Source organism: Rhodococcus tukisamuensis NBRC 100609 (genome assembly GCF_001894985.1).
Lineage (GTDB): Bacteria > Actinomycetota > Actinomycetes > Mycobacteriales > Mycobacteriaceae > Rhodococcus_G > Rhodococcus_G tukisamuensis.
In genome coordinates this window covers 1-56,895 of sequence record NZ_BCXG01000013.1, presented here as the reverse complement: position 1 = coordinate 56,895, position 56,895 = coordinate 1, and the positions used below count along the sequence as shown (strand labels likewise).

Annotated in this window: 55 protein-coding genes and 2 pseudogenes (1 of these 57 only partly in view); 37 read left to right on the top strand and 20 right to left on the bottom strand. The window is 70.0% G+C overall.

Annotated elements, in window-relative coordinates:
• Window positions 1-60 (bottom strand): annotated as a pseudogene (locus tag RT2_RS15070) (class I SAM-dependent methyltransferase) (its annotated part extends 798 nt beyond the left edge of the window); the annotation flags it as partial.
• 74 nt (window positions 61-134) lie between these two features.
• On the bottom strand, window positions 135-521 hold the full coding sequence (locus RT2_RS15065; RefSeq protein ID WP_072845609.1) for a CD225/dispanin family protein: 387 nt from the start codon (window positions 519-521) through the stop codon (window positions 135-137).
• A gap of 256 nt (window positions 522-777) precedes the next feature.
• Here RT2_RS15065 and rpsA point away from each other — a divergent pair, with 256 nt between their 5' ends.
• Window positions 778-2,256, top strand: a complete 1,479-nt coding sequence (gene rpsA, locus RT2_RS15060; RefSeq protein ID WP_072845608.1) for a 30S ribosomal protein S1 — start codon at window positions 778-780, stop codon at window positions 2,254-2,256.
• Window positions 2,257-2,357: 101 nt separating this feature from the next.
• Here the strand turns inward: rpsA and RT2_RS15055 are convergent, their stop codons facing one another.
• Complete coding sequence (locus RT2_RS15055) at window positions 2,358-2,603, bottom strand: hypothetical protein (RefSeq protein WP_072845607.1); 246 nt, start codon at window positions 2,601-2,603, stop codon at window positions 2,358-2,360.
• Between the two features lie 134 nt (window positions 2,604-2,737).
• On the bottom strand, window positions 2,738-2,956 hold the full coding sequence (locus tag RT2_RS15050) for a hypothetical protein (RefSeq protein WP_072845606.1): 219 nt from the start codon (window positions 2,954-2,956) through the stop codon (window positions 2,738-2,740).
• 119 nt (window positions 2,957-3,075) lie between these two features.
• Here RT2_RS15050 and coaE point away from each other — a divergent pair, with 119 nt between their 5' ends.
• Window positions 3,076-4,290: a dephospho-CoA kinase gene (gene coaE, locus RT2_RS15045; RefSeq protein ID WP_072845605.1), complete on the top strand. Its 1,215-nt coding sequence runs from the start codon at window positions 3,076-3,078 to the stop codon at window positions 4,288-4,290.
• A 6-nt stretch (window positions 4,291-4,296) separates the two neighbouring features.
• Here the strand turns inward: coaE and RT2_RS15040 are convergent, their stop codons facing one another.
• Window positions 4,297-4,806 (bottom strand): ribonuclease FAU-1 family protein, encoded by a 510-nt coding sequence (locus RT2_RS15040; RefSeq protein WP_174556715.1) that lies wholly within the window; start codon window positions 4,804-4,806, stop codon window positions 4,297-4,299.
• A 79-nt stretch (window positions 4,807-4,885) separates the two neighbouring features.
• On the opposite strand from RT2_RS15040, the gene uvrB reads away from it, so the two are divergent.
• Both uvrB and RT2_RS15030 read left to right on the top strand, forming a co-directional pair.
• Window positions 4,886-7,048, top strand: coding sequence for an excinuclease ABC subunit UvrB (gene uvrB, locus RT2_RS15035; RefSeq protein ID WP_072845603.1), 2,163 nt, complete (start codon window positions 4,886-4,888; stop codon window positions 7,046-7,048).
• A gap of 20 nt (window positions 7,049-7,068) precedes the next feature.
• Window positions 7,069-7,935 carry an SCO6745 family protein gene (locus tag RT2_RS15030; protein ID WP_072845602.1) on the top strand — a complete coding sequence of 289 codons (867 nt, stop codon included), beginning with the start codon at window positions 7,069-7,071 and terminating at the stop codon, window positions 7,933-7,935.
• A 4-nt stretch (window positions 7,936-7,939) separates the two neighbouring features.
• Here the strand turns inward: RT2_RS15030 and RT2_RS15025 are convergent, their stop codons facing one another.
• On the bottom strand, window positions 7,940-8,848 hold the full coding sequence (locus RT2_RS15025) for an ABC transporter permease (protein ID WP_245709435.1): 909 nt from the start codon (window positions 8,846-8,848) through the stop codon (window positions 7,940-7,942).
• Entirely contained in the window at window positions 8,845-11,694 is a 2,850-nt protein-coding gene (locus RT2_RS15020) for an alpha/beta fold hydrolase (protein WP_072845601.1), read from the bottom strand. Before RT2_RS15020 ends, RT2_RS15025 begins: the two co-directional genes overlap by 4 nt.
• Before the next feature lie 250 nt (window positions 11,695-11,944).
• Between RT2_RS15020 and RT2_RS15015 the strand changes: the two genes are divergently transcribed.
• A complete protein-coding gene (locus RT2_RS15015; protein WP_072845600.1) occupies window positions 11,945-12,397 on the top strand; it encodes a universal stress protein in 453 nt (150 codons plus the stop codon).
• 60 nt (window positions 12,398-12,457) lie between these two features.
• Here the strand turns inward: RT2_RS15015 and RT2_RS15010 are convergent, their stop codons facing one another.
• Window positions 12,458-14,743 carry a HelD family protein gene (locus RT2_RS15010; protein WP_072845599.1) on the bottom strand — a complete coding sequence of 762 codons (2,286 nt, stop codon included), beginning with the start codon at window positions 14,741-14,743 and terminating at the stop codon, window positions 12,458-12,460.
• A gap of 63 nt (window positions 14,744-14,806) precedes the next feature.
• On the opposite strand from RT2_RS15010, the gene RT2_RS26470 reads away from it, so the two are divergent.
• The 5 genes from RT2_RS26470 to RT2_RS14990 all read left to right on the top strand — a co-directional run bounded on the left by RT2_RS26470 (window position 14,807) and on the right by RT2_RS14990 (window position 17,506).
• Window positions 14,807-14,938: a hypothetical protein gene (locus RT2_RS26470; protein ID WP_255312542.1), complete on the top strand. Its 132-nt coding sequence runs from the start codon at window positions 14,807-14,809 to the stop codon at window positions 14,936-14,938.
• 59 nt (window positions 14,939-14,997) lie between these two features.
• Window positions 14,998-15,177, top strand: a complete 180-nt coding sequence (locus RT2_RS15005) for a hypothetical protein (RefSeq protein WP_072845598.1) — start codon at window positions 14,998-15,000, stop codon at window positions 15,175-15,177.
• A 59-nt stretch (window positions 15,178-15,236) separates the two neighbouring features.
• On the top strand, window positions 15,237-15,953 hold the full coding sequence (locus tag RT2_RS15000; protein WP_072845597.1) for a recombinase family protein: 717 nt from the start codon (window positions 15,237-15,239) through the stop codon (window positions 15,951-15,953).
• A 127-nt stretch (window positions 15,954-16,080) separates the two neighbouring features.
• A complete protein-coding gene (locus tag RT2_RS14995; protein WP_072845596.1) occupies window positions 16,081-16,983 on the top strand; it encodes an arginase family protein in 903 nt (300 codons plus the stop codon).
• 22 nt (window positions 16,984-17,005) lie between these two features.
• A complete protein-coding gene (locus RT2_RS14990) occupies window positions 17,006-17,506 on the top strand; it encodes a hypothetical protein (protein ID WP_072845595.1) in 501 nt (166 codons plus the stop codon).
• Between the two features lie 190 nt (window positions 17,507-17,696).
• Here RT2_RS14990 and RT2_RS14985 read toward each other — a convergent pair.
• A pseudogene (locus tag RT2_RS14985) lies at window positions 17,697-17,891 on the bottom strand (MBL fold metallo-hydrolase); the annotation flags it as partial.
• 58 nt (window positions 17,892-17,949) lie between these two features.
• Window positions 17,950-19,017, bottom strand: coding sequence for an EcsC family protein (locus tag RT2_RS25110; protein WP_083577398.1), 1,068 nt, complete (start codon window positions 19,015-19,017; stop codon window positions 17,950-17,952).
• Window positions 19,018-19,504: 487 nt separating this feature from the next.
• Here RT2_RS25110 and RT2_RS14975 point away from each other — a divergent pair, with 487 nt between their 5' ends.
• Window positions 19,505-19,984, top strand: coding sequence for a hypothetical protein (locus tag RT2_RS14975; protein ID WP_139191227.1), 480 nt, complete (start codon window positions 19,505-19,507; stop codon window positions 19,982-19,984).
• Window positions 19,985-20,026: 42 nt separating this feature from the next.
• On the opposite strand, the gene RT2_RS14970 is transcribed toward RT2_RS14975, so the two are convergent.
• Both RT2_RS14970 and RT2_RS14965 read right to left on the bottom strand, forming a co-directional pair.
• Window positions 20,027-20,326 carry a hypothetical protein gene (locus tag RT2_RS14970; protein WP_139191228.1) on the bottom strand — a complete coding sequence of 100 codons (300 nt, stop codon included), beginning with the start codon at window positions 20,324-20,326 and terminating at the stop codon, window positions 20,027-20,029.
• A gap of 44 nt (window positions 20,327-20,370) precedes the next feature.
• Window positions 20,371-21,060, bottom strand: a complete 690-nt coding sequence (locus tag RT2_RS14965; RefSeq protein WP_072845591.1) for an MBL fold metallo-hydrolase — start codon at window positions 21,058-21,060, stop codon at window positions 20,371-20,373.
• 136 nt (window positions 21,061-21,196) lie between these two features.
• Between RT2_RS14965 and uvrA the strand changes: the two genes are divergently transcribed.
• Window positions 21,197-24,133: an excinuclease ABC subunit UvrA gene (gene uvrA / locus RT2_RS14960; protein ID WP_072845590.1), complete on the top strand. Its 2,937-nt coding sequence runs from the start codon at window positions 21,197-21,199 to the stop codon at window positions 24,131-24,133.
• A gap of 516 nt (window positions 24,134-24,649) precedes the next feature.
• On the opposite strand, the gene RT2_RS14955 is transcribed toward uvrA, so the two are convergent.
• The 3 genes from RT2_RS14955 to RT2_RS14945 form a co-directional block, all read right to left on the bottom strand.
• Entirely contained in the window at window positions 24,650-25,363 is a 714-nt protein-coding gene (locus tag RT2_RS14955; protein ID WP_072845589.1) for an alpha/beta fold hydrolase, read from the bottom strand.
• A 58-nt stretch (window positions 25,364-25,421) separates the two neighbouring features.
• Window positions 25,422-25,841 carry a DUF1801 domain-containing protein gene (locus RT2_RS14950; RefSeq protein WP_072845588.1) on the bottom strand — a complete coding sequence of 140 codons (420 nt, stop codon included), beginning with the start codon at window positions 25,839-25,841 and terminating at the stop codon, window positions 25,422-25,424.
• An 81-nt stretch (window positions 25,842-25,922) separates the two neighbouring features.
• A complete protein-coding gene (locus RT2_RS14945) occupies window positions 25,923-26,267 on the bottom strand; it encodes a DUF1844 domain-containing protein (RefSeq protein WP_072845587.1) in 345 nt (114 codons plus the stop codon).
• A 314-nt stretch (window positions 26,268-26,581) separates the two neighbouring features.
• Between RT2_RS14945 and infC the strand changes: the two genes are divergently transcribed.
• From infC to RT2_RS25925, 8 genes are all read left to right on the top strand, one after another.
• Complete coding sequence (infC, locus tag RT2_RS14940) at window positions 26,582-27,280, top strand: translation initiation factor IF-3 (RefSeq protein WP_072845586.1); 699 nt, start codon at window positions 26,582-26,584, stop codon at window positions 27,278-27,280.
• A 65-nt stretch (window positions 27,281-27,345) separates the two neighbouring features.
• Complete coding sequence (gene rpmI / locus RT2_RS14935) at window positions 27,346-27,540, top strand: 50S ribosomal protein L35 (RefSeq protein ID WP_072845585.1); 195 nt, start codon at window positions 27,346-27,348, stop codon at window positions 27,538-27,540.
• Between the two features lie 67 nt (window positions 27,541-27,607).
• Window positions 27,608-27,997 carry a 50S ribosomal protein L20 gene (gene rplT, locus RT2_RS14930; protein WP_072845584.1) on the top strand — a complete coding sequence of 130 codons (390 nt, stop codon included), beginning with the start codon at window positions 27,608-27,610 and terminating at the stop codon, window positions 27,995-27,997.
• 23 nt (window positions 27,998-28,020) lie between these two features.
• Window positions 28,021-28,833: a TrmH family RNA methyltransferase gene (locus tag RT2_RS14925; RefSeq protein WP_072845583.1), complete on the top strand. Its 813-nt coding sequence runs from the start codon at window positions 28,021-28,023 to the stop codon at window positions 28,831-28,833.
• A 51-nt stretch (window positions 28,834-28,884) separates the two neighbouring features.
• Window positions 28,885-29,955 (top strand): phenylalanine--tRNA ligase subunit alpha, encoded by a 1,071-nt coding sequence (pheS, locus tag RT2_RS14920; protein WP_072845582.1) that lies wholly within the window; start codon window positions 28,885-28,887, stop codon window positions 29,953-29,955.
• A 28-nt stretch (window positions 29,956-29,983) separates the two neighbouring features.
• A complete protein-coding gene (pheT, locus tag RT2_RS14915) occupies window positions 29,984-32,470 on the top strand; it encodes a phenylalanine--tRNA ligase subunit beta (protein ID WP_072845581.1) in 2,487 nt (828 codons plus the stop codon).
• A 211-nt stretch (window positions 32,471-32,681) separates the two neighbouring features.
• A complete protein-coding gene (locus tag RT2_RS14910) occupies window positions 32,682-33,053 on the top strand; it encodes a hypothetical protein (protein ID WP_072845580.1) in 372 nt (123 codons plus the stop codon).
• Window positions 33,054-33,381: 328 nt separating this feature from the next.
• The gene (locus RT2_RS25925) at window positions 33,382-33,549 is read left to right on the top strand and encodes a hypothetical protein (RefSeq protein WP_169888377.1); all 168 of its coding nucleotides are present in this window, start codon (window positions 33,382-33,384) and stop codon (window positions 33,547-33,549) included.
• A 30-nt stretch (window positions 33,550-33,579) separates the two neighbouring features.
• On the opposite strand, the gene RT2_RS14905 is transcribed toward RT2_RS25925, so the two are convergent.
• The gene (locus RT2_RS14905) at window positions 33,580-35,244 is read right to left on the bottom strand and encodes an acyl-CoA dehydrogenase family protein (protein WP_072845579.1); all 1,665 of its coding nucleotides are present in this window, start codon (window positions 35,242-35,244) and stop codon (window positions 33,580-33,582) included.
• 68 nt (window positions 35,245-35,312) lie between these two features.
• A complete protein-coding gene (locus tag RT2_RS14900) occupies window positions 35,313-35,942 on the bottom strand; it encodes a TetR/AcrR family transcriptional regulator (protein WP_072845578.1) in 630 nt (209 codons plus the stop codon).
• Between the two features lie 125 nt (window positions 35,943-36,067).
• On the opposite strand from RT2_RS14900, the gene RT2_RS14895 reads away from it, so the two are divergent.
• The 15 genes from RT2_RS14895 (at window position 36,068) to RT2_RS14825 (ending at window position 52,567) form a co-directional block, all read left to right on the top strand.
• The gene (locus RT2_RS14895) at window positions 36,068-37,591 is read left to right on the top strand and encodes a class I adenylate-forming enzyme family protein (RefSeq protein ID WP_072845577.1); all 1,524 of its coding nucleotides are present in this window, start codon (window positions 36,068-36,070) and stop codon (window positions 37,589-37,591) included.
• Between the two features lie 309 nt (window positions 37,592-37,900).
• On the top strand, window positions 37,901-38,278 hold the full coding sequence (locus tag RT2_RS14890; RefSeq protein WP_169888373.1) for an STAS domain-containing protein: 378 nt from the start codon (window positions 37,901-37,903) through the stop codon (window positions 38,276-38,278).
• Window positions 38,278-38,934, top strand: coding sequence for an STAS domain-containing protein (locus RT2_RS25495; protein WP_139191230.1), 657 nt, complete (start codon window positions 38,278-38,280; stop codon window positions 38,932-38,934). Before RT2_RS14890 ends, RT2_RS25495 begins: the two co-directional genes overlap by 1 nt.
• Window positions 38,935-39,050: 116 nt before the next feature.
• Window positions 39,051-39,761: a GAF and ANTAR domain-containing protein gene (locus RT2_RS14880; protein WP_072845574.1), complete on the top strand. Its 711-nt coding sequence runs from the start codon at window positions 39,051-39,053 to the stop codon at window positions 39,759-39,761.
• Between the two features lie 308 nt (window positions 39,762-40,069).
• Window positions 40,070-40,558, top strand: a complete 489-nt coding sequence (locus RT2_RS14875; RefSeq protein ID WP_072845573.1) for a DUF420 domain-containing protein — start codon at window positions 40,070-40,072, stop codon at window positions 40,556-40,558.
• A gap of 66 nt (window positions 40,559-40,624) precedes the next feature.
• Entirely contained in the window at window positions 40,625-41,698 is a 1,074-nt protein-coding gene (gene argC, locus RT2_RS14870) for an N-acetyl-gamma-glutamyl-phosphate reductase (protein ID WP_072845572.1), read from the top strand.
• Window positions 41,695-42,933 carry a bifunctional glutamate N-acetyltransferase/amino-acid acetyltransferase ArgJ gene (gene argJ, locus RT2_RS14865; protein ID WP_072845571.1) on the top strand — a complete coding sequence of 413 codons (1,239 nt, stop codon included), beginning with the start codon at window positions 41,695-41,697 and terminating at the stop codon, window positions 42,931-42,933. The genes argC and argJ overlap by 4 nt, the downstream gene beginning before the upstream one ends.
• Window positions 42,930-43,847, top strand: a complete 918-nt coding sequence (argB, locus tag RT2_RS14860; protein ID WP_072845570.1) for an acetylglutamate kinase — start codon at window positions 42,930-42,932, stop codon at window positions 43,845-43,847. The genes argJ and argB overlap by 4 nt, the downstream gene beginning before the upstream one ends.
• Window positions 43,844-45,049, top strand: a complete 1,206-nt coding sequence (locus RT2_RS14855) for an acetylornithine transaminase (RefSeq protein WP_072845569.1) — start codon at window positions 43,844-43,846, stop codon at window positions 45,047-45,049. The genes argB and RT2_RS14855 overlap by 4 nt, the downstream gene beginning before the upstream one ends.
• On the top strand, window positions 45,046-46,044 hold the full coding sequence (argF, locus tag RT2_RS14850) for an ornithine carbamoyltransferase (RefSeq protein WP_072845568.1): 999 nt from the start codon (window positions 45,046-45,048) through the stop codon (window positions 46,042-46,044). The genes RT2_RS14855 and argF overlap by 4 nt, the downstream gene beginning before the upstream one ends.
• Window positions 46,041-46,553 carry an arginine repressor gene (locus RT2_RS14845; protein ID WP_072845567.1) on the top strand — a complete coding sequence of 171 codons (513 nt, stop codon included), beginning with the start codon at window positions 46,041-46,043 and terminating at the stop codon, window positions 46,551-46,553. Before argF ends, RT2_RS14845 begins: the two co-directional genes overlap by 4 nt.
• An 81-nt stretch (window positions 46,554-46,634) precedes the next feature.
• Window positions 46,635-47,834, top strand: coding sequence for an argininosuccinate synthase (locus RT2_RS14840; RefSeq protein WP_072845566.1), 1,200 nt, complete (start codon window positions 46,635-46,637; stop codon window positions 47,832-47,834).
• A 2-nt stretch (window positions 47,835-47,836) separates the two neighbouring features.
• Entirely contained in the window at window positions 47,837-49,258 is a 1,422-nt protein-coding gene (gene argH, locus RT2_RS14835) for an argininosuccinate lyase (RefSeq protein ID WP_072845565.1), read from the top strand.
• 65 nt (window positions 49,259-49,323) lie between these two features.
• Window positions 49,324-52,299, top strand: a complete 2,976-nt coding sequence (locus RT2_RS14830) for an AMP-binding protein (RefSeq protein WP_072845564.1) — start codon at window positions 49,324-49,326, stop codon at window positions 52,297-52,299.
• 49 nt (window positions 52,300-52,348) lie between these two features.
• Window positions 52,349-52,567 carry a Trm112 family protein gene (locus RT2_RS14825; RefSeq protein ID WP_072845563.1) on the top strand — a complete coding sequence of 73 codons (219 nt, stop codon included), beginning with the start codon at window positions 52,349-52,351 and terminating at the stop codon, window positions 52,565-52,567.
• A 10-nt stretch (window positions 52,568-52,577) separates the two neighbouring features.
• Here RT2_RS14825 and RT2_RS14820 read toward each other — a convergent pair whose 3' ends face one another.
• Genes RT2_RS14820 through RT2_RS14810 form a run of 3 tightly spaced genes read right to left on the bottom strand, consistent with a single transcriptional unit; the run spans window position 52,578 to window position 54,738 of the window.
• Complete coding sequence (locus RT2_RS14820) at window positions 52,578-53,189, bottom strand: TetR/AcrR family transcriptional regulator (protein WP_072845679.1); 612 nt, start codon at window positions 53,187-53,189, stop codon at window positions 52,578-52,580.
• Window positions 53,186-53,941 (bottom strand): ABC transporter permease, encoded by a 756-nt coding sequence (locus RT2_RS14815; RefSeq protein WP_072845562.1) that lies wholly within the window; start codon window positions 53,939-53,941, stop codon window positions 53,186-53,188. Before RT2_RS14815 ends, RT2_RS14820 begins: the two co-directional genes overlap by 4 nt.
• Window positions 53,938-54,738, bottom strand: a complete 801-nt coding sequence (locus RT2_RS14810; protein ID WP_083577396.1) for an ABC transporter ATP-binding protein — start codon at window positions 54,736-54,738, stop codon at window positions 53,938-53,940. The genes RT2_RS14815 and RT2_RS14810 overlap by 4 nt, the downstream gene beginning before the upstream one ends.
• Before the next feature lie 108 nt (window positions 54,739-54,846).
• Between RT2_RS14810 and RT2_RS14805 the strand changes: the two genes are divergently transcribed.
• Together RT2_RS14805 and tyrS are read left to right on the top strand one after the other, a co-directional pair.
• Complete coding sequence (locus tag RT2_RS14805; RefSeq protein WP_072845561.1) at window positions 54,847-55,497, top strand: DNA-3-methyladenine glycosylase; 651 nt, start codon at window positions 54,847-54,849, stop codon at window positions 55,495-55,497.
• 8 nt (window positions 55,498-55,505) lie between these two features.
• Entirely contained in the window at window positions 55,506-56,780 is a 1,275-nt protein-coding gene (tyrS, locus tag RT2_RS14800) for a tyrosine--tRNA ligase (RefSeq protein WP_072845677.1), read from the top strand.
• Window positions 56,781-56,895 lie beyond the last annotated feature (115 nt).

Sequence of the window (56,895 nt, the reverse complement as noted above, 5' to 3'; positions counted from 1 at the left end):
GGTGCCGAGGACGGCATTGGCGGCGGCATGCCGGTCGTCGGGAACGGGTGGTTGCGTCATGTGTTCAGCCCCTGGCAGGTGTGCGGTCGGACGCCAATCATCCAACGTCGGGCCGGCGCGGCGGGGCAGGGGGCCTAGCGCATCCGGGGGTGCACGAACTCGTGGTCGACCCCCTGCGACATCCACACGACCGCCATGATCGAGTAGACGACGACGAACAGCAGTGCGAGTGCCCCGAACAGCCAGAGCGAGATCTGGCCGAGGCGGCGCGCACGGTCGGATGCGTCCGTGGATCCCTCGACGTCGCCGTCCGCCCACAGGGGGTAGACGTTGAACGAGTGGGTGAACGCGGCGAACGCCAGCGGCCAGAAGAAGACCAGCGACGCCACGGCCCAGCCGACGTTGCTCGGCGGTCGCGCGCGGCGGTCGGGGCCGGCCGGTCGCGGCGCGTCGGGGGTGTCGGCGGGTGGGGCGGGTGTTGCTGCTTGGAAGGGTTGAGGATTCTGATCCGGAGCAGTCATGTCGGTACTCCTCGTGTGACTTCGGTCACTGTCGACGGTACCGAGTTCCCCTGCGGGATCGCCGAGTCCGGTCGGCGGCGACCAGTCGCGAATGCGGTGGTATCCGACCCGGGTTTGCCCAGCTAGCTACCGGCCGCGTACCCTAATCCACGCGAGTGTCCGCGGTCGCGCACCGAAGTTTGGAGCGCAGTCGTCTGCTCGTAGGTCCGACAGAACACCATCAACCGACACCTATCCCTCCGGAGCAACTCACCAAATGCCCACAACCACTCATACCTCGCCGCAGGTAGCCGTCAACGACATCGGCTCCGCCGAGGACTTCCTCGCCGCGATCGACGCCACGATCAAGTACTTCAACGATGGCGACATCGTCGAAGGCACCATCGTCAAGGTCGACCGTGACGAGGTTCTACTCGACATCGGTTACAAGACCGAAGGCGTCATCCCTTCCCGCGAGCTCTCGATCAAGCACGACGTCGACCCCAACGAGGTCGTTTCCGTCGGCGACGCCGTCGAGGCTCTTGTTCTCACCAAGGAGGACAAGGAAGGTCGACTGATCCTGTCGAAGAAGCGCGCACAGTACGAGCGCGCCTGGGGCACCATCGAGGAGCTCAAGGAGAAGGACGAGGCCGTCAAGGGCACCGTCATCGAGGTCGTCAAGGGCGGCCTGATCCTCGACATCGGTCTCCGTGGCTTCCTGCCCGCCTCGCTCGTCGAGATGCGTCGTGTCCGCGACCTCCAGCCGTACGTCGGCAAGGAGATCGAGGCCAAGATCATCGAGCTCGACAAGAACCGCAACAACGTGGTCCTGTCGCGTCGCGCGTGGCTCGAGCAGACCCAGTCCGAGGTCCGCAGCGAGTTCCTGCACCAGCTCCAGAAGGGCCAGGTCCGCAAGGGCGTCGTGTCCTCCATCGTCAACTTCGGTGCCTTCGTGGACCTGGGTGGCGTCGACGGCCTGGTGCACGTCTCCGAGCTGTCCTGGAAGCACATCGACCACCCGTCCGAGGTTGTCGAGGTCGGCACCGAGGTCACCGTCGAGGTTCTCGACGTCGACCTCGACCGCGAGCGCGTCTCCCTCTCGCTCAAGGCGACGCAGGAAGACCCGTGGCGCCAGTTCGCCCGCACGCACGCCATCGGCCAGATCGTGCCCGGTAAGGTCACCAAGCTGGTTCCGTTCGGTGCCTTCGTGCGCGTCGAAGAGGGAATCGAAGGCCTCGTCCACATCTCCGAGCTGGCCGAGCGCCACGTGGAGGTTCCGGACCAGGTTGTCGGCGTCGGCGACGATGCTCTCGTCAAGGTCATCGACATCGACCTCGAGCGTCGCCGGATCTCGCTGTCGCTGAAGCAGGCGAACGAGGACTACAGCGCCGAGTTCGACCCGTCCAAGTACGGCATGGCCGACTCGTACGACGAGCAGGGCAACTACATCTTCCCCGAGGGCTTCGACTCCGAGACCAACGAATGGCTCGAGGGCTTCGACAAGCAGCGTGAAGAGTGGGAGTCCCGCTACGCCGAGGCTGAGCGTCGCCACAAGATGCACACCGCTCAGATGGAGAAGACGGCTGCCGACGAGGCCGCCGAGGCTGCTGCCGGCGCTGCCGGCACCAACTACTCCTCCGAGACCGGTGCGGACGAGAGTGGCGAGGCTGTCGCCGCTTCGTCCGAGGCAAGCGGATCCCTGGCCAGCGATGCACAGCTCGCTGCGCTGCGGGAGAAGCTGTCCGGCAACGCATAGTCTGACGACCCGCTAGTCGGGTCCGACCCGAGAGCCCCGGCCCTTGCAAAAGGACCGGGGCTTTCTGGTGTCCGGGTGTCGGGTGCGCGGGCGGTTGCGGTTCAGGCCCCGTTGCTCGACACCAGCTCGTCGAGCAGGGCGGCCTTCTCCACGAGGTCGTGCTCTGTCGGGTTGTCGGCGTCGGGTAGCTCCGCGAGGAGGTCGTCGCGGGTGGTGACCACCCAGGGCGACTGCCGCGTGACCTCCTCGCCGGAGAAGATCTTGAGCGATCCCTCCTCGAGCACCAGGGTCGGTGCCGGGAGAGTGCTGCCGAGGAGCTGTCGAAGGTCGTTCGCTGTGACGGTCATGTCTTCACGCTAGGACCGTTGCGCCGCGCTCGCATCCCTCGTTGCGTACACGAACGAGAGTGACCCCGCCCTGGGACTGTCGGGCGGGGTCACTCTCGTTCACCGTGTCGGTGGGTGGCGGTCAGCTCACCTGGTCAGTTGGCGACGGCGGCAGTCGGCGACCAGGAGCCCTGCATCTCCGTCGTGCGCTTGCGCATCGATGCGAAGCTGTGGCGGGCCGGGCTGAGCATCTGGGTGAACCAGTTGCGGCGGTGGTCGGCCAATGCCAGCGCGACCTCCGGGATCAGGATGCAGTGCACTCCGTCGACCATGCCGAGACGGTGCCGACCGGGGTGAGTGAGGCTGCTTCGCATGGTGATCCTTCTGATTGAAAAGAGGCCTGGTCGTCACGGACGAAGATATCCGAAAACGCAGAAAACCTGGTGTATTTGGGCTGGATGTGCTTTGGCGTGTTTGGTGACAGACTGTTGCGGTGTTGCGAATCGGCCTCACCGGAGGCATTGGAGCAGGAAAGTCCACTGTGTCGAGGATTCTCGGCGAGCTCGGGGCGGTGATCGTCGACGCTGACAAAATCGCCCGTGAGGTCGTAGAGCCCGGTACTCCCGGATTGGCCGCTCTGGTAGCTGAATTCGGCAACGACATCCTAGCCGACGGGGAGCTGGATCGCCCGGCTCTGGCTGCCAAGGCGTTCGGCGACGACGAGGCGCGCGGTCGGCTCAACGCGATCGTGCACCCGCTGATCGGCAGTCGCACCAATGCGATCGTCGACTCTGCACCCGCGGATTCCGTGGTGCTGCAGGACATTCCGTTGCTCGTCGAGGGTCGAATGGGCCCGCTGTTCCACCTCGTCGTGGTGGTGCACGTGGAGGCGCAGGAACGGGTCCGGCGCCTGGTCGAGTTGCGCGGCATGCCGGAGGCCGACGCCCGAGCCCGGATGGCAGCACAGGCCACCGACGAGCAGCGTCGGGCCGCGGCCGACGTGTGGCTCGACAACAACGGCCCGGAGGGCGACCTGGACGTCGAGGTCAGGGTCCTGTGGGAGCGGTTGACGCGGTACGCGGAGAACATCCGAACCGCCACGGTGGTCCGCACGCCGCCGGTGCTGGTGCCCGCGGACCCGTCGTGGCCGGACCAGGCGCGCCGGCTGACCGACCGGCTGCGGGCGGTGTGCGGGGCCGCGGCCGTGCGCGTCGACCACATCGGCTCGACCGCGGTGCCGGGCCTCGACGCCAAGGACGTGCTCGACTTCCAGGTGACGGTGCCGAGCCTGGCCGTCGCGGACGAGTTGGCCGGGACCCTCGCCGCCGCCGGGTTCCCGCGAGTGGAGTCGGTCACCGCGGACGACCCGAAGCCGGCGTACGACATCGGCGGCGAGGCAGATCCGGCGCTGTGGGACAAGCGGTTCCACGCCGCCGCCGATCCCGGGCGGCCGGTCGAAGTGCACGTGCGGGTCGACGGCTGGCCCGGTCAGCGGTTCGCGCTGGTGTTCCGGGACTGGCTCACCGCGGATCCGCAGGCGCGCGCCGAGTACCTGGCGGTCAAGCGTGCGGCGGCGGCGCAGGCACTCGGCGCTCCGGACCTGGCGACGGCCGCCGACCGGTACGCGACGGCGACGACGCCGTGGTTCGACGGTGCCGCGGTGCGCGCCGAGCAGTGGGCACGCGACGCCGGGTGGACCGCCGGGTGACCGGCGTCAGCGCCAGCTGACCGGCATCCCGCGTGAGGCCAGCCACGCGTCGAGGTCGTGGCCGTGGCTGGCGATGCCGTCCACGGCCACCACGGCGCGGGTGATGGCCCGGTCGGTGGTGGCGGCGTCGAGCAGGCCGGCGGCGTGCGCGGCGACCAGTTCGTCGACGTCGAGGAGTTCGGTGTCGCGGCCGGTCCGCACCACCAGGTCCAGGTAGTGGTCCTGCGAGCGCCACACCGCGCCGCCGTCCGTGTACTCGCCGATGTCGACGTAGCGGTCCTGGTCACGGGCGTGGAATGGGTGGTAGTGGAAGATCGACGCGCGCAGGCCGAGCTCGGGCAGCAGCCACGACTCCAGGTAGTGGAAGTGCGGGTGGTCCGACGCCCGGGCCATGTACAGGCCCCACGGCTCGGCGTGGTAGTGGTCGACCGGCCGGACGAATCCCTTGGGGTCCGTGTTCGTCCGGTCGTCGAGGCTGAAGGACTCGATCTTCGGGGCGTGCACCGCGGCGTCCATAGCTGCAGAAGCTACCAAGCGCATACGCCGCGCGCGGATCGCCGACGATCATGTCGGACCCCCGGCCTACGCTGGTTCCATGGCGTTTGCATCCGAGCATCCCGTGGTGGCTCACTCCGAGTTCCGGCCCGTTGGCGAGATCGAACGGTCCGACGGCCGCTTCGAGGTGGTCAGTGACCACCGGCCCGCGGGCGACCAGCCGACCGCGATCGCCGAGTTGGAACGCCGGATCCAGGCGGGCGAGGAGAACGTGGTCCTGCTCGGCGCCACCGGCACCGGTAAGTCGGCCACGACGGCCTGGTTGATCGAGAAGCTGCAGCGGCCGACGCTGCTGATGGCGCCGAACAAGACCCTCGCCGCCCAGCTCGCCAACGAGTTGCGGGAGATGTTGCCGAACAACGCCGTCGAGTACTTCGTCTCGTACTACGACTACTACCAGCCCGAGGCGTACATCGCGCAGACGGACACCTACATCGAGAAGGACTCGTCGGTCAACGACGACGTCGAGCGGCTGCGGCACTCCGCGACGTCGAGCCTGCTCTCGCGCCGCGACGTGGTGGTGGTCGCCTCCGTCTCGTGCATCTACGGCCTCGGCACCCCGCAGTCGTACCTGGACCGGTCCATCGAGTTGGACGTCGGCGTGGAGGTCCCGCGCGACGCGCTGCTGCGGCTGCTGGTCGACGTCCAGTACAACCGCAACGACGTCGCGTTCACCCGCGGGTCGTTCCGGGTCCGCGGCGACACCGTCGAGATCATCCCGTCCTACGAGGAGCTCGCCGTCCGGATCGAGTTCTTCGGCGACGAGATCGAGGCGCTGTACTACCTGCACCCGCTGACCGGCGAGGTGGTCCGGCAGGTGGACTCGGTGCGGATCTTCCCGGCCACCCACTACGTGGCCGGTCCGGAGCGGATGGAACGCGCGGTCAAGGACATCGAAGCCGAACTCGAGGCGCGGCTCGCGGACCTGGAGGGCCGGGGCAAGCTGCTCGAGGCGCAGCGGTTGCGGATGCGCACCAACTACGACCTCGAGATGATCAAGCAGGTCGGCTTCTGCTCGGGCATCGAGAACTACTCGCGGCACATCGACGGCCGGCCCGCGGGGTCGGCGCCGGCCACCCTGATCGACTACTTCCCCGAGGACTTCCTGCTGGTCATCGACGAGTCGCACGTGACCGTCCCGCAGATCGGCGCCATGTACGAGGGCGACATGTCGCGCAAGCGCAACCTGGTGGAGTTCGGGTTCCGGCTGCCCTCGGCCACCGACAACCGCCCGCTCACCTGGGAGGAGTTCAGCCAGCGGATCGGCCAGACCGTCTACCTGTCGGCCACCCCCGGCAAGTACGAACTCGGCCAGTCGGGCGGCGAGTTCGTCGAGCAGGTGATCCGGCCGACGGGCCTGGTGGACCCGGAGGTGGTCGTCAAGCCCACGAAGGGGCAGATCGACGACCTGGTGCACGAGATCCGGCAGCGCACCGACAAGGACGAGCGGGTCCTGGTGACCACCCTGACCAAGAAGATGGCCGAGGACCTCACCGACTACCTGCTGGAACTGGGCATCCGGGTGCGCTACCTGCACTCGGACATCGACACGCTGCGGCGGGTGGAACTGCTCCGTCAGCTGCGGCTGGGCGAGTACGACGTGCTCGTCGGCATCAACCTGCTCCGCGAGGGACTCGACCTGCCCGAGGTGTCCCTGGTCGCGATCCTCGACGCGGACAAGGAGGGCTTCCTGCGCAGCTCGACCAGCCTCATCCAGACCATCGGCCGCGCGGCCCGCAACGTCTCCGGCCAGGTGCACATGTACGCCGACCGGATCACGGACTCGATGCAGCACGCGATCGAGGAGACCGACCGGCGCCGGGAGAAGCAGATCGCCTACAACAAGGAGCGGGGCGTCGACCCGCAGCCGCTGCGCAAGAAGATCGCCGACATCCTCGACCAGGTCTACGAGGAGGCCGAGGACACCGCGGCCGGGGTGGACGTAGGCGGGTCCGGACGCAACGCGAGCCGCGGCAGGCGGGCGCAGGGCGAGGCCGGACGCGCGGTCAGCGCCGGGGTGTTCGAGGGCCGCGACGTGAAGTCGATGCCGCGGGCCGAACTCGCCGACCTCGTCAAGGAACTCACCGACCAGATGATGAACGCCGCGCGTGACCTGCAGTTCGAGCTGGCAGGCCGGCTGCGCGACGAGATCCAGGACCTGAAGAAGGAGCTGCGGGGGATGGACGCGGCCGGGCTCCAGTAGCTCCCCGCTACGGTTGCGGGATGGACGCCCAGACCGCAGGCCGGTACGCGAAGACCTTCGACGCCTTCCACAGCATGTGCTATTTCGTGCCGGAGGTGTCCGACTCACTCGTCGCGGCAGGCCTCGAGCCCGGCGCGATGACCTACTTCGCGGGCCGGTCCGCGGTGATGGGCCGGGTCGCGGCGCCGGTGGTCGCGGCGACCTTCTACAACTTCAACCCGGACCTCGTCGCCACCGTCGTCCCGCGGGCGTGGGACCTGGCCGGTCCGGAGGCGATCGTCGCCGCGCGCTACGCCGGGGTGGACGCGGCGCTGACGCGGCTGCTGGGGGCCCGGTGTGTTGCCTCCGTGGAGATGGCGGAGGCCGCGGACATCGCCGCGATCGCCGCCCGCGCGGCCCGGCCCGAGGGACGCGCGCTGTTCGCCGCCCATGCCGCCGTGGACTGGCCGACGGCGCCGCACCTGTCGCTGTGGCACTCGCTCACCCTGCTGCGCGAGCACCGCGGCGACGGCCACGTGGCCGCGCTGCAGGCCGCCGGGCTCTCCGGCATCGAGGCGCTGATCACCCACAGCGCGACGGGCGCCGGCTTCAAGGCCGAGGTGGCCCGCACGCTGCGCGGCTGGTCGCAGCAGCAGTGGGAGGAGGCGGCCGCCGACCTGCGCGACCGCGGCCTGCTCGCCGGCGACGGCACTCTCACCGAACTCGGCACGGAGACCCGCGAGGTGGCCGAGGACGTCACCGACGACCTGGCATTCGCGCCCTGGGCCGAACTCGGCGACGCCGGACTGGACCGCCTCGCCGAACTGGTGACGCCGATGCGCGCCGCGATCGTCGAGGCCGGCGCCTTTCCGGCCGGTGCGTTCGGTCCGCGCTGGGGCAAGTCCTGACCAATCAGCTGGTGATGTCCTTGACCGCGAAGCGCTGCCAGGCCAGCACCCCGAACACCGCGGCGTAGGCCAGGGCGGAGAACGACCCGACGACGATGTCGTGCCAGTCGACGGTGGGGGCGAGGAACCTGGTCCAGGCGAAGGAGAAGTGTCCGGGCAGCAGGTCCCGCCAGCCGCCCAGTGCGGTGATCTGGTCCAGGATCTGCACGAGAATCGAGACCATCACGGTGCCGCCGACCGCGCCGAGCGGCGCGTCGGTGAGCACCGACAGCAGCATCGCCAGCCCGGCCACCCAGGTCAGGTTCACCGCGATGTACGCCAGCGCCAGTGCCAGCCGCCCGACCGCGTCGCCGTAGCCCAGCGAGTCGCCGAACGGGGTCACCAGTGGTCCGGTCCCGTACAGGGCCGTGCCCAGTGCCAGGCCCACGCCGAACAGCAGCAGCAGGGCCAGCACGGACAGTGCCGCGGACACGATCGCCTTCTGCCGCAGCAGCCGGCCGCGGGGGACCGGGATGGCCAGCAGGTACCGCAGCGACGACCACGACGCCTCGCTGGCCACCGAGTCGCCGAAGAACAGCGCCACCACCACGATCAGCAGGAACCCGACGGACATGAACAGGCAGAACACGGTGAAGTTCACGCCGCCCCGGGTGCCCAGGTCGATCAGGTTCACCGCGCCCGGGGACGACGAACCGGAACCGCCGATCGCGAAGGCCGCGGCCAGGATCACCGGCAGCAGCGCCAGCAGCCCGAGCGCCAGGTGGGTGCGCCTGCGAAGGAGCTGGCGGGTCAGTTCGGTGCGCAGCGGCAGGGTCGAGTGCGGCCGGTAGCCGGGCGCCCGGCCGTCCGCGGCCGCCGCGTCACCACGGCCGTCGGCGGCCACCACGTCACCGCCACGATCTGTCGACGTCACGGCGCCTGCACCTCCTGCTCGGGGGAGTCCGACGTTGCGGATCTCCGTGGTCGGGGCATCGCCGCGTCGTGCTCGCGATGGTCGGAGACGTGGACCAACCTCAGGAAGACGTCCTCGAGGCGGGTGGTCCCGCTCAGCCCGCGGACCCCGACGCCCGACTCGACCAGCGCGCGTACGACCACGGTCGGGTCCGTGGCGCCGAGGTCGAGCCGGACCGTGGGGGTCTCGCCCTCGACGACGTGCACGCCGGTCGGGCCGTCGAGGCCGTCGAGCACCTCGACGGCCCGCGCCGCGTCGTCGACCCGCAGTTCGGTGGCGCCCTCCGCCGAGGTGAGCTCCTCGACGGTGCCGGCCGCGATCACCCGTCCGTGGTTCATCACCACCACGTCGGTGCAGGTCTGCTCCACCTCCGCGAGCAGGTGGCTCGACACCAGCACCGTCCGCCCGGTGCGCGCGTAGGCGACCAGGACCTCGCGCATGGTCCGGATCTGCGGCGGGTCGAGTCCGTTGGTGGGTTCGTCGAGGACCATCAGGTCCGGCAGCCCGAGCATCGCCTGCGCGAGGGCCAGGCGCTGGCGCATCCCCTGACTGTAGGAGCGGACCTTCCGGTGGACGGCGTCGCCGAGGTCCGCGATCTCGAGGGCCTCGTCCATCCGGGCCTCGGCGGCGGGCCGGCCGGTGGCCTCCCAGTACAGGCGCAGGTTGTCGAGACCGCTCAGGTGCGGCAGCAGCCCGGAGCCCTCGACGAACGAGCCGAGCCGTGAGAGCACCGGCGCGCCGGGCGTCACCTGGTGCCCGAACACCCGCAGTTCGCCGCTCGACGGCGTGATCAGGCCCATCAGCATCCGCAGGGTGGTGGTCTTGCCCGCACCGTTGGGGCCGAGGAGCCCGAGCACCTGGCCGCGGCGCACGGTGAAGCTCACCCCGTCGACCGCGCGGAAGCCGTTGTCGTACGACTTGTGCAGGTCGGTGACCACGAGCGGGGTGTCGAGCAGGGCCGGGTCCACCGCGGCGACCGCGCGCCGCCGCGACCGGACCGCGCCGACGATGCCGAGGAGCGCCACCACGGTGAGGATCGCGCCGATCCCCACCAGCGGCGCCACCGGCAGGGCCCGGCGGTTCGTCGTCGCGGGGACACTCGGGACGGTGATCGCCGGGTCCGTGAGCGCGACGGTGAACTGGGCCGGGGAGAGCGGGTTCGCGTAGGCCTGGTCGGTGGCGGCCAGCACGAGTTCGAGGTGGTGCCCCTCCGGCACCTGGTGGGCGATTCCGGGCAGCGTGACGGTCAGCGGGACTGGTTGTCCGGCAGGCGCGTCCGGCAGCCGGATCGCGGCCACCGCCCCGCCCGGCAGGGTGCGCCGGCCCTGCGGGCTGACGTCGTAGAGCTTGGCGAACAGCACCGCCGCACCGGGGGCGGCGAGCGTGGACACCTCGACCGTGACCGTGCTGGTGCCGGTGACCGTCAGCGGATGCCCGAGCGGCGCGGTGGCGAAACGCGCCGACTGGCCGGGCGGATCGGCCGCCAGGTCGAGGGCCGGCCCGGCCGCAGACGCCAGGTTCGAGACCGACGCGCCGAGTCCCGGCACCGACGACAGGCCGGCGGGCGAGGCGCCGGGTGGGCGGACCAGGGTCTGCTCGGAGCCGATCATCGGCAACGAGATCGTCGGGGTGGGGTCGGTGGGGACCGCGCCGAGCCCGGGGTAGTCGGGGGCGGTCATCCGGCGCTGGGCCGGTGCACCCTGGTCGGTCGGTGCGCCGGGCAGGGTGAAGACGAACCGCGTGTCGGGCTCGCCGTCGCCGAGGCGGTCGGACAGGAAGGCGGCCACCGCGCGCTGGCTGGGCGCGGAGTCGCCGCCGGCGTCGTGGCCGCCGGGAAACCAGCGGACCTGGACGGGGGCGCCCGCCGCCGCGATCTGCCGGGCGTTCGCGTCGGCCTGGTCCAGCCCGAACAGGGTGTCCTGTTCGCCCTGGACCAGCAACGTCGGTGCGGTGACGGCGCCGATGACGGCGGCGGGGGAGTGCGCGGTGAGCATGGCCAGCAGCTCCGGGCTGGGGCGGCCCGTCTCGGCGGCGGCGGCATAGGCCTGGCAGATGGTGGCGAGGAACCGGCCGCACGGCCCGGAACCGGGCGCGGGCCCCGCACCCGCATCCGGCGTACCGCCCGCGCCGGCCCCGAAGAAGATGCCGGCCCAGCCCCGCTTGAGCACACCGGGTCCGCCGTACCCGGCGGCGGCGGGTGTGGTGCGCGCCACCGGCCCGGGTGTCCCGAAGTTGGGAAACAGTGCCTGGCCCAGGTCATTCCAGGTGATCGACGCGGCGATCGCGTCGATCCGCTGGTCGGTGCCGCCGAGCGTCAGGGCGAGCGCACCGCCGTAGGAACCGCCGGTCACGCCCACCCGCGGATCGTGCGGGCCGTCCTGGCGGACCTCGGTGCGGCCGGCCAGCCAGTCCACCATGGCGCGGGCGTCCGCCACCTCCCGGTCCGGGTCGTTCAACGAGATCTGCCCGGTGCTGCGCCCGAATCCACGGGCGCTGTAGGCCAGCACCACGAAGCCCTCCTCGGCGAGATCGCGCGCCTGCGCAGCCACTGAGTCCTTGCTGCCGCCGAATCCGTGCGCCAACAGCACCGCGGGGGCCGGGGTCTGCTCCGGAACGTACAGTCGGGCATCGAGATTGACCTGATCGGTAGAGCCGGGAGCCTCCGGCAGCGCGAACTGGACGTCCTCCGTAGTGACCGCCGGCGCCGACCTGGACGTCCAGGTCACTGCCGCCGCCACGACGAGAAGCAGCGCGACCGCGGCAACGGCTGCCCACGCCCGGAGACTTCGCGGTCGCGGTAGGTACATGAGACCCAATCTAGCCATGTGGCGCGGATGTGCGTTGTAACGCAATTCCCACTACCCCGGCGGCCGTCCGACTAGGGTTTTGCGCAGCGACTGGGGGTGTCAACCGTGAGATTCCGTGCATGCCCCGGTGAGGAAGAATGCACTACGACGCAATGCACTACGACGCAATGCACCACGAGACAGTGCAGCAGGATCCATCGCACCGAGGATCCACCCGCACTGACGACCCACCTGCACTCTGGAGGAAGCAATGACCGCCTACCGCACCATCGTCGTCGGAACCGATGGCTCGGACTCGTCCTTGAAGGCAGTCGAGAAGGCCGCGGCACTGGCCACCGACGCCGGGGCGAAGCTGGTCCTCGCCTGCGCCTACTACCCGACCGACCCGAAGGACATCGAGGCGGCGGCCGACACCCTTCGCGAGGACGCGTACCAGATCACCGGCTCCGCGCCGACGTACGACATCCTGCGGACCGCGCGTGAGCGCGCGCAGGCCGTGGGCGCCAAGGACATCGAGGAGCGGGCGATCGTCGGCGCACCCGTCGACTCGCTGCTCACCCTGATCGCCGAGGTCTCGGCGGACCTGCTGGTGATCGGCAACCGCGGCCTGAACACGCTCACCGGTCGGCTGCTCGGCTCGGTGCCCTCCGACGCCGCCCGCAAGTCCACCACCGACGTGCTGATCGTCCACACCGTCCGCTGACCCCACCCACTGTCCCGGCCCGGTGCCACACCGGGCCGGGACAGTGCTGTGTGAGGGAAGTTACTCGGCCGGAACCAGTTTCGCGAGCACGTCCGGGAGCGGCCGGGCGTGGACCACGCCGAGCCGCTGGGTGGCGCGGGTGAGGGCGACGTACAGGTCGTTGAGTCCCCGCGGTGACTCGTCGAGGATCCGCTGCGGCTCGACGATCAGGACCGAGTCGAACTCGAGCCCCTTCACGTCCCGGACGGCCAGCACGCTCACCGAATCCGATGCCAGGTCCGTGAACTCGCCGACCGAGTCCTCGGCCGCGATCACCACGGTGAGCCCGGGCCCGGTGTGGGCGGCCACCCGCCGACGGACCTCGTCGGCCACCGACGCCGCCGGAACCCGGTGCGCCCAGGGCACGTTCCCGCTCTCGCGCACCGACCGGGGCGCCGTCTGGGTCGGGTCGATCGCCGCGAGCACGTCCTGCGCCACGGCCATGATCTCCGCCGGGGTGCGGTAGTTGACGGTCAGCTCGGTCAGCTTCCAGCGCCGGGCCACGTACGGCTCGAGCACCGTCTGCCAGGACGAGCTGCCGGCCGGGTCGCCGGTCTGGGCGGTGTCCCCGACCAGGGTCATCCACCGATTCGGGATGCGGCGCATCAGCATTCGCCAGGCCATCGCCGAGAGCTCCTGTGCCTCGTCGACGATGACGTGCCCGTAGGTCCAGGTGCGGTCGGCTGCCGCCCGCTCCGCGGCGGTGAGCCGGTGGCCCAGGTCCTGGCGTTGGGCAAGCTGATCCGCGTCGATCAGGTCGTACGCCATCAGGATCTCGGGGTCGAGTTCGTCCTCGAGGTCCTGCGGCGCGGAGCCGGTGAGGATGTCGAGCGCGCCCTGCGCGTCCGCGATCTGTGCTCGCCACTCGCGTTGTGCGCGGTCACGTTCCGCGGCGTCGTCCACGCCGAGCAGTTCGGCCAGCTCGTCGAGCAGGGGTGCGTCGGCCGGGCTGAACCCGGTCATCCTGGTGCGGTGCAGGAGTGCGCGCTGGCTCTCGGTCAGGTCGCGGGCCGCGGTGTCCAGCCGGGACCGCGAGGTCAGCAGGTCGGCGAGGACCCGCTGCGGCGTCAGTTGCGGCCACAGCGCGTCGATCGCGTCCATCAGGTCCGGGTCCTCGCGCATCTCGTCGCGGATGTCGGCGACGTCGTCGCGGCTGAGCAGATTCGCGCCGCCGAGGACGTTCGACCCGAGCCGTGCGGCGAACTGGTCGGCGAGGGACTCGATCACCGCGGAGACGAAGATCGGCCGGGCCAGGTTGTGCGGCCGCCGGGAGGACCGCGCGCGGCCGCGGGCCCGGGTGACGGTCTTGCGGTCGAGGGTGATCGGGTAGGTGTCGAAGGTGATGGTGACCGGTTCCGGCGGGGTCAGCTGCCGGTCGCGCACTGCCTGCTTGAGCACCTCCACCATCTCGAGCGAGCCCTTCACCTCGCCGCACTCGAGCGAGTCGTGCACGGTGGCAATGACTCCGGGGTACAGGTCGCCGATGGTGGAGAGCAGCACCCCGGTCTCGCCGAGCGACGGCAGCACCTGGCCGATGTAGTCGAGGAACGTCGCGTTGGGGCCGACGATCAGCACGCCGCTCTTCGCCAGTTGCTGCCGGTAGGTGTAGAGCAGGTAGGCGGCGCGGTGCAGCGCGACGGCGGTTTTGCCCGTGCCCGGTCCGCCCTGCACCACCATCACCGACTTGTGGCTGGACCGGATGATGGCGTCCTGCTCGGACTGGATGGTCTCGACGATGTCGTTCATGTGTCCGGTCCGGGCCGCGTTCAGCGCGGTGAGCAGGGCGCTCTCGCCGGCGACGCCGTCGGTGCCGTCCGCCACGCCGGCGCGCTCCGCGGCGGCGAGGTCGAGGTACTCGTCGCCCAGGCCGGTGACCCGGCGGCTGCGGGTACGGATGTGGCGGCGTCGCGTCACGCCTTCCGGTTGCGCCGGGGTGGCCAGGTAGAACGGACGGGCCAGCGGTGCGCGCCAGTCGAGCAGCAGCGTCTCGTAGTCGTTGGCCTCGTCGAGGATGCCGACCCGGCCGATGTACCGCAGCGCGTCTCCGTCCGCGGCCTCGCCGTCCAGGTCGATGCGGCCGAAGCAGAGGCCGTTCTCGGCGGCGTCGTACTTGGCGATGTCCTCGGTGTACATCTGGCTGAACGACTCGCGCTCGCTGCGTGCCTGCGGGGTGCCGCCGGTCTGCAACAGAACCTTCGACAGCCGGGTCGCGGCGTACGAGCGCAGGCCGTCGAGCCGGTCGTACAGCATCGACACGTACTCCTGCTCACGGTCCAGGTCGCCGTGTTGCAGTGCCTTGTCGGGCAAGTGATCTCCTCGGCCGGAATGGGTCCAAATGGGCCAAGCGAGTCTAGTGGCTGGGTGCGGCGGGTGCAGAAGCGCCAGGTCAGCGTGGCGGGCCGCGTCGCTCGGGACGCGCCCGGATCAGTCGGCGACCAGTCGGCCGTGGCCCGCCGGGCGGGGGTGGCGTCCGCTCTGGTGCTCGGCGGCGTGCGGAGGTGACCGGGGCACAATGGGTGGCACCGGCGCTGGGTCGGAATCGGTCGGTGTGAGGGGGCGGTGTGGGCGATACGCTCGTCGGGTGCGACTGTGGGGATTCGGCGAACCGGCTGGATCACGCGCGGCAGGCAGCCGCATCGATCGGCCTGCTGCTCGGACGGATCGAGGCGGGGGAGCTCACCGCAGCTGCGGGGACGGTGGCCCGCCTGGAGGGTGCCGCGCTTGCGCTCGGCGCTCTGTGATTCCGTTAGGTTTCGCCGAAACCAATTAATAATGACGGTCCCAATGTTAATGTTGTCGTATGACCGCAGCCGAACCCCGCATCGAGGCGACTGCCGACACGGTAGTCGCCTACTTGCGGGTGGGTAGGGCCGAGCGTGCGGCGTCGGGACTCGGGCTCGACGACCAGCGGGCGGTCATCGCGGACTACGCGGACCGGAAGGGTCTGACCGTCGTCGGCGAGTACGTCGACGAGGACGAGGACCTCACCGGCCTCAAGCTGTTTCGGGGGTCCGTCGGAGCGAGGACGGCGTTCGAGGCGGTCGCACGCGGTGATGCCGGCGGCCTGGTGGTGTCCAGGGTCGACCGACTGTGTCGACCGATCGTCGACCTGCTGCGACTGCTGGGAGTCTCCCGGGCGGAGGGCTGGTCCGTGCACCTGGTGGACCTGGACCTGGACACGGGCACTCCGGCGGGACGAATGGCGGCGGACATCATCACGCGGTCGGTCAGCAGTGCGCAGCAGCGCACGAGTGAACGCACCAAGGTCGGTCTGACCGCGAAGAAGGAGCGCGGCGAGCGAGTCGGGGCCGCGCCCTCGCTGCCGGTCGAGGTGACCCGTCGAATCCTCGTCGAACGTGCGGGTGGCCGCACGCTCCAGGCCATCGCGGACGGGCTGATGTCCGACGGAATCCCCACGGCCCGTGGCGGATCGAAGTGGTTCGCCGCCACCATCAAGGCGATCCTCGGCAGCGACAACGCCGCCGACGTCCGCCGGCAACTCGACCTGGACTCCTAGCCGCCAGGCGTCCTTCTCCGCCGGCGCACCTGTCGGCGGCACCTCTTCCACCGATTTCCGGCCGACCGCACCGTGGTCGGCCGTCGTCGACGGCTGCCGCCGTCACACCCATCGGAAGGCGACCTCTGTGAAGCTCTACTACAGCCCGGACTACGTCGGTTCGTCCTACTCCTTCGACACCACCCGCAAGTCGCAGTGGATCGCCGACTCGCTGCTGCGCTCGCCGATCGCCGGGGTCGAGCTGACCCGGCCCCGCGTGCTGAGCGTGGACCAGTTCGCTCAGGTTCACGACCCGGCCTACGTCGATGCGGTCGTGACCGGCGAGCCGCGTCAACTGGCGGAGGGGCAGGGGTTCGACTGGGACGCAGGCCTTTTCCCCATGGTGCAGGCGTCCAACGGGGGAGCGGTGGAGGCGGCGATCGCGGCCCTGCGGGAGGGCGTGGCGGGGTCGCTGTCGTCCGGTTTGCACCACGCCCGGTACGGGTCGGGGAGTGGCTTCTGCACCTTCAACGGCCTGGCGTTGGCGAGCAAGGCCGCACTGGCCGCCGGGGCCGGCAATGTGCTGATTGTCGACCTGGATGCCCACTGCGGCGGCGGCACGGCCTCGTTGATCGCCGACGAGGCCAGGATCTGGCAGGTCGACGTGTCGGTGAGCATGTTCGACATGTACGCAGGCACCGACCGCGCGAAGCTGGCCGAGGTCACCGATGCCGACCGCTACCTGTCCGAGATCGGTCAGGCGCTGAGCCGGATCGAGCGCCTCGGTCCGCGTTTCGACCTGGTTCTCTACAACGCGGGCATGGACCCGTACGAGGGCTGCGCCGTCGGCGGCCTGGACGGCATCACGGCCGAGATCCTGGCCGAGCGGGAGCGTTTCGTCTTCGAGTGGTGCCGCACCCGTGGCATAGCGGCTGCCTTCGTCCTGGCCGGCGGCTACATCGGTGAGCGTCTGGACGCCGAGACGCTCGTCGACCTGCACCGGTCGACGATCGCCGCCGCGGCCGAAAGTGTTGCCCGCCAGTCCCGCTGATCCCGACCCGAGGAGTGAAGTGATGACCGACAACCACAGTGGCCACGTCTTCGTCGAGGGCAGGGAGGTGACCGCGAACCTGGAGGCGGGCGCGAACTCCCTCGTCGCAGCTTTCAAGTCGATCGACGACACCCGGGTGCGCATCGAAGCGGAGACGGGCGCCGCGCCCGAACCGAGCGAATGGGCGCGGATGAGGAACATCCAGCGTGAGTACGACCGCGAGCTGCGGCGGACCACGAAGGGGCGCAAGGGAACTCGATCCAGAGCGTCGGCCGTCGCGGTGGCGGCCGCCGCCGAGCGGGTCCGTCAGCGCGCCCATGCGCGTACCCGCAAGGTGCTCGAGCACTCGGAGTCGGCGCGCGGTCACGCAGCCGACGCGGAAACGCTGTTGGCGTCAGGCGGCAACATCCCGGCGTTGCTGGCCGCATTGGCACGTGCGCGGGAGGCCCACCAGGCCGCGGTGCGCGTCATCGAGGTGAACGAGGAGGCGCTGGTGCGGCAGGCCGGGAGGGGGAAGTCCTGATGGTCATCAGCCGCGTTCGGCGACGCGGGGGTGAGGACTGGCTCGCTCGGGGCAGGCATACGTTCAGCCTTTGCCCCGAGCGGGCCTGGCGACGGTGGCAGTCCCTGGCGCGGGGTCGCGGCCGGCGCTGGACGTCGGGCGGCGCTCACCGCGACAGCAGGCCGGATCTGTCGTCACTCCTCGCGACAAGTCACCAGCCGCGGGCCTGCCACTCCGCCAGGTGCGGCCGCTCGGTGCCGAGGGTGGTGTCTTTGCCGTGTCCCGGGTAGACGGTGGTGTCGTCGGGGAAGCGTTCGAAGATCTTGGTCGTGACGTCGCGGTAGAGCCCGTTGAACTCCTCGGGATTTGTTGTCCGTCCAAGACCCCCCGGGAACAGGGAGTCGCCGGCGACCGGCAACTTCTTCGCATGGCAGCCTGGTGGGGCCGTCGACGAACTGTTGTTGTCAGTCACTTGCGGGACTGGGGCTATTCTCTTTCTCTTTCTCAATTTCAAGTTCCAGAAGCTCGTCCACAAGGGGCATTTGGCCTGCGCTAACATTGATGTCATCGACGACGATAGGCGCCCAATCCTCGGGGTTCATTCCGTACTTCTCCGTCAGAAATCGCAAGCGGTATGCCTGCTGGGCCCTCGCGAATGTCTGGTTGACGAAGTATGCGTTCATTCCGCCGTTAATCACGGCACCTGCAATCGGCACGGCCTGTGCCAGCTTCTTGTGTGTCAGCGTTAGGCCAAGCGAGGCGAAGACTCCCTGGATGAGTTTAACTAGCCAATCGCCATTCAACTGCTTCCACGTGGCTTTTCGCATCATCATCTGTGTCAAACGTGACAAGGAGGCCAAGGAAGCCGCCTTCTCCCCAGCACTACTGGCTGAAGAATATGCGAGTACGCCGGCTGCGTAAACCTGCTCCTCGGGCTCGCGAACGTCGTACCCGTAATGTGCTGCAGTGAGGGCGATTATTCGACCCATTCCGACGAGCACGGTCACGATGTCGGCCGATATCGCACCGATTGCAACCGCGGCCGTTGTACCGCCAGTTACAGTCGAGGAAACCATTGCTCCAGTGACGGCGAGTGATGACGCGACACCCTCAGTTACTCCTAGAAAAAGGTAGCCCTCGCGTTTTCGGGGTAGCGACCGATCGCAGTATCGTAAATCGATCCCGCTAATGTCCTCATAGTGAACAATTTCCACTCCCTCCGCCTTAAATGCTTCGATGACATTCGATAGCTTGACGGAGTTGAGACCTCGCTCGACCGTGATGGTATGTATCCCGTTCATTGCCTGGCGAACCGAGGAATCGAAGCCGTCGGTAAGCGTCGAGCCCCCAGGCACCCGTTCAATTGCGCCCTTGGCGCGCTGTGCTCCACGCTTAGCCTTTTGCTTTGCTTCGGCCAAGGTGCGTGAGCGCCACGTTTCGGGTGCCGTTCCGTTGGCCGATTCAACTAGTGAAACCCATGCCTTGAGCTCGTACGGGGACATCAAGTCGATGCCAGATGGCTTGTCAGTCATGGCGGAAGCGTATAGCGGAGGTACGACACGGCGGCTGACATGCCAGGTCTTGGGGCCGAGCTTCGTGACTCGACTTCCTGGCTGGCATGCCCCGGCAGGCGATGAGTCAGGTGTTCGTGGGTTCGACGATGAGGCGAATCAACTAACAGGTGCCGTAGAGACTTGGCTGAGGCGGTCACCAGGCGCGTTTCCGCCACTCCCTCCAGGAAGGGGCGCGCAGGTTCTATGGTGGTGTCCCGCTGGCCGGAGGAGACCACCGCGTCACCTGACAAGCGCTCGGAGTTTCTAGTCTTGAGGTCCCGGGTCCGTCGAACTCTTCGGGATTTCTGTCCACCAAGGACCAAATGGGGAACAGTGGGCCACTCATAGCTTCCAACTACCAGTAACTACGGTGCGGAGCGACAGTCTCGGTGTTTCCGCGCATGATGAACCGGGTGCGTGCAAGGGTGGAGTCGAAATTTGAGACCGCGGGAGGTCGGGGCAGCACATGAGGTATTGGCTCTACAAGTGCAACGTCGAGGGTGGCCCGGCGGGCTATTGGGGAGATTGGTCGGCGGACGTGTTCCGCAAGAAGGGCCCGATTCAGTGGGGCGGTGACTATTCGACACAGTCGGCCGAGGTATCGAAGTACCTCGCAGGAGATGTCGCAGTGGGGGACGTGGTGGTCGCGCACCAAACGAACGACAAAGGCGTGGTCGGCTTCTGTGCGGTCACCAAGCTCACCGGGAAGGCCGGCGCTCGCAAGCTGTACCTGCAACCCATCCACCGTCTTGCTCAGCCATTTCGCGTGCACGACAACAAAGTCGGGACGGTGCTCGAGTGCTCGGTCGCGGTGAACGGACCGGTCATGCTTCGTGAGTTGTATGCCAACGAGATGAAGGCCCTCGTGAACCTCAGCGGTGCTCCACAACGTGTCCTTCGTGGCAAACCTGCCGCGAGCGGATGGACGCCTGTCGCAGTCGCATAGCGGGTCGCGTGGCCCCGGCTATACATGTCACAACTCGGCCAGCTACGGCGCACCGACCGGTCGGATCCAGTTGGTGATCTGCATTCCGCGATCGACGAGAGCGGCCCACGGATTTTTGGGGGTGCCGTAGCCCAGTCCGTTCCAGTCACCGTCCTGGGTTTCGTACCAGGTTGCTTCGCGCGTGAACGCCGAACGCGATACTCGGCCGTCCCCATCGGTGGTCTCGATGATCCAGCCGGACATGTCCCCGGCCGTGGGGTCGATGACGATGTATCTCACACCGTCGACGTCCGAGCAGTACGTTGCGGGAAGGTCGCTTGGCCGTTGCCCGACGTCGGTCATCTTCACTCCTGCGGTGTGTGGTGTTCGGCTGGGGAGCAACTGAGTCACCAGCCGCGCTCCTGCCACTCCGCGAGGAAGGGCCGCTCGGCGCCGAGCGTGGTGTCCTTGCCGTGACCCGGGTACACCGCGGTGTCGTCGGGGAAGCGTTCGAACAGCTTGGTGGTCACGTCGCGCAGCAGGGACGCGAACTGTTCCGGGTCGGCGGTCTTGCCGACGCCGCCCGGGAACAGGGAGTCGCCGGTGAACAGGTGCACCTGCCCGGACGCGGGGTCGGTCAGCGCGAGCGCAATGGAGCCCGGGGTGTGGCCGGCCAGGTGGATGACCTCCAACGTGAGCCGGCCCACCTCGACGAGGTCGCCGTCGGTGACCGTGCGGTCCGGGGTGACCGGCAGCTTCTCGGCGTCGAGCGGGTGCGCGAGCGTCGGCACACCGGTGAGCTTGACCACGTCCGCGAGTGCCAGCCAGTGGTCGGGGTGCTGGTGGGTGGTGACAATCGACGCCAACGTCGGCGCGCCGGCCTCCAGCAGCAGCGCCAGCCGGTCTGCCTCGTTCGCCGCGTCGATGAGCAGGGACTTGCCCGTCTCGGAGCACACCACCAGGTAGGAGTTGTTGTCCATCGGGCCGACCGAGATCTTGGTGATCGTGGCGCCGGCAATGGTGCGGCGTTGCGGGGCGGACCCCTGCTTCAGCTCGCCGGTGTAGTGGTCGTCGATTGTCATCTGCTGCCCGTCCATTACTGGGACGCTACCGTCGAATGAGGGCTCGTGACGGGTTGGACGCAGTCGTGTCCACCGATCGTGTCGGAGCCCCGACATACCATGTGCTGCGTCCGGGGACGTTTCCCCGAGAACAGCCGAGAAGGGACAATCAGTGGCGGACCGCCTGATCGTGCGCGGAGCGCGTGAGCACAACCTGCGGGGCATCGACATCGATCTGCCGCGGGACAGCCTCATCGTCTTCACCGGGTTGTCCGGTTCAGGAAAGTCCTCGCTTGCGTTCGACACCATCTTCGCCGAGGGCCAGCGCCGCTACGTCGAGTCCCTCTCGGCCTACGCGCGCCAGTTCCTCGGCCAGATGGACAAGCCCGACGTCGACTTCATCGAGGGACTCTCGCCCGCGGTGTCCATCGACCAGAAGTCGACCAACCGCAATCCGCGCTCGACCGTCGGCACCATCACCGAGGTGTACGACTACCTGCGTCTGCTCTACGCCCGCGCCGGCACGCCGCACTGCCCGGTCTGCGGGGAGCAGATCGCGAAGCAGAGCCCGCAGCAGATCGTCGACCAGGTCCTCGCGATGGAGGAGGGCACCCGCTTCCAGGTGCTCGCGCCGGTGGTGCGCACCCGCAAGGGCGAGTTCGTCGACCTGTTCGAGCAGCTCAACTCCCAGGGCTACGCCCGGGTGCGGGTGGACGGGGTGGTCCACCAGCTCACCGACCCCCCGACGCTGAAGAAGCAGGAGAAGCACGACATCGAGGTCGTGATCGACCGGCTGACGGTGAAGGCGAGTTCGAAGCAGCGCCTCACCGACTCGGTGGAGACCGCGCTGCGGCTCGCCGACGGCATCGTGGTCCTCGACTTCGTCGACCGGGAGGAGTCCGCGGCCGACCGGGAGCGCCGCTTCTCCGAGTCGCTGGCCTGCCCCAACGGGCACGCCCTGTCCATCGACGACCTCGAGCCGCGGGCGTTCTCGTTCAACTCGCCGTACGGCGCCTGCCCGGAGTGCACCGGACTCGGGATCCGCAAGGAGGTCGACCCCGACCTGGTGGTGCCGGACCCAGAGCTGAGCCTCGCGGACGGCGCCATCGCCCCCTGGTCGATGGGGCAGACCGCCGAGTACTTCGGCCGCCTCCTCTCGGGCCTCGCCGACATCATGGGCTTCGACATGGCGACGCCCTGGCAGAAGCTGCCGGCCAAGGTGCGCAAGGCGGTGCTCGAGGGCAGCGCCGACCAGGTCCACGTCAAGTACAAGAACCGGTACGGGCGCACCCGCTCCTACTACGCCGAGTTCGAGGGCGTCATGCCGTTCCTGCACCGTCGGCTCGAGCAGACCGAGTCGGAGCAGATGAAGGAACGCTACGACGGGTACATGCGCGACGTGCCCTGCCCGGCCTGCAACGGCGCCCGCCTGCGCCCCGAGATCCTCTCGGTGACGATCTCGGCCGGCACCCACGGCAAGAAGTCCATCGCCGAGGTGGCAGAGCTGTCCATCGCGGACTGCGCCCGGTTCCTGAACAGCCTGACCCTCGGCAGCCGCGAGGAGGCGATCGCTGGTCAGGTGCTCAAGGAGGTGCAGGCCCGGCTCGGCTTCCTGCTCGACGTCGGCCTCGAGTACCTCTCGCTCTCCCGGGCGGCCGGCACGCTCTCCGGCGGCGAGGCGCAGCGGATCCGGCTGGCCACCCAGATCGGGTCCGGCCTCGTCGGCGTCCTGTACGTGCTCGACGAGCCGTCCATCGGGCTGCACCAGCGCGACAACCGGCGGCTCATCGAGACGCTGACCAGGCTGCGCGACCTGGGCAACACCCTCATCGTCGTCGAGCACGACGAGGACACCATCCGTACCTCCGACTGGGTGGTGGACATCGGTCCGCTCGCCGGTGAGCACGGCGGCAAGGTCGTCCACAGCGGCCCCTACCAGGAACTGCTCACCTGCGAGGAGTCCCTGACGGGGGCCTACCTGTCCGGCCGCGCGTCGATTCCCGCCCCGGCGGTTCGCCGGACGGTGGACAAAAAGCGTCAGGTCACCGTGGTCGGGGCCAAGGAGAACAACCTCGCCGGCATCGACGTGAGCTTCCCGCTGGGTGTGCTCACCTCGGTCACCGGTGTGTCCGGTTCCGGCAAGTCCACGCTGGTCAACGACATCCTTGCGACGGTGATGGCGAACAAGCTGAACGGGGCGCGTCAGGTGCCCGGCCGGCACACCCGGATCAACGGGCTCGACCAGCTCGACAAGCTGGTGCAGGTGGACCAGTCGCCGATCGGTCGCACGCCGCGGTCCAACGCCGCCACGTACACCGGGGTGTTCGACAAGATCCGCACCCTGTTCGCGGCGACGACCGAGGCCAAGGTGCGCGGCTACCAGCCGGGACGGTTCTCGTTCAACGTCAAGGGCGGCCGGTGCGAGGCCTGCTCCGGCGACGGCACCCTCAAGATCGAGATGAACTTCCTGCCCGACGTGTACGTCCCGTGCGAGGTGTGCCACGGCGCCCGTTACAACCGGGAGACCCTCGAGGTGCACTACAAGGGCAAGACCATCGCCGAGGTGCTGGACATGTCGATCGAGGAGGCCGCAGGCTTCTTCGAGGCGATCACCTCCATCCACCGCTACCTCAAGACGCTGGTCGAGGTGGGCCTCGGCTACGTGCGACTGGGCCAGCCGGCGCCGACGCTGTCAGGCGGCGAGGCTCAGCGCGTCAAGCTGGCGGCGGAGCTGCAGAAGCGGTCGACGGGCCGGACGGTCTACGTGCTCGACGAGCCGACGACGGGTCTGCACTTCGAGGACATCCGCAAGCTGCTCGGTGTGGTCAACGGGCTGGTGGACAAGGGCAACACGGTGATCGTGATCGAGCACAACCTCGACGTCATCAAGACCTCGGACTGGATCATCGACATGGGCCCGGAGGGCGGGTCCGGTGGCGGCACCGTCGTCGCGGAGGGCACGCCGGAGGTGATTGCGGCCGTGCCGGAGAGCTACACCGGTCGGTTCCTGCGTGAGGCGCTGGCACAGTCAGTCGCCGAACCGAAGGCGGTCGTCGGTGGGGCGGCCAAGCGCAAGCGGGCGCCTCGTAAGGCCGCCGCTGCCGTCTGACGTGAGGCGGGTGTGCCGGGTGGTGGCATCCGGACAGGCCCGACGGCCGCACGCTGCGACGGCAGCGCAAAGGAGGGCCGGGTCGCTGGTGCGACCCGGCCCTCCTCGTTGCTCGCGCTGAGATCAGGCGCCAGTGGTTCCGACGTCGACCAGGTCGCCGGTCGAGGAGCCGCCGCTGAGCAATGCGTTGACGATGTTCGCGAGGCTGCCGAACAGGCTGTCGATGTCGCCGGGTGCAGGCATGTGAATCTCCTTGTGTCGAGTGTTCTGGCAAACCGGGGCCGCGGGCGGCCCCGGCAGGATGTTGATCCCCCGATTGCAGTGCGACCCCCGCCGAGACCGCCCGCCCTTGCTGCATCGCAGGTGGCCGGATCCGGTGTGTTGCCAATCACTGCAGTCGGGACCTTTGTACACGAGCACGCGAGTCGAGCGTCCAGGAATCACGAATTGATCTCGAGCCCGCGAGAGTGATGTGCCTCACATGTCTGCGGGCGGCGGTGTTTCCGGTGCGACAGCTCAGCGAGCAGCCGCGGAATGGATCGCGGCAGCGAGTTCGACGGGGCGCGACCACATCGGCCAGTGGCCGGTCGGCAGGTCGACGTAGTCGGCGGGTAGCTTCGTCAGCTCGGCGGCCATCGGATGACCCGACGCCGCCAACTGCGCGACCGCCTCGGCCGGGAAGCTGCTGCTGATCACCGTGGTGGGAATCCGCAGCCGTGCCGGGTCCGTCAACTGCATGCGATCGCGGGCGGGGCCGGCCGGTTGCGGCACCGCGCGCCGGCGGAACCGGGCCAGCGCGTCGTCGTCGAGGCCCTCGAGACTGTTGCCCTCGGCCTCGAGGCCCGCCCAGTCGGGGAGCGGGATCTCCGTCGTCGACCGGGGGAGGTCGCCGAGTAGCGCATGTCCGTCGGCGACCGGACCGCTGTCGACGTAGACGACCCGGGCGAACAGGCCCGGGTCCAGGTCGGTGGCGGCGTACGCCGCGGCGCAGGCGCCGCTGTGCGCCACCAGGACGGTGGCGTGTTCGTCGGCGGTGGTGTGGGCGGCCGCGACGATCGCCCGGGCGTGGTCGGCGAGGCTGATCGACGAGCGGTCGGTGTCGGGGGAGTCGAGTCCGGGCAGCGTCAGCGCGGTGCAGTCGTCGCCGAGGCGGGTCAGTTCGGCGGCGACGTCGTCCCACGCCCAGGCGCCGAGCCAGAATCCGGGAACCAGAAGAATGTGTACAGGCACGTCTCCAGCCTGCTTCAGGATTCCCGGCGACGCATCTCCAGGGTGGGGTTCGGCCGGTTCAGGGCTGCGACTCCAACGCGCGGGCCGCGGCGACCGACGCCTCGATCAGCGCGCCGAGGGCGGTCTCGTCGACGTCGGCGAGGCGCTTGACGTACAGGCAGCTCTTGCCGAGCTTGTGTTTGCCGAGTCGGTCGAACGTCGCGGCGAACTCGTCGTGGTCGAGCGACAGGTACAGGGTCAGCGCCGCGGCCCGTGGGGAGAATCCGATCAGCGCGGTGTCGCCCTCGTGTCCGCTCGCGTAGCGGTAGTGCCTGCTGCCGAAGCCGATGATGCTCGAGCCCCACAGCACCGGCGGCTCGCCGGTGGCGGCTTGCATCATCTCGACCAGCCGCTCGCTGTCCGTGCGCTTGGCCGGGTCGGTGAGCGCGCCGAGGAACTCGTCGACGCTGGCATCGGTCGGGCCGGTCTTGGTCGCCATCCGGTCAGTATGGCCGGACACGTGGAGTACGGCACCCGGGCCGCGGCGGTCGGGCCGCCGCGGCCACGGGACGGTTCCGGGTCAGTTGACCGGGCCGGTGTACTTCTCGCCCGGGCCCTTGCCCGGCTCGTCCGGGTGCGACGACGCCTCGCGGAAGGCGCGCTGCAGGGCCTGCAACCCCTCGCGGATCGGGCCGGCATGCGGGCCCAGGTACTCCACCGACGCGGTGACCAGGCCGGCGAGTGCGGTGATCACCCGGCGGGCCTCGTCCAGGTCGAGGTGGTCGCTCTCGTCGGGGTTGGGGTCGCCGAGCCCGAGCTTCTCTGCGGCGGAACTCATCAACATCACTGCGGCGCGGCTGATGACCTCGACCGCCGGAACGTCGGCGAGCTCTCGAACGTCGTCCGTGTGGGCATCCTCTGTCATGCCTGCTAGACTTCCATACACGACCGCCCCCGACGATGTTGGGGGCAGCAAGTGGAGTCCGACTCCCACCGCTTCTCGGCGCATCAAAACCGCTGGTAAACGGTCCCGGTCGCCGGTTCTGGAGATGCACGGACGAGCACTAGATGCTCCGAAGTCATCCGAGGACCGGCTCCCTCTTTGTTGAGGGGATGTGTCGCGACGTGGTCGCGGCGACATTGTATCGGTCGGCATCGGACCCCGCATGGTGATCATCCACCGTCGCGGGGTTCTTTTGTTGGGGAAACGGGCTACGGGCTGCCGGCGGTCAGGACGACCTGCCGCTCAACCTAGGAGGCCCCATCAGCACTGAGACCCGCATCAACGATCGCATCCGCGTACCCGAGGTCCGACTCGTCGGACCAGGCGGTGAGCAGGTCGGGATCGTGCGTGTTGAAGATGCACTCCGCTTGGCGCTCGAAGCCGATCTCGACCTCGTCGAGGTGGCGCCGGACGCCCGCCCGCCGGTGTGCAAGATCATGGACTACGGCAAGTTCAAGTACGAGAACGCGCAGAAGGCGCGCGAATCGCGCAAGAACCAGCAGCTGACCGTGATCAAGGAGCAGAAGCTCCGGCCGAAGATCGACGCCCACGACTACGAGACCAAGAAGCGCAACGTCGTTCGCTTCCTCGAGGCCGGGTCCAAGGTCAAGGTCACGATCATGTTCCGCGGACGTGAGCAGTCCCGCCCCGAACTGGGATTCCGTCTGCTGCAGCGCCTGGGTGCGGATGTCGCCGATCTCGGCTTCGTCGAGACCTCTGCCAAGCAGGACGGCCGCAACATGACGATGGTCCTCGCCCCGCACAAGGGCGCGAAGACCCGCGTCAAGGCTCAGGAGAGCGCGCAGGCCCCCGCGGTCGTCGTCCCGAGGCCCGCCTCGGCACCGGCCCCGGCTGCGCCGGCACCGGCACCGGCGCCTGCGGAGCCCACCCCGGCACCGACCGAGGGCTCTGCCCCGGAGACGCCGGCAAGCTAGCCGTCACCGGCCACCAGATCAGCACGACCGTACGCAGTATCGAAGAACACAGAACTGAGGACTCCATGCCCAAGATGAAGAGCCACAGCGGCACCTCGAAGCGATTCAAGGTGTCCGGCAGCGGGAAGATCCTGCGCCAGAAGGCCGGCCGTCGCCACCTGCTCGAGCACAAGGCCAGCAAGGTGACCCGTCGCCTCGACGGTGTTGCGGTTGTCGCCAAGGCGGACGTTCCCCGCATCAAGCGCCTGCTCGGCATCTGATCGTTGACCTGCACTATTTGACCAACCAGGGGCGCGCGTCGCGCCCCGAGATCGACAGGATTTCCCAGTGGCACGCGTAAAGAGGGCGGTCAACGCCCAGAAGAAGCGTCGTTCAATTCTCGAGGCCTCCAAGGGCTACCGTGGACAGCGCTCGCGCCTCTACACCAAGGCCAAGGAGCAGCAGCTCCACTCGCTCGCCTACGCGTACCGGGACCGCCGCGCGCGCAAGGGTGACTTCCGCAAGCTGTGGATCACGCGTATCAACGCTGCCGCCCGCGCGAACGACATGACCTACAACCGCTTCATCCAGGGCCTGGGCGCCGCGGGTGTCGAGGTCGACCGCAAGATCCTCGCCGAGCTGGCCGTCTCCGACGCCGAGGCGTTTGCCGGCCTGGTGGCCATCGCGAAGGCCGCACTGCCGGCCGACGTGAACGCCCCTGCCGGGGACGCAGCCTGAGCAAGTTGTTCCAGGAACGACCCGTGGACCCGTTCACCGAGCGGACGCCACGGGTCGTTTCTGCTGTCAAGCTGCTGCGCGGTGCCGAGCGCAGGAAGACCGGCCGGTTCCTCGCCGAGGGGTCCAACTCGGTGACCGAGGCGCTGGCCACCGGGCGGGTCCAGGAGCTGTTCGCCACCGAGGACGCGGCGAGCCGGTACGGCGACCTGTTGGCCGCCGCGGAGGCCGCGGGCGTCCGCACCTCGCCGATCACCGAGCGCGCGGCCCGCGCGCTCAGCGACACCGTCACGCCGCCCGGGCTGGTCGCGGTGTGCGGGCTGCTCGACGTGCCGCTGGAAGTCGCCCTCGGGCCGAGTCCGCGGCTGCTGGCCGTGCCGGTGGCGGTGTCGGAGCCGGGCAACGCGGGCACCGTAATCCGGGTCGCGGACGCGGTCGGGGCGGATGCCGCGATCCTGGCCGGCGACAGCGTCGACCCGCACAACGGCAAGTGCGTGCGGTCGTCGGCGGGCAGCGTGTTCCACCTGCCGGTCGCCCGCGAGCGGGACGTGGACCTCGTGCTCGAACGGGTGGCAGCGGCCGGGGTGCAGATCCTGGCGACCGCCGCCGACGGCGAGGTGGACCTCGACGAGGCGGACGAATTGTTGGCCCGACCGACCGCGTGGCTGTTCGGCAACGAGGCGCACGGGCTCGACCCGGCGATCGCGGCCCGCGCGGACCACCGCGTCCGGATCCCCATCCGTGGCCGCGCCGAGAGCCTCAACCTGGCCACCGCCGCCGCCATCTGCCTGTACGCCAGCGCCCGGGTGCAGCACCGACCTGTCGGGCCCGCAACCTAGGATCGTTGCAACCCGCGACGCACTGACCATCGACGAGGAGATTCACAAGCCGTGGCAAAGAACGAGCCCGACAGTTCAGCGTCCATCGACGCCGACGCACTCACCGAGGCGGCGCTCGACGCGTCCGCCGCGCAGGCGGAGCAGGGGTTCGCCGCGGCCGCGGATCTCGATGCCCTGGCCAAGGCCAAGATCGAGTTCCTCGGCGACAAGGCGCCGCTCTCGCTGGTCCGGCGGGCGCTCGGTGCGCTGCCCGGCAAGGAGAAGGCCGACGCGGGCAAGCGCGTCAACGCCGCCCGTACCCGCGCCACGGCCGCGTACGACGCGCGCCGCGAGGTGCTGCTGGCCGAGCGTGACGCCGCCGTCCTCGTCGCGGAGGCGATCGACGTGACGCTGCCGGCCGGTCGCCGGCCGGTGGGTGCCCGGCACCCGATCACGATCATCTCCGAGCAGGTCTCGGACGTGTTCGTCGCGATGGGCTGGGAGGTGGCGGAGGGTCCCGAGGTCGAGACCGAGCACTTCAACTTCGACGCGCTGAACTTCCTGCCGGACCACCCGGCCCGCACCATGCAGGACACCTTCCACGTCGCGCCCGAGGGCTCGCGTCAGGTGCTGCGCACCCACACCTCCCCGGTGCAGGTCCGCACGATGCTCTCGCGCGAGGTGCCGATCTACGTGGTGTGCCCGGGGCGGACGTTCCGGACCGACGAACTCGACGCCACACACACCCCGGTCTTCTCCCAGGTGGAGGGCCTGGCCGTGGACAAGGGTCTGACCATGGCGCACCTGCGGGGCACCCTCGACGCCTTCGCGCGGGCCCTGTTCGGGCCCGAGACCCGGACGCGGATGCGGCCCAACTACTTCCCGTTCACCGAGCCGTCCGCCGAGGTGGACGTGTGGTTCCCCGGCAAGAAGGGCGGCGCCGGCTGGGTGGAGTGGGGCGGCTGCGGCATGGTCAACCCGAAGGTGCTGCGCGCCAGCGGAATCGACCCCGACGAGTACTCGGGCTTCGCGTTCGGCATGGGCCTCGAGCGCACCCTGCAGTTCCGCAACGGCATCCCGGACATGCGCGACATCGTCGAGGGCGACGTGCGATTCACGCTGCCCTTCGGTGTCCAGGCCTGATCGACGAGAACGAGAGAGCTGAGTAGACGTGCGAGTAGCGCAATCGTGGCTGACCGAGATCCTGCAGCGGGCGACCCCGGGCTGGGAGGTGACGCCCGAGGAGTTGGACGCCGGCTTCGTCCGCGTCGGCCTCGAGGTCGAGGAGGTCGACGTCCTGCACAAGGTGCCCGGGCCGCTGGTGGTCGGCCGGGTCACCTCGATCACCGAACTCACCGAGTTCAAGAAGCCGATCCGGATGTGCCAGGTGGACGTCGGCGAGGCCGAGGACCGCGGAATCGTCTGCGGCGCCCGTAACTTCGCCGAGGGCGACCTGATCGTCGCGGCCCTGCCCGGCGCCGTGCTGCCCGGCGACTTCAAGATCGCCGCTCGCAAGACGTACGGCCAGGTGTCGGACGGCATGATCTGCTCGGTCGCCGAGCTGGGCATCGGCAAGGACCACTCCGGCATCCTGGTGCTCGAGCCCGGGACCGCGGAGCCCGGCACCGACGCCAACGAGCTGCTCGGCCTCGGTGACACGATCATCGAACTGAACATCACCCCGGACCGCGGCTACTGCTTCTCGCTGCGCGGGCTGACCCGCGAGCTGGCCTGCGGCTTCGACCTGGAGTTCGCGGACCCGGCGGTGCTGGCGCCGCGCGAGGCGTCGGGCGAGGCCTGGCCGCTGCGGGTGGAGCCGGAGTCCGGTTCGCCGCGCTTCGCGCTGCGCCGCGTCACCGGTGTGAACCCGTCGGCCGTCACCCCGTGGTGGATGCAGCGCCGACTGCTGCTTTCCGGTGTCCGGCCGATCTCCCCGGCCGTCGACGTCACCAACTACGTGATGCTCGAGCTGGGCCACCCGCTGCACGCCTTCGACGCCGCCAAGCTCGACGGCACGCTCGTGGTCCGCCGGGCCGAGGCGGACGAGAAGCTGACCACCCTCGACGGCGTGGAGCGGACGCTCGACGCGGAGGACGTGGTGATCTGCGACGACACCGGGGCGATCTCGCTGGCCGGCGTCATGGGCGGCGCCAGCACCGAGGTCGGCGCGGACACCACCGACGTGCTGCTCGAGGCCGCGATCTGGAGCCCGCTCGCGGTGTTCAAGACCTCCCGCCGGCACAAGCTGATCAGCGAGGCCAGCAAGCGCTACGAGCGTGTGGTGGATCCCGCGCTCTCGGCCGCCGCACTGGACCGGGCCGCCGGGCTGCTCGCCGAGATCGCGGGCGGCCAGGTCGAGCCGGTGCTCACCGACGTCGGCGCGGTGCCGGCGGCGGACGCCATCCGGATGGACATCGACCTGCCCGACCGGGTCGCGGGCGTCGCGTACCCGAACGGGACCGCCGCGCGCCGCCTCACCCAGGTCGGCTGCGGCGTGGACGTGGCCGTCAGCGACGCGGGCCACGGCCAGCTCGTAGTGAGCCCGCCCTCCTGGCGTCCGGACCTCACCGGCCCCGCGGACCTGGTCGAGGAGGTGCTGCGACTCGAGGGGCTCGAGCAGATCCCGTCGGTGCTGCCCGCGGCCCCGGCCGGCCGCGGACTGACCGCCGAGCAGCGTCGCCGCCGCGCGGTCGGCAAGGCGCTCGCCTTCGACGGCTACGCCGAGGTGCTGCCGACGGTGTTCCTGCCCACCGGGGTGTTCGACACCTGGGGTCTGGACGCCGACGACCCGCGCCGCAACACCAGCCGGGTGCTCAACCCGCTCGAGTCGGACCGCCCCGAGCTGGCCAGCACGCTGCTGCCGGGGCTGCTGGAGATCTTGTCCCGCAACACTTCCCGTGGTCAGCGCGACCTCGCGCTGTTCGGCATCGCGCAGGTGGTCCAGCCCGGTCCGGACACCAAGCCGGTCGCGGTGCTGCCGGTGGACCGTCGGCCCACCGACGACGAGATCGCGGATCTGCTGCGGTCGCTGCCGGCCCAGCCTGTGCACGTGGCTGCGGTGCTGACCGGGCACCGCGACCCGAGCGGACCGTGGGGCCCGGGCCGCGTTGCCGACGCCACCGACGCATTCGCGGCCGCGGAGACGATCGCGGCCACCGCCGGTGTGGTGCTCGAGCGGCGCGCCGCCCAGTACCTGCCGTGGCATCCGGGCCGGTGCGCCGAGCTGTTGGTCGACGGGGTGGTGGTCGGTCACGCCGGCGAGCTGCACCCGGCGGTGCTCGAGCGGGCCGGGCTGCCGGCGCGGACCTGCGCCGTGGAGTTGAACCTCACCGCGCTGCCGATCGTCGAGGTGCTGCCCGCGCCGCGGGTCTCGCCGTTCCCGGCGGTGCTGCAGGACGTGGCAGTGGTGGTCGAGACCTCGGTGCCCGCGGCCGCCGTGGAGTCTGCGCTGCGCGCCGGCGGCGGCGAGCTGCTCGAGGACGTCCGCCTCTTCGACGTGTTCGAGGGCGAACAGGTCGGCGCGGGCCGCAAGTCGCTGGCGTTCGCGCTGCGGGTGCGGGCCACCGATCGCACCCTCACCGAGGACGAGGCCAGCGCGGTCCGCGACGCCGCGGTCGCCGCGGCCTCCGCAGCGGTGGGTGCCCAGCTGCGGGCCTGAAACGGACGGTCGGCGGGCGAGCACGGGGGAGCAGGAGACCCCGCGCTCGCCCGCCGATCTCGTGACGGGGGCCTGCGCCGCCGCGCCCCGGCCCGCGGCGGTGAGATCGCGCTCGCGGTGACCTGAGGCTCGCGGGGCTCGCGGTGACATGAGCTCGCAGAGCTCGCGGCGGCATAGGGTTGGGGAACCCACGGACGAGGAGTGTGGCGTGATGAGCGAATCCCCGAAGGACCCCGCAGCAGAACCAATGCCGGTGCTCGACGCGGAGGTCGTGCCTGACCCGTCGCCGGCGACGGAGACGCCCGAGCCCACGGCGTCCGAGGCCGCGGCATCCGACGCTCCGCCGCCCGCAACCCCGACCGCCGCCCCGATCGCGGTGCCCGCGTCCGACTACACCGACGCCGGGGTGCCGACCTTCGACGCCGTGCGCGAGAAGATCGAGTCGATCGCCGGCCGTGCGATGGGCGCGCGGGAGCTCGACGCGGACACCCCGGCGGGCCGCAGCCTCGACGAACAGTGGGAAGACCGGCAGAAGGCGGCGCGCAGCAGGCTGGACGAGATCCGCAAGTCGATGGACAGCTGACCCCTACCCGGCGACGTCACCACACAGAATCGGCGCGAACAGCAGTGTGGGGAGATGTTTTCGAGGAATTTCACTCATCGGACCCAGGTGCAGGTCGACCTGTCGGGCCGCCGCGTCCTTGGCCATCGGAGCGAGCGAGCGAGACGGGTGCGGGTTGGGGAGCCGACGCGCCGGGACTCCCGGACGTCGCGGTCGGAGGCGAGGACGAGGTGGACTCTGTGCTCGGCGAACTGGCGCAGCCGGCGAGAACCGCCACGCGGTGAACACCGCCCTGCGCCGTCGCGCGGGGCGTAGCGTGAGCCATCAGTCCACTCCGAGAGGTGCTGTGATGGAAATACTTGTCGCGTTCGCTTACGCCGTCGTGGTCGTCACGATCGCGGTGGTGCTGATCGGCGTCACGATGCTCTTCATCGTGTCGATCAACGAGAACTTCGGGCAGCGCAAGCCGAAGGATTCCTTCGCCGACCTCGATCGCCGGTCCGGCCGGTCCGGCTGACGGGAGAGCCCGCCGGCCGGACCGCTCGGCTCAGTGCCGGTCGAGAATCGTCGCGAAGTCGGTGCCGGCGGGCAGGCTGCCGTACTCGAGGTCGCGCTCGGGTCCGAGGCGGGCGGCGAGGAAGGCTTCTGCGACCGCGGTCGGGGCGGTGCGCAGGAGCAGGGAACCCTGCAGGCCCAGCGCCATCGAGGCGGCGACGGCCCGCGCCCGCAGCTGCGCCTGGGCGGGGGCCAGGGTCGACAGTTCGGCGAGCGAGCGTCGCATCGCGTCGTGGTGGGCGTCGAAGATCGTCGACGCGCCGCGGGCCAGCGCGAGCTCGGCGTCGAACGCCTGCACCGACTCCGGCTCGCGGGTCATGGCGCGCAGCACGTCGAGCGCGATGACGTTGCCCGAGCCCTCCCACACGGCCATCACCGGCTGCTCGCGGTAGCGCCGCGCCAGCGGGAACGCCTCGGTGTAGCCGTTGCCGCCGAGGCACTCGAGTGCCTCGTAGGCGTGGTGCGGACCCCTCTTGCAGATCCAGTACTTGCTGACCGCGGTGGCCAGGCGGCGGAACGCCTTCTCGGACTCCGACGCGTCGTCGTCGTGGGCGCGGGCCAGCCGCAGCGAGGTGGCCGTCGCCGCCTCCGACTCCAGCGCCAGGTCCGCGGCGACCGCGGTCATCGCCGGCTGGTCGATCAGGGTCGCGCCGAACGCGGCCCGGTTGCGGACGTGCCAGAGCGCCTCGGCCACGGCCTGACGCATGCCGGCGGTGGAGCCGTACACGCAGTCCAGTCGGGTGCGGGCCACCATCTCGATGATGGTGCGCACGCCGCGGCCGGGCTCGCCGACCAGGTGGCCGACGGTGCCGTCGAGCTCGATCTCGGACGAGGCGTTGGACTTGTTGCCGAGCTTGTCCTTGAGCCGCTGGATCCGGAACACGTTGCGGGTGCCGTTTTCGAGCACCCGGGGCACCAGGAAGCAGGAGAGCCCCTCGGCGCCGTCCTGCACGGTCTGGGCCAGGATCAGGAAGCCGTCGGACATCGGCGCCGAGCAGAACCACTTGTGGCCGTTGAGTACGTAGTCACGCCCGCCGATCGAGGTCGCGGTGGTGGTGTTGGCGCGCACGTCCGAGCCGCCCTGCTTCTCGGTCATCGCCATGCCGAACAGCACACCGGGCTTGTCGCCGGGGGCGCGCAGTGCGCCGTCGTAGCCGCGTGCGTACAGCCGGGGCAGCCACACCTGCGCGAGTTCGGGCTGCAGTTCGAGCGCCGGCACCACCGAGTGGGTCATCGAGACCGGGCAGGAGTGTCCGGGCTCGATCTGGGCGAACATCATGAACGTCGCGGCGCGGGCCACGTTGGCGCCTGCGCGGGGCTCGGCCCAGGCGCTGGTGTGTGCGCCGTGCTCGACGGCGGCCGAGATGATGCGGTGGTACGCGGGGTGGTACTCGACCTCGTCGATGCGGTTGCCGTGCTTGTCGTGGCTGTGCAGGCGCGGGATCTCCGTGTTGGCGAGTTCCGCGTCGTGGATGAAGCTCTCGGTCCCGACCAGCGCCCCGACGTCGGTGAGGTGCGACTGCGCCCAGTCCGCGTCGTACCGGCGCACGCCCTCGACGAGCGGGATGTTCGAGGTGTACTCGTTGACGTCCACACGCGGCGGCGCCTGGTTGAAGACCTCGTGGGTGTGGTGTCCCTGCGCTACGACGTTGGTCATGGTGCGTCCCTTCGGGATTCGGTGGCGGGGTGGATCGGGCGGGGTGGCAGGGAGGGTGTGACCGGTGGTCAGCGGGAGGCCGGCTCGGCGCCGACCGCGCGCAGGCAGAGCTCGAGGATGGCGTCGACGATGTCGGCGTCGGAGGACGACTCCGTCGCCTCGACCGGCACCGGGGACAGTCGGCCGGCGAGCGACTCGCTGATGGCGCCGATCAGGGCGGCGGCGGCGATGTCGACGTGCTGCGCCGGGAACTCCCCGGCGGCGATGCCGTCGTGCAGGATCGCCGTGGTCACCTCGACGTAGGAGCGGCGGTAGATCAGGCGTTCCTCGTCGACCCGCGGGTCGACCGGTTCGAACAGCAGCGACCAGGCCATCTGTCGGCCACGGATGGCGCGCCAGGCGAAGGTGCGGACGACGGCCTGCAGTCGGTCGGTCGCGCTCTCGCACGCCTCGACGGCCTTGCGGACCTCGGCCAGTTCCTGGTCGGCGCCGCGTCGGAACACGGCGGCCAGCAGGTCGGCGCGACCGGCGAAGTGGGAGTACACCGACCCGACACTCATGCCGCAGGCATCGGCGATGACCTTGACCGGTGCGGCGGCGAACCCGCCGGCGGCAATCAGCTTCTCGGAGGTGGCCAGCAGCAGCTCCCGGCGCTGTGCCTGCGCGGCCCGGGTCTTGTCCGTCGCTCGGTACGCCATCAGACACCACCTTTCCCGAAACTCTGAATCATGGTTCAATCCTTACCAGAGCTGACTGTAGAACGAATCGGCGCACACGGCAATCCCCGACCCGGAGACACTCCGGGACGTCCCAAGGAGAATTCATGAACCTGACGACGATGCTCGAGAGCACCTGCCGGAAATTCCCCGACAAGGAAGCGGTGGTGTACGGGGACGAGCGCATCACCTACCGGGAACTGCTGGCCGCCTCCCGGCGCGCCGCCGAGGTGTTCCGGGCCCGCGGCGTCGGCCGCGGCGACCGTGTCGCGGTGATGACCTTCAACACGCCCGGATTTGTGATCGCCGCGTTCGGCGCCTGGCGGGCCGGCGCGGCGGTCGTGCCGGTCAACCACAAGCTCGCGCCGCCGGAGGTCGAGTACCTGCTGCGGCACAGCGGGGCGACGGTGGGCGTCGCCTCGGCCGAGCTGCGACCGGTGGTGGAAGCCGGTGCGCCGCAGGTTGACTGGCTGTTCACCGAGGGTGGGCCGGACGCCGAACGGGACTTCGACTCGCTCGTCGACGTCGCCGACGAGTGGGACGGCGTCGACCTGGACGAGACCGACATCGCCCAGGTGCTCTACACATCGGGGACCACCAGTGCCCCCAAGGGCTGCCTGCACACCCATCGCTCGATCACCACCGTCGCGCCGTACATCGCGACCACCCTCGGACTCGACCGCGACGAGCGGGTGCTGATCGCGATGCCGATCTGGCACGCGGCCCCGCTCAACGTCTGGTTCGTCCCGACCATGTTCCTCGGCGGCACGGTCGTCCTGATGCGCGAGTACGCGCCGCTGCCCTTCCTCGAGATCATCGGTGCCGAGAAGATCACCGCCTTCTTCGGCGCCCCGATCGCCTACCTGGCGCCGCTGCAGGTGGCCCGGGCGGCCGGCATCGACCTGTCCGCCTACGACTTCTCGACCATGCGGCGGTGGACCTACGGCGGCGCCCCGATCGGCGCCGAGGTCGCCCGGCAGCTGCAGCAGGCGTACCGGTCCGAGGACTTCTACCAGGTGTACGGCATGAGCGAGATGGGGCCGACCGGCACCGCGCTGTACCCGCACGAGCAGATCGCGAAGGCCGGGTCGATCGGGCGCGGCGGCATGCCCGGCGTCGACTTGCGGGTGGTCCGCGCCGACGGCGGCGACGCCGGGCCGGGGGAGACCGGCGAGATCTGGCTCAGCGGGGACACCCGGATGGTCGGGTACCTGAACAACGACGAGGCCACCGCGGAGGTGTTCGAGGGTCGCTGGTACCGGACCGGCGACGTCGCCCGACTGGACGAGGACGGCTACCTGTACATCGTCGACCGCACCAAGGACATCATCATCACCGGCGGTGAGAACGTCTACTCGCAGGAGGTGGAGGAGGCAATCCGGCCGCGTGCGGACGTTCTCGACGTGGCAGTGATCGGCCGGCCGCACCGCGAGTGGGGCGAGACCGTGGTCGCCGTCGTGGTGCCGGCGCCGGGCTGCGAGCTCGAACTCGAGGAACTGCGCGAGTACCTGTCCGGCAAGCTCGCCCGCTACAAGGTCCCGCGCGAGCTGGTGCTGGTGGAGTCGTTGCCGCGCAACCCCTCCGGCAAGCTGACCAAGCACGTGGTGCGTGAGAGCGTGTTCGGCGACTGACGCCCGCCGCTGGGGGCGGGGTCCAATATCTGTTGCCAGTAAGAAAGCAGGGCGCCGCCGCGGTGCAGAGCCCGCGAACGACCGTGCCGCCTGGACCGGGGGCGCTGCGGGTGATAGACAGTATGTGGTTGAGACAACAGCCTGCGTGCCTGCCCCTTGTGCGGCGGTCGTGGACTGTTCGAGGTTCCGGCAGGCATTCCCCTTTTTGCCGCGGAGGTTCCAGCTGTGTCTTCCTTCCTTGCATCCGCCTTCTGTCCTGGCTTCGGTGTGCGCATGTGCCGGTTGCCGCACGTCGGTGACCGGGGCACGGTGCTGCTCACGCTGTCCGGCGAGTTGGACGAAAACTCTCTGTGCGACTTCGAGGCGGCGCTGCGCGGTGGCCCGGACGAGTGGCCGGCAGCGGTGATCGTGAACCTGCGTGGGTTGACGTTCCTCAGTGTCGGTGGCCTGTGGCTGCTGACGGCGGTGAACGCGGACCGGCGTGGCATCGAGATCAGTGTGGTGGCACCACCTCGTGGTGTGCGGCGTGGTCTCGCAGTCGCCGGATTGACCGAGCAGATGCCAATCTTCGACACCGTCGAGGAGGCGATCGTGTGGCACGAGCGTTCGCGAGCGGGTGTTTCTGGCGGTGTGACCGGAGCCGCGGCGCCCCGACGAATCCCAGCACGGAGGGAACAGGCATCTTGATGACGCACACAGCAAGCATTCCGACCCGATCCCCGGACTCCGACGATGCCGAGAAGGTGGCGGCGCTCACTGCGGTAGTGGCGGAGATCGACCGTCGACTGGCTCGAACGGGGGACGAGGAACCCGACCGTCAGACGGTGCTTCGCGACCGGGACCGCGCCACGTTGTATCTCGCTGCTACGCGCGCCGGCCGAGCGGAACTGATCCCGGAAGCTCTCTACCGGGCTCTCCTTGCCCGCAATTCGTCCACTACGTCGACTCCGGAGACGGTCGTCACCGTACGCGAACGACGGCTCGCGGCACCACATCCCGATCGGCCGTCGTATCAGGTACCGGATCGCGGCGGATACTGTCACACCACGGTGGTGACGGTAGGTGGTGATCTCGAGTCCTCGACCCTGCCCGAGTTCCGTCGGGTGCTCGACCATGCACTGTCCACCAGCTACCACGGTGTGGTGGTAGACCTCGCGGCGACGACGTTCGTCAGCATCGCGGTTACACGCGAGTTGGCCGCCGCGACGCGGCGGGCCGACCGCAACCGGCTCGATCTGCGTCTGGTCACCGGTTCTCCCCGCCTCGGGCTCATGCTGACCACCACCGGCACGCTCCCGCTGTCCCGCTGCTACGACTCATTGCCCTCGGCGTTGGGGGGCTAGCCCCGACATTGTCGGACGTGCTGCCGAGTCGACAGCACCCGACTTGCAGGAGCGTGGGCTACGGTGACAACGACACTTGACGACGCGCCTCGTCCGCGCGTGGCGAGGAGGGTCTGATGGAGAACGCCCCGGTGTCGGTGCCAGACAATCCTGCGACGGTGTTCGCCGCGTTGGCGGAGATCGTCTACCGCGGGTCCAGCGAAGGCGAGGTGTACGAGGCGATCTGTGCCGCCGCGACCTCACTGGTGTCCGGATGTGACCATGCCAGCCTGATGCTCCGAAACGGGGGCACCTATGTCACGGTCGCGGCCAGCGACGAGATCGCCCGCCGGGTCGACGACCTGGAAAGGGCCGTGGGCGAGGGGCCCTGCCTGGATGCCATCGAGAACGAGGCCGCTCAGTTGGACCCGGATCTGACCACCGCGCCGCAGTGGCCGCGATTGGCGGCCCGGGTGGTCGCGGCGACCTCGGTTCGAGGGGCGATGGGGTTCCGGTTGCGCGTCGACGACCGCAAGGTCGGTGCGCTGAATCTGTTCACCGACACTGCGGGGGTCTTCACCGACACCGCCGCCGAGCAGGCGGCGATCCTGGCGGCGTTCGCCGCAGTCACTGTGTCCGCGGTCATCGGAGGCAGCGAGGCGAGCACCCTGCGTGCCGGGCTGACCAGCAACCGGGAGATCGGCAAGGCCGTCGGTCTGCTGATGGCCCTGCACCGCATCTCCGACGACGCAGCCTTCGACCTGCTGCGGCGTACCTCGCAGCAGATGAACGTCAAGATCGCCGACCTGGCCCGCCGGGTGATCGACCAACATCACGACGCCACCTGATCGGGGGAGTGCGGAACGCCTCGATGTGGCCGTTCCTGCCGAGGCGCTCGACGCCCCGTCGCGGTGGTGCGGACCGCGCCCACAGATTCAGTTCCTCGACCGCAGTCGCCGGGCGTCGGAGCGTCTTCTCGGGCCCGGCCACCGACCGATGCCCGCGCCACCTCGGATCGGCTCCTCGTCGGGAGCGTGTTAACGTCCGCGTGGCGGTTTTACCGACATCGTGTCGGTAAAATCGCCGTCAACGCGCGAGAGCGGCATCAAAGGTGGTGCCGCCGGGCATCCGACGACGAAAAGGCACGGGCTCTGTGATGGACGACTTCAGCGGGATCGACGGGTTCTTCGGTACGAGGGCCTCCCTGGCGATGGACCTGATGGTCCTCGTCATGGCTCTGGTGACCGTCGCCCTGGTGTGGAGTGTGTACCAGGTGAAGGTCCGGCGCCGGTTCGGCCTGCACCGGCGGGTGCAGATCCCGCTGGGCCTCGGACTGCTGGTCGCCGTGGTGCTCTTCGAGTTGGACGTCCGGCTCAACGGCTGGGAGGAGCGCGCGGCCGGCGTGGTCGGGGGCGAGGCGTCCGGTGTGGTGTGGACGGCCCTGGCCGTCCACCTGGTGTTCGCCGTATTCTCGGTGCTGTTGTGGCCGGTGGTGATCGTCCGGGCGGTGCGCAACTTCGGCAGTCCGCCGCAGCCGGGTGGGCACTCCGCGTGGCATCGGCGGTGGGCCCCGGTGGCCGCGGTCGGCATGATCCTCACCGCCGTGACGAGCTGGGTGTTCTACGCGGTCGCCTTCGTGGGCTGAAGCGGCCGGGGACGGCCGGAGCGACTGCGCGTGCATGAGATTGCATCATGATGCATAATCAATCGTATGGTGATTTCTGCAGGTTCCTCAGGCACGGCGTCCGCGCCGATCCGGGTCGCGATCGCAGGGGCGAGCGGGTACGCGGGCGGTGAAATCCTCCGGCTGCTGCTGGGGCACCCCGCCTACCTCGACGGCAGGCTGACGATCGGCGCGCTCACCGCGGGCGGCAACGCCGGCAGCACTCTCGGCGAGCATCACCCGCATCTGCTGCCGCTGGCCGACCGCGTCCTCGAGCCCACCGACATCGACCGACTGGACGGCCACGACGTGGTGTTCCTCGGTCTGCCGCACGGCAACTCGGCCGCTATCGCCACCCAGCTGTCCCAGGACACCGTGATCATCGACTGCGGCGCCGACTTCCGGCTGAGCAGCGCCGCCGAGTGGGAGCGCTACTACAACAGCGAGCACGCGGGGACCTGGCCGTACGGGCTGCCGGAACTGCCGGGCCACCGGGAGAAGCTGACCGGGGCCACCCGGATCGCGGTCCCCGGCTGCTACCCGACCGCGGCCAGCCTGGCGCTGGCGCCCGCGGTGGCGGCGGGGATCGTCGAGCCCCGGGTCAACGTGGTCGCGGTCAGCGGCACCTCCGGCGCGGGCCGCGCGCCCAAGGCCGACCTGCTCGGCTCGGAGGTGATGGGGTCGGCGCGGGCGTACGGCGTCGGCGGCGTGCACCGGCACACCCCCGAGATCACCCAGAACCTCTCCGCGCTCACCGACGCCACGGTGGCGGTCTCGTTCACCCCGGTGCTGGCACCGATGCCGCGCGGGATCCTCGCCACCTGCACCGCCGCCACGACGGTCGACGAGCAGCGGGCCCGCGAGGTGTACGAGAAGGCCTACGCCGACGAGCCGTTCGTACATGTGCTGCCGCACAACAAGTTTCCGCAGACCGGCGCGGTGATCGGCTCGAACGCCGCCCAGATCGGCCTCACCGTCGACGAGGCCGCCGGCCTGCTCGTCGTGATCTGCGCCATCGACAACCTCACCAAGGGCACCGCCGGCGGTGCCGTCCAGTCCATGAACCTGGCCCTTGGCCTGCCCGAGACCGCAGGTCTCTCGACCGTGGGAGTTGCCCCGTGAACGCCGTGCCCGTCATCCCCGACTCCGTCCCCGTCGCGGGCGGACAGCTCGTCCGCACCCAGGGCGTCACCGCGCCCGCCGGGTTCCGTGGGGCCGGCATCGCCGCCGGCATCAAGGTCAGCGGCCGCCCCGACCTGGCCCTGGTGTTCAACGAGGGCCCGGACACCGCCGCGGCGGGCGTGTTCACCACCAACAAGGTCAAGGCCGCCCCGGTGCTGTGGTCGCAGCAGGTGCTGAGCACCGGCCGGGTCCGCGCCGTGGTCCTCAACTCCGGCGGCGCCAACGCCTGCACCGGAGCCCCCGGGTTCCAGGACACCCACAAGACCGCCGAGCACGTCGCCGCCACGCTCAGTGACTGGGGCACGGAGACCGGCGCCGTCGAGGTCGCGGTGTGCTCGACCGGGCTGATCGGCGACCGGCTGCCGATGGACACGCTGCTCGCCGGCGTCACCGAGATCGTGCACGAGCTGGCCGGCGGCATCTCCGGCGGCACCGACGCCGCGTACGCGATCATGACCACCGACACCGTCCCCAAGCAGGCGGCCCTGCACCACGACGGCAAGTGGAACGTCGGCGGCATGGCCAAGGGTGCCGGCATGCTCGCGCCCGCTCTGGCCACCATGCTCTGCGTCATCACCACCGACGCCATCGCGACCGCCGAGCAGCTCGACGAGGCCCTGCGCAACGCGACCCGGATGTCCTTCGACCGCCTCGACGTCGACGGCGCCACCTCCACCAACGACACCGTGCTGCTGCTCGCCTCGGGCGCCAGTGAGATCACGCCGTCGCAGGAGGATCTCAACGCTGCCGTCCTCGCGGTCTGCGACGACCTCGCGGACCAGTTGATGGCCGACGCCGAGGGCGTCACCAAGCGGGTCACGGTCACCGTCGCCGGTGCGGCCTCCGAGCAGGACGCGCTGATCGGCGCCCGCACCGTCGCCCGCGACAGCCTGGTCAAGACCGCGCTGTTCGGCTCCGACCCCAACTGGGGCCGGGTGCTGGCCGCCGTCGGCATCGCCCCGATCGAACTCGACCCGGACCGGATCTCGGTGTCCTTCAACGGGAACCCGGTGTGCATCGACGGGGTCGGCGCGCCCGGCGCCCGCGAGGTGGACCTGTCCGGGATCGACATCGCGCTGCGCATCGAGCTCGGCGTCGGTGACGCGGAGGTCTCCATCCGCACCACCGACCTCTCGCACGCGTACGTCGAAGAGAACTCGGCGTACTCGTCATGAGTGCCGGCGTCGAGCATCTTGACGACACCGCCCGCGCGCAGGTGCTCGCCGAGGCGCTGCCCTGGCTGCAGCGTTTCCACGGCAAGATCGTCGTGGTCAAGTACGGCGGCAACGCGATGGTCGACGACGAGCTCAAGAGCGCGTTCGCGGCGGACATGGCGTTCCTGCGCACGGTCGGCATGCACCCGGTCGTCGTGCACGGCGGCGGCCCGCAGATCAACGCCATGCTGACGCGTCTGGGCATGGAGGGCGAGTTCCGGGGCGGATTCCGGGTCACCACACCGGAAGTCATGGACGTGGTCCGGATGGTGCTCTTCGGGCAGGTCGGCCGTGAACTGGTCGGGCTGATCAACGCACACGGCCCGTACGCGGTCGGGATCTCCGGCGAGGACGCGCACCTGTTCACCGCGACCCGCCGCACCGTCCAGGTCGACGGCCAGGCCACCGACATCGGCCTCGTCGGCGACGTCACCACCGTCAACCCCGACGCGGTGCTCGACCTGATCGCCGCGGGGCGCATCCCGGTGGTCTCCACCATCGCCCCCGACGCCGACGGCGTGGTGCACAACATCAACGCCGACACCGCCGCCGCCGCGCTCGCGGAGGCGATCGGCGCCGAGCGACTGGTGATGCTCACCGACGTCGAGGGCCTGTACACCGACTGGCCGGACCGGTCGTCGCTGGCCAGCGAGATCGACTCCGCCACACTGGAAAAGCTGCTGCCGAGCCTCGACGCGGGCATGGTCCCGAAGATGGAGGCCTGCCTGCGCGCGGTGCACGGCGGCGTCCCCTCCGCGCACGTGATCGACGGTCGCGTCGCGCACTCGGTACTGCTCGAACTGCTCACCGGCACCGGCATCGGCACCATGGTCACCCCCGCACCCACCACCCAGAACCTCGAAGGACAGTCATGACAGAACCGCTGCAGCAGCGCTGGTCCCACGCGCTGATGAACACCTACGGGGTGCCGCGGGTGGCGTTGGTCCGCGGCGAGGGCGCGGTGGTCACCGACGCCAACGGCAAGCAGTACCTGGACCTGCTCGGCGGGATCGCGGTCAACATCCTCGGGCACGCGCACCCGGCGATCGTCGACGCCGTGACGGCCCAGCTGTCCACCCTCGGCCACACCTCGAACCTGTACGCCACCGAGCCGGGGATCGCGCTCGCCGAGCAGTTGCTGGCGCACCTCGGTGCCGGTGAGGGCGGCAGCGTCACCGGCCGGGTGTTCCTGTGCAACTCCGGCACCGAGGCCAACGAGGCCGCGTTCAAGATCGCCCGGCTGACCGGACGCCGCAAGATCGTCGCCGCGGAGCGGGCGTTCCACGGCCGCACCATGGGTGCGCTGGCCCTGACCGGCCAGCCCGACAAGCGGGCCCCGTTCGAGCCGATGCCGGCCGGCGTCGAACACGTCCCGTACGGCGACATCGCCGCACTCGACGCCGCTGTCGACGAGGACACCGCCGCGGTGTTCCTGGAGCCGATCATGGGTGAGGGTGGCGTCGTGGTGCCGCCCGAGGGATACCTGGTGGAGGCTCGCCGGATCACCGCCGAACGCGGTGCGTTGCTGGTGCTCGACGAGGTGCAGACCGGGATCGGGCGCACCGGCTGGTTCTACGCGCACCAGGCGGTCGGCATCGTGCCGGACGTGATGACCCTCGCGAAGGGTCTCGGCGGCGGCCTGCCGATCGGTGCCTGCATTGCCACGGGGGCGGCCGCGGAGCTGCTCAGTCCCGGCAAGCACGGCACCACCTTCGGCGGCAACCCGGTCAGTGCGGCCGCCGCGCTCGCCGTGCTGCGGACCGTCGCGGACCAGGATCTGGTCAGCCATGCCGACGCACTCGGCAAGCACCTGATCCACGGCATCGAGGGCATCGGGCATCCGCTCGTGGACCACGTGCGTGGTTCGGGGCTGCTGCTCGGCGTCGTGCTCACCGCGGATGTCGCGCCCGCCGTCGAGAACGTGGCGCGAGACGCGGGCTTCCTGATCAACGCCGCGCAGCCCGGCGTCGTGCGGCTGGCGCCGCCGCTAATCCTCACCGAGGCACAGGCGGACGGCTTCGTGGCCGCTCTGCCCGGGATCCTCGACGCAGTTCAGAGCCAGGGAGATACGAAGTGAGTTCCACCGAGAGCACCAGCACGGTCAAGCACTTCCTGCGGGACGACGACCTGAGCCCGGCCCAGCAGGCCGAGGTGCTCGCGCTGGCCGCGGAGCTGAAGAAGGCGCCGACCACGCGCCAGCCGTTGGCCGGCCCGCGCGGGGTCGGGGTGATCTTCGAGAAGAACTCCACCCGCACCCGCTTCTCCTTCGAGATGGGCATCGCGCAGCTCGGCGGGCACGCCGTGGTCGTCGACGGCCGCAACACCCAGCTCGGCCGCGAGGAGACGCTGCAGGACACCGGACGGGTGCTCTCGCGCTACGTCGACGCGGTCGTGTGGCGCACCTTCGGCCAGGACCGGCTCGAGCAGATGGCGGAGGGCGCGACGGTGCCGATCGTCAACGCGCTCTCCGACGAGTTCCACCCGTGCCAGGTGCTCGCGGACCTGCAGACCCTCGCCGAGCGCAAGGGCGAGCTGAAGGGTCTGCGGCTGACCTACCTCGGTGACGGCGCCAACAACATGGCGCACTCGCTGCTGCTCGGTGGCGTCACCGCCGGCATCCACGTGACCGTCGCGGCGCCCGCGGGCTTCGCGCCCGCCGAGTGGGTGCTCGACGCGGCCCGGGCCCGGGCCGCCGAGACCGGTGCCAGTGTCACCGTCACCGACGACCCGCAGGCGGCCGCGGTCGGCGCGGACGCGCTGGTGACCGACGCGTGGACCTCGATGGGGCAGGAGAACGACGGACTCGACCGGGTCGGGCCGTTCCGGCCGTTCCAGATCAACGCGGCCCTGCTGGCGAAGGCGGCGCCGGGTGCGGTGGTGCTGCACTGCCTGCCCGCGCACCGCGGCGACGAGATCACCGACGAGGTCATCGACGGACCGCAGAGCGCGGTGTGGGACGAGGCGGAGAACCGGCTGCACGCGCAGAAGGCGCTGCTGGTGTGGCTGCTCGAGCAGAACGGCCGGACTGCGCAGGGTGACGGGACTGTGCAGGGTGACGGGACGAGGCCGTGACCACCGCCCGGTCCGAGTCGGCGCGGTCGCAGACCGTCGCCCACACCCGGGCGGGCAGGCAGTCGCGGATCACCGCGCTGCTCGCCACCCACGAGGTGCGTAGCCAGCCGGAGCTGGCCGCGCTGCTCGCAGCCGAGGGCATCGAGGTGTCCAACGCGACCCTCTCCCGCGATCTCGAGGAGCTGGGCGCGGTGAAGCTGCGGGCCGCCGACGGCGGTGCCGGGGTGTACGTGGTGCCGGAGGACGGCAGCCCGGTGCGCGGCGTCTCGGGCGGGACGGACCGGCTCGCCCGGCTGCTGGGGGAGCTGCTGGTGTCCACCGACGCCAGCGGAAACCTGGCCGTGCTGCGCACGCCGCCGGGCGCCGCGCACTACCTCGCGAGCGCCCTGGACCGGGCTTCGCTGCCGGAGGTTGTGGGAACCATTGCCGGGGATGACACCATTCTTGTTATCGCCCGCGAGCCGCGCACCGGTGCGCAGCTCGCCGACATGATCGAAAAGCTGGCCTGACGGGCCGATCGACGGCCCGACAACTGAACCTCTCGCCTCACGTACTGGCGAGGCTTTCCAACCTTAAGGAGCACAAAGACCATGGCTGAACGCGTCGTACTCGCCTACTCGGGCGGGCTTGACACCTCAGTGGCCATCAGCTGGATCGGCAAGGAGACGGGCAAGGAAGTTGTCGCCGTCGCCATCGATCTCGGCCAGGGCGGCGAGGACATGGAGGTCGTGCGTCAGCGTGCCCTCGACTGCGGTGCCGTCGAGTCGGTCGTGGTGGACGCTCGCGACGAGTTCGCGGACGAGTACTGCCTGCCGACCATCCAGGCCAACGCGCTGTACATGGACCGGTACCCGCTGGTGTCGGCCATCAGCCGTCCGCTGATCGTCAAGCACATCGTCGAGGCGGCCCGCGCCCACGGCGGCACCGTCGTCTCGCACGGCTGCACCGGCAAGGGCAACGACCAGGTCCGCTTCGAGGTCGGCTTCGGCGCCCTCGCACCCGACCTCGAGGTCATCGCACCGGTCCGCGACTACGCGTGGACCCGCGAGAAGGCGATCAAGTTCGCCGAAGAGAACAACATCCCGATCAACGTCTCCAAGAAGTCGCCGTTCTCGATCGACCAGAACGTGTGGGGCCGCGCGGTCGAGACCGGGTTCCTGGAAGACCTGTGGAACGCGCCGACCAAGGACGTCTACGACTACACCCAGGACCCCACGGTCAACTGGAACGCCCCCGACGAGCTGATCATCAGCTTCGAGGCCGGCAAGCCCGTCGCGATCGACGGCAAGCCCGTCACCGTGCTCGAGGCCATCCAGGAGCTGAACAAGCGCGCGGGTGCGCAGGGCGTCGGCCGTCTGGACGTCGTCGAGGACCGTCTCGTGGGCATCAAGAGCCGCGAGATCTACGAGGCCCCCGGCGCGATGGTGCTCATCACCGCGCACCAGGAGCTCGAGCACGTCACCCTCGAGCGCGAGCTCGGCCGGTACAAGCGTCAGATGGAGCAGCGCTGGTCCGAGCTGGTCTACGACGGCCTCTGGTTCTCCCCGCTCAAGGACGCGCTGGACACCTTCGTCGCCAAGACGCAGGAGCGGGTCACCGGCGACATCCGCCTGTTCCTGCACGGTGGGGCCATCACGGTCAACGGCCGCCGCAGCCCGGAGTCGCTGTACGACTTCAACCTCGCGACCTACGACGAGGGCGACACCTTCGACCAGACCTACGCCAAGGGCTTCGTCAACATCCACGGCCTGTCGTCCAAGGTCGCCGCGAAGCGGGATCTGGGCCTGTAACGATGGCCGAACACGGCACCAACGAGGGTGCCCTCTGGGGCGGCCGGTTCGAGTCCGGACCGGCCGCCGCCATGGCGGCGCTGAGCAAGTCCACGCACTTCGACTGGGTGCTCGCGCCCTACGACACGCGCGCCTCGATGGCGCACGCGAAGGTCCTGCACTCGGCGGGTCTGCTCGGTGAGGCCGACCTGGCGACGATGCTCGACGGGCTCGAGCGGCTGGCGGCCGACGTCGCCAGCGGCGCGTTCACCCCGAGCGAGTCCGACGAGGACGTCCACGGCGCCCTCGAGCGCGGCCTGATCGACCGCGTCGGTCCCGAGGTGGGTGGGCGGCTGCGGGCCGGTCGCTCGCGCAACGACCAGGTGGCCACGCTGTTCCGGATGTGGCTGCGCGACGCAGTCCGCCGGGTGGCAGCGGGCGTGCTCGACGTCGTCGACGCGCTGGCCACCCAGGCCGCGGCCCATCCGGCCGCGGTGATGCCGGGCAAGACGCACCTGCAGGCGGCTCAGCCGGTGCTGCTGGCGCACCACCTGCTCGCACATGCGCACCCGCTGCTGCGGGACGTCCAGCGGATCGTCGACTTCGACAAGCGGGCCGCCGTCTCGCCGTACGGGTCGGGCGCGCTGGCCGGCTCGTCGCTCGGGCTCAACCCGGACGCGATCGCCGCGGAGCTGAACTTCGACGCGGCGGCGGACAACTCGATCGACGCGACGTCCTCCCGGGACTTCGCGGCGGAGGCGGCCTTCGTGCTCGCCATGATCGGCGTCGACCTGTCCCGGATGGCCGAAGAGGTGATCATCTGGAGCACACCGGAATTCGGGTACATCACGCTGGCCGACGCGTGGTCGACCGGATCGTCGATCATGCCGCAGAAGAAGAATCCCGACGTCTCGGAGCTGACGCGCGGCAAGTCGGGACGGTTGATCGGCAACCTGACCGGCCTGCTCGCCACGCTCAAGGCGCAGCCGCTCGCATACAACCGGGACCTGCAGGAGGACAAGGAGCCGGTCTTCGACTCGGTCGCACAGCTCGAACTGCTGCTGCCGGCGATCACCGGACTGGTCTCCACCCTCGAGTTCCACACCGAGCGGATGGCGGAGCTGGCCCCGGCCGGCTTCACCCTGGCCACCGACATCGCGGAATGGATGGTGCGCCAAGGCGTTCCGTTCCGGGTCGCGCACGAGGCGGCCGGCGCGTGCGTCCGGGTCGCGGAGGCGCGCGGGGTCGGGCTCGAGGACCTCACCGACGAGGAGCTGGCGGGCGTCGACCCGGCACTCACGCCGGGGGTGCGGGAGGTGCTCACCGTCGAGGGCTCGATCTCCTCGCGGGACGCTCGCGGTGGCACCGCCGGGGTCCAGGTCGCACGGCAGCTCGACGGTGTGCGTGAGTCGCTGGACACATTGCGGGGCTGGCTCACGCATTGATCGGCTCTGCGTGGCGGCGCAGAATATAGTGACCCCAGCGTGATCGTCGAGTCATTGGGGGCACAGTGGGTTGGTATCCGGAGATTCTGAACGGTTCCGTGCGGCGGGTGGTCGCCACCGCCCAGAACGGTCTCGAGGTCATGCGGCTCGGTGGCCTCGAGACCGAAGCCCAGCCGTCGGAGTTCCGGGTCGTCGAACGCGAACCGATGTACCGGCTGCGCCGCTACTTCGCCGACGAGGCCGCCGACGTCGCACGGCCGCCGATCGTGCTCGTGCCCCCGATGATGATGTCCGCCGACGTCTACGACGTCACCCAGGACCAGGGCGCGGTCGGCATCCTGCACGGCATGGGCCTGGACCCCTGGGTGGTCGACTTCGGTTCGCCCGCAACGGAGGACGGCGGTTGGGACCGCACCCTGACCGACCACGTCGTGGCGATCAGCGACATCATCGACCGGGTGCACAAGCACACCGGACGGGACGTGCACCTGTCCGGTTACTCGCAGGGCGGCATGTTCTGCTACCAGGCGGCCGCGTACCGACGGTGCAAGAACATCGCCAGTCTCGTCACCTTCGGCGCACCGGTGGACACACTGGCCGCGCTGCCGCTCGGGATCCCGGCCGGCCTGGCCACCCGCGCCGCGGACTTCCTCGCGGACCACGTGTTCACCCGGCTCTCCATCGCGGGATGGATGGCCCGCACGGGATTCCAGCTACTCGATCCGGTCAAGACGGCGAAGTCCAGGCTGGACTTCCTGCGTCAGTTGCACGACCGGGAGGCACTCCTGCCCCGGGAGCAGCAGCGCCGGTTCCTGTCCACCGAGGGCTGGGTGGCCTGGTCCGGTCCGGCCGTCGCAGAGTTGCTCCAGCAGTTCATCGTGCACAACCGGATGATGTCCGGCGGGTTCGTGATCGGCGACCGGCCGGTTTCGCTGGCGGAGCTGACCTGCCCCATCCTCGCCTTCGTCGGGGAGGTCGACGACATCGGTCAGCCGGTGGCCGTGCGCGGCATCCGGAAGGCCGCTCCGAAGGCGAAGGTCTTCGAGTCCACCTTGCGCGCAGGCCATTTCGGACTGGTCGTGGGTTCGCTTGCGGCCGCGCAGACCTGGCCGACCACCGGCGAGTGGGTGCGCTGGCAGGACGGGTCGGGGCCGCGGCCCGAGGCCGTCGAGGTGATGACCCGCGTCGAGCAGCCCGCCGACGAGACCGGCGTCTCGGTGAGCGACCGGATCCTGCACACCGGCGCCTCCATCGCGGAGGTCGGGGTCGGCATCACCAGGGGTGTCGTCGACGTCACCTCTCAGGCGGTTCGGGGCACCCGCGAGCTGTCCGTCGAGGCCGCCCGCGCGCTGCCGCGCCTGGTCCGGCTCGGGCAGATCCAGACGCACACCACCATCTCGCTGGGCCGGCTGCTCGAGGAGGCCGGCGCCAAGTCTCCGCAGGGTGAGTGCTTCCTGTTCGACGACCGGGCGTACACCAACGAGTCCGTCAACACCCGGATCGACAACGTGGTGCGGGGGCTGATCCTGTGCGGGGTGCGTCCGGCGGCGCGCATCGGCGTGCTGATGGAGACCCGGCCCAGCGCACTGACCGCGATCGCGGCGCTGTCGCGGATCGGTGCGGTCGCCGTGCTGCTCCCGCCCACCGCCGACCTGGTCGCCGCGGCCGAGCTGAGCGGCGTCGGGGTCGTCGTCTGCGACCCCGACAACCTGGCCGCGGCCGAGTCGCTCGGCGCCCGGGTGCTGGTGCTCGGTGGCGGCGAGTCCCGGCTGCTGGACACCGAACCGGACTCTGGCACGGTCGACCTCGAGCAGATCGATCCCGACGAGGTGGACCTGCCCGCGTGGTACCAGCCCAACCCCGGCCGTGCGAACGAGCTGGCCTTCGTGTTGTTCGGCCGGTCCGGCGGACGCCTGGAGGCCAAGCGGGTGACCAACTACCGCTGGGCGCTGTCCGCCTTCGGCACCGCCACCGCGGCCAACCTCGGTCGCGGCGACACCGTGTACTCCATTGCCCCGCTTTACCATTCGTCGGTCCTGCTGGCGACGCTCGGCGGCGCGATCGCGGGCGGCGCCCGGATCGCGCTGTCGCGGGGGCTGGACCCGGAGCGGTTCGAGGCGGAGGTGCACCGGTACGGCGTCACCGTCGTCGCCTACACCTGGACGATGATGCGCGAACTGGTCGACAACCCGGCCTTCGGCCTGGCAGGGAACCATTCGATCCGGCTCTTCGTCGGGTCCGGCATGCCGCGCGGGCTGTGGCTGCGCACCATGAAGCGGTTTGCGCCGGCGCAGGTGCTCGAGTTCTACGCCTCCACCGAGGGCGCGGTGGTGCTGGCCAACGTCTCGGGCGCCAAGCCGGGCTCCAAGGGACGGCGGCTGCCGGGCAGCACGCCCGTCCGGATCGCCGCCTACGACCCGATCGCCGGCACCTACCTCGAGGACGAGCGCGGCCTGGTCCGCGAGTGCGCCCCCGGCGAGGTGGGGCTGCTGCTCGGCCAGGCCACGGCGAGCGAGACCCTCGACGGCGCCCAGCGCGGGGTGTTCGCCGCCGGTGACGCCTGGGTGCCCACCGAGCACCTGTTCCGGCAGGACGCCGACGGCGACTTCTGGTTGATGGACGACCGGTCCACCGTGGTCCGGGCGCGGCGCGGGCCGGTGTTCAACCAGCCGATCGTCGACGCGCTCGGCGCCCTCGGCCAGGTCGACGTCTCGCTGGCCTACGGGATTCCGCTCGGCGAGGAGGAGTTGTCGGCGGTCGCGGTGCGGCTGCTGCCGGACGCCTCGCTGACCGCGGTGGACCTGACGGACGCCTTCGCGCACCTGGCGCCACGGCAGCGACCCGATCTCGTGCACGTCCTGCCCGAGATCCCGATCAGCAACTCGTACCGGCTGCGCCGCACCGAGATCCGGGCGACGGGCCTGCCGAATCCCGGTGTGCGGTCGTGGTTCTACGACAGCGAGCAGGACAAGTACCGCCGACTGACCCGCGCGGTGGTGACCAAACTCCGGGAGCGGGGCAGTGCGGCGCTGACCGGGTAGCGACGGTAGCGTGGGCGCCGAGACATTCCGGTGACGAGAGGGATCTTCCGTGGCGCTTGACCCCACCCTGCTGAGCATCCTGGCCTGCCCGCAGGACAAGGGCCCGCTCCTGCTGGTCGACGACGAGCTGCTCTACAACCCGCGGCTGCGTCGCGCGTACCCGATCGAGGACGGCATCCCGGTGCTGCTGGTCGACGAGGCTCGCGACGTCGCCGAGGACGAGCACCTGGCGCTCCTCGCCCGCGCGGAGTCGGCGCCGCAGCAGTAGTGCGGCGCGCTCAGCCGTCGAGGTCGCCAGTCAGGTAGTGCTGCAGGACCGGGCCGGCGAGAGCGACCAGCCGGTCGGCAGGCAGCGTCGCGATCGGGTCGATGCGCAGCAGGTAGCGCGAGAGCACGATCCCGGACATCTGGGTGGCGACCATCCCGGTGCGCAGCGGCGCGGAGCCGGGCGGCTGGTCCACCCGGCCGGCGATCTGACTGAGCACCACCTCCGTGATGAAGGTGCGGATCAGCCCCACCGACTCGCCGGTGAGCGCGGTGCGGAACGCGGCGAGCAGCGCCTCGCCCTGCGGCGAGTCCCACAGCGAGAGCACCACCCGGAGCAGGCGTTCACCCAGTTCGTCCGTCGGCGCGTCGAGCACGGTCGCCAGCACCACCTCGGGGTCCACGGGAATCGCGACGGCGGCCAGGAACAGCTCGCGCTTGGACCGGAAGTAGTGGTGGACCAGGGACGGGTCCACCTCGGCCGCGGCGGCGATCGACCGCACCGACGTCTGGTCGAAGCCCTGCTCGGCGAACCGGCTGCGGGCGACGGCGAGGATGTGGTCGCGGGTGGCCGGGCTGCCGGGGCGTCGTCCACTGCGGGTGCCGGTGGTGGCCGGCCCGGTCACGGCGTCCGCCGGCGCAGCGTCGCGGCCGCCAGGCACAGCGCGACCACGGCGAACCCGGCCACCACCGCGAGGTCGCGCCACATCAGCGCGGTCGCGCCCGGGTGCCTCGCCACCTGCTGCAGCGCGTCGACGGCGTAGCTCAGCGGCATCACGTTCGAGATCCATTCGAGCCACTGCGGCAGCTGGTCCCGCGGCACCAGCAGGCCGCAGAGGAACAGCTGCGGGATCACCACCACCGGCATGAACTGCACCGCCTGGAACTCGGTGCGGGCGAACGCGCTGCACAGCAGGCCGAGGGAGACGCCGAGGACGGCATCGACGACCGCGATCAGCACCACCCATCCGACGCTGCCGGCGATGGTGAGTCCGAGCAGCCCGAAGGTGACCAGGCAGGCCAGCCCGGCCTGCGCGGCGGCGGCCAGCGAGAACGCGGTGCCGTAGCCGCCGAGCAGGTCCAGCTTGGCCATCGGGGTGGTCAGCAGCCGTTCGAGGGTGCCGGACCCGCGTTCGCGCTGCATCGCGATGGAGGTGATCAGGAACATCACCACGAACGGGAGGATGCCGAGCATGGTGATCGCGATCCGGTCGAACAGCGGCGGCTGGCCCGGGGTCGGCGGCACGTTCACGTACAGGAAGTAGAGCAGGACCATCAGCAGCGTCGGAACCAGCAGGATCATCGCGACGGTGCGGTGGTCGCCCCGTAGCTGCCGCAGGATCCGCCCGGTGCTCGACGCGTAGATTCCGACGTTCATCGCGCGGCCTCCGATTCATGGGCGCGGATCAGGCTGAGGAAGGCATGTTCGAGGCTCGACTCGTGGGTCTCCTCGCGCAGTTGCGCCGGCGTGAGCTGGGCCAGCAGCAGCCCCTCGCGCATGAGCAGCAGTTCGCCGCAGTGCTCGGCCTCGTCCATCACGTGACTCGACACCAGCAGCGTCACGCCGTCGGCGGCGAGATCGGCGAAGCGTCCCCACAGTTCGGCCCGCAGGACCGGGTCGAGACCGACGGTCGGTTCGTCGAGGACCAGCAGGTCCGGCTTCGCGACCAGCGCGCAGGCCAGCGACACCCGGCTGAGTTCACCGCCGGAGAGGTCGCGCGTCAGCTGGTCGGTGTGCGCGGTGAGCCCGACGGCCTCGATCGCCTCGGCGGCGGCCTGGCCCGACCGGCCGTACAGCGAGGCGAAGTAGCGGACGTTGTCGCGGACCGACAGGTCGAGGTAGACGGTGGGGTTCTGGGTGACGTACCCGACGCGGCTGCGCAGGGGACGCGAGCCGGCGGGCAGCCCGAGGACGGTCACGGAGCCGGACGCCACGATCTGGGTGCCGACGATCGCGCGCATCAGCGTGGTCTTGCCGCAGCCCGACGGGCCGAGGAGTCCGGTGATGGTGCCGCGCCCGACGCGCAGCGTCAGGTCTCGCAGGACCTCCCGGCCGCCTCGCCGGACCACCAGGTTCCGGATGTCGATGGTGGCGTCGGCCGGGGGCTGGGGGGCAGTTTGTCGGAGGGGAGGGGGAGCGGCGGTGGCCGCCCGTTCGTGGGCCGGTCCAGTCATCTTCGCCTCAATTCATCGAGCGATGAACTCATCGTCTGATGAATTTACCGCCGTCCGGTACCCGCGGTCAACGGTCCGAACTCGGGCGGGAAAGCGCACAATCGCCTGGTGAGCGAACCCGCGCGGCAGTCCACCCGGCAGCGGCAGGCCCAGCGCGAACTGGCCCGAGCGGACCCGCTGAGTGCGGCGCACCTGGTCCTCGGCGCGCGGCTGAGCGTCGGGGAGGTGACAGTCCGGATCGTCGAGGTCGAGGCGTACGGCGGCGACGAGGCGGGTCCGTGGCCAGACCCGGCGGCGCACTCGTACCCGGGACCGACCGCTCGCAACGCGGTGATGTTCGGGCCGGCTGGCCGACTCTACGTCTACCGCAGTCACGGCCTGCACTTCTGCATGAACGTCACCTGTGCGGGCGAGGGGGTTGCGGGAGCGGTACTGCTCCGGGCCGCCGAGGTGATTGAGGGGGAGGGCGTGGTCCGGTCGCGGCGGGGGCCCGGCCGGCGGCCGCGGGACCTGGCCCGGGGACCGGGGAACCTGGGGCAGGCCGTCGGGATCACACTGGCGGACAACGGATCCGAGTTGCTCACCGGTCGATCCCGGGTCCGGCTCGAGCTGGACCCGGCGGCCGGTGCGGCGGCCGGGCCCAGGGTCGGGATATCGCGGGCGGCCGACCGGCCGTGGCGGTTGTGGCTTCCGGGATCGGCCGCGGTCTCGGCCTACCGGCGCAGCCCGCGTGCACCGGCACCGCCGGATACGGGATGATCGTGCACGTGACTGCGAACATTATCGACGAACTGAGCTGGCGCGGACTGATCGCGCAATCGACCGATCTCGACGCACTTCGACGCGACGCCGATGCTGGTCCGGTCACCCTCTATGCCGGGTTCGACCCGACCGGGCCCAGCCTGCATGCAGGCCACCTGGTTCCCCTGTTGGCGCTCAAGCGCTTCCAGCTGGCGGGGCACCGGCCGATCGTGCTCGCCGGCGGCGCCACCGGTCTGATCGGCGACCCCCGTGACGTGGGGGAGCGCACGATGAACTCCGCCGACACGGTGGCCGAGTGGGCGGGGCGGATCCGTTCGCAGCTCGAGCGCTTCGTCGACTTCGACGGCCCGGGTGCCGCGATCGTCGAGAACAACATGAAATGGACCGGGCAGCTCTCGGCCATCGACTTCCTCCGCGACGTGGGCAAGCACTTCTCCGTCAACGTGATGCTGGCCCGCGACACCGTCAAGCGCCGGCTCGAGTCCGACGGCATGTCCTACACGGAGTTCAGCTACATGCTCCTGCAGGCGAACGACTACCTGCAGCTGCGCCGCGAGCACGGCTGCACGCTGCAGGTCGGCGGGTCCGACCAGTGGGGCAACATCATCGCCGGTGTCGAGCTGAACCGGCGGGTCGACGCCGAGTCGGTGCACGCCCTCACCGTTCCCCTGGTGACCTCGTCGGACGGCAAGAAGTTCGGCAAGTCCACCGGCGGCGGCAGCCTGTGGCTCGACCCGGAGATGACCAGCCCGTACGCCTGGTACCAGTACTTCGTGAACACCGGCGACGCCGACGTGGTCAAGTACCTGCGCTGGTTCACCTTCCTCGACGAGGCCGAGCTGGCGGAGCTGGAGGCCGAGACGGCCGAGCGTCCGCAGGCCCGGACCGCGCAGAAGCGTCTCGCCGCGGAGATGACGACGTTGGTGCACGGCGCGCACAACACCGCCGCCGTCGAACTGGCGAGCCAGGCGTTGTTCGGTCGCGCCGAGCTGACGGACCTCGACGAGCCGACGCTGGCCGCGGCGCTCCGGGAGGCGTCGGTCGCGCAGGTCCGTCCGGGCGACGCGACCACGATCGTGGACCTGCTGGTCGTGAGCGGGCTGTGCGAGAGCAAGGGGGCCGCCCGCCGGACGGTCAAGGAGGGCGGGGCCTCGGTGAACAACGGGCGGATCAACGCCGAGGACTGGGAGCCGCAGACCACCGACCTGCTGCACGGCCAGTGGCTGGTGATCCGGCGGGGCAAGCGGAACTTCGCCGGCGTCCAGGTACTGCCGACCTGACCCCGGCCTGGGTGGTGCGAGTCACAACGACGTAATTCGTCCGGATTCGCACCATCCGGGCGCCGGCCGAGGCGTTCACCTGCGGGAATGTCGCTTCGTCCGGCGGTGACCTGGG

Excerpts from the sequence above, each read along its gene's own strand:
- RT2_RS14815 (WP_072845562.1), bottom strand. The coding sequence starts at position 53,941 with ATGAACGTCGGAATCTACGCGTCGAGCACCGGGCGGATCCTGCGGCAG.
- RT2_RS14895 (WP_072845577.1), top strand. The coding sequence starts at position 36,068 with ATGAACCTGACGACGATGCTCGAGAGCACCTGCCGGAAATTCCCCGAC.
- RT2_RS14910 (WP_072845580.1), top strand. The coding sequence starts at position 32,682 with ATGAGCGAATCCCCGAAGGACCCCGCAGCAGAACCAATGCCGGTGCTC.
- RT2_RS14905 (WP_072845579.1), bottom strand. The coding sequence starts at position 35,244 with ATGACCAACGTCGTAGCGCAGGGACACCACACCCACGAGGTCTTCAAC.
- RT2_RS14900 (WP_072845578.1), bottom strand. The coding sequence starts at position 35,942 with ATGGCGTACCGAGCGACGGACAAGACCCGGGCCGCGCAGGCACAGCGC.
- RT2_RS14945 (WP_072845587.1), bottom strand. The coding sequence starts at position 26,267 with ATGACAGAGGATGCCCACACGGACGACGTTCGAGAGCTCGCCGACGTT.
- RT2_RS14875 (WP_072845573.1), top strand. The coding sequence starts at position 40,070 with ATGGACGACTTCAGCGGGATCGACGGGTTCTTCGGTACGAGGGCCTCC.
- RT2_RS25110 (WP_083577398.1), bottom strand. The coding sequence starts at position 19,017 with ATGACTGACAAGCCATCTGGCATCGACTTGATGTCCCCGTACGAGCTC.
- argB (WP_072845570.1), top strand. The coding sequence starts at position 42,930 with ATGAGTGCCGGCGTCGAGCATCTTGACGACACCGCCCGCGCGCAGGTG.
- RT2_RS14880 (WP_072845574.1), top strand. The coding sequence starts at position 39,051 with ATGGAGAACGCCCCGGTGTCGGTGCCAGACAATCCTGCGACGGTGTTC.
- RT2_RS15050 (WP_072845606.1), bottom strand. The coding sequence starts at position 2,956 with ATGCGAAGCAGCCTCACTCACCCCGGTCGGCACCGTCTCGGCATGGTC.
- RT2_RS14965 (WP_072845591.1), bottom strand. The coding sequence starts at position 21,060 with ATGGACGGGCAGCAGATGACAATCGACGACCACTACACCGGCGAGCTG.
- RT2_RS15030 (WP_072845602.1), top strand. The coding sequence starts at position 7,069 with ATGGACGCCCAGACCGCAGGCCGGTACGCGAAGACCTTCGACGCCTTC.
- RT2_RS15040 (WP_174556715.1), bottom strand. The coding sequence starts at position 4,806 with ATGGACGCCGCGGTGCACGCCCCGAAGATCGAGTCCTTCAGCCTCGAC.
- RT2_RS14990 (WP_072845595.1), top strand. The coding sequence starts at position 17,006 with ATGACCGACAACCACAGTGGCCACGTCTTCGTCGAGGGCAGGGAGGTG.
- argC (WP_072845572.1), top strand. The coding sequence starts at position 40,625 with ATGGTGATTTCTGCAGGTTCCTCAGGCACGGCGTCCGCGCCGATCCGG.
- RT2_RS15055 (WP_072845607.1), bottom strand. The coding sequence starts at position 2,603 with ATGACCGTCACAGCGAACGACCTTCGACAGCTCCTCGGCAGCACTCTC.
- RT2_RS15020 (WP_072845601.1), bottom strand. The coding sequence starts at position 11,694 with ATGTACCTACCGCGACCGCGAAGTCTCCGGGCGTGGGCAGCCGTTGCC.
- uvrB (WP_072845603.1), top strand. The coding sequence starts at position 4,886 with ATGGCGTTTGCATCCGAGCATCCCGTGGTGGCTCACTCCGAGTTCCGG.
- RT2_RS25495 (WP_139191230.1), top strand. The coding sequence starts at position 38,278 with ATGACGCACACAGCAAGCATTCCGACCCGATCCCCGGACTCCGACGAT.
- RT2_RS14975 (WP_139191227.1), top strand. The coding sequence starts at position 19,505 with ATGAGGTATTGGCTCTACAAGTGCAACGTCGAGGGTGGCCCGGCGGGC.
- RT2_RS14840 (WP_072845566.1), top strand. The coding sequence starts at position 46,635 with ATGGCTGAACGCGTCGTACTCGCCTACTCGGGCGGGCTTGACACCTCA.
- RT2_RS25925 (WP_169888377.1), top strand. The coding sequence starts at position 33,382 with ATGGAAATACTTGTCGCGTTCGCTTACGCCGTCGTGGTCGTCACGATC.
- RT2_RS14970 (WP_139191228.1), bottom strand. The coding sequence starts at position 20,326 with ATGACCGACGTCGGGCAACGGCCAAGCGACCTTCCCGCAACGTACTGC.
- rpmI (WP_072845585.1), top strand. The coding sequence starts at position 27,346 with ATGCCCAAGATGAAGAGCCACAGCGGCACCTCGAAGCGATTCAAGGTG.
- RT2_RS14855 (WP_072845569.1), top strand. The coding sequence starts at position 43,844 with ATGACAGAACCGCTGCAGCAGCGCTGGTCCCACGCGCTGATGAACACC.
- RT2_RS14810 (WP_083577396.1), bottom strand. The coding sequence starts at position 54,738 with ATGACTGGACCGGCCCACGAACGGGCGGCCACCGCCGCTCCCCCTCCC.
- RT2_RS15000 (WP_072845597.1), top strand. The coding sequence starts at position 15,237 with ATGACCGCAGCCGAACCCCGCATCGAGGCGACTGCCGACACGGTAGTC.
- RT2_RS15065 (WP_072845609.1), bottom strand. The coding sequence starts at position 521 with ATGACTGCTCCGGATCAGAATCCTCAACCCTTCCAAGCAGCAACACCC.
- argH (WP_072845565.1), top strand. The coding sequence starts at position 47,837 with ATGGCCGAACACGGCACCAACGAGGGTGCCCTCTGGGGCGGCCGGTTC.
- rpsA (WP_072845608.1), top strand. The coding sequence starts at position 778 with ATGCCCACAACCACTCATACCTCGCCGCAGGTAGCCGTCAACGACATC.
- RT2_RS15015 (WP_072845600.1), top strand. The coding sequence starts at position 11,945 with ATGACCGCCTACCGCACCATCGTCGTCGGAACCGATGGCTCGGACTCG.
- RT2_RS14950 (WP_072845588.1), bottom strand. The coding sequence starts at position 25,841 with ATGGCGACCAAGACCGGCCCGACCGATGCCAGCGTCGACGAGTTCCTC.